52 protein-coding genes (1 of these 52 only partly in view) are annotated in these 57,671 nt (G+C 39.4%); 42 read left to right on the top strand and 10 right to left on the bottom strand.

All coding sequences use genetic code 11. The features are described 5' to 3' along the window. The first annotated feature begins 183 nt into the window (after nt 1-183). The 4 genes from DK857_RS07050 (at nt 184) to sixA (ending at nt 5,038) form a co-directional block, all read left to right on the top strand. Nucleotides 184-480 (top strand): YfcZ/YiiS family protein, encoded by a 297-nt coding sequence (locus DK857_RS07050; RefSeq protein ID WP_006533378.1) that lies wholly within the window; start codon nt 184-186, stop codon nt 478-480. Between the two features lie 235 nt (nt 481-715). Beyond that, entirely contained in the window at nt 716-2,020 is a 1,305-nt protein-coding gene (fadI, locus tag DK857_RS07045; protein WP_109393026.1) for an acetyl-CoA C-acyltransferase FadI, read from the top strand. Further along, nucleotides 2,020-4,176: a fatty acid oxidation complex subunit alpha FadJ gene (gene fadJ, locus DK857_RS07040; protein ID WP_109401853.1), complete on the top strand. Its 2,157-nt coding sequence runs from the start codon at nt 2,020-2,022 to the stop codon at nt 4,174-4,176. The genes fadI and fadJ overlap by 1 nt, the downstream gene beginning before the upstream one ends. A 388-nt stretch (nt 4,177-4,564) precedes the next feature. Continuing rightward, a complete protein-coding gene (sixA, locus tag DK857_RS07030; protein ID WP_075670568.1) occupies nt 4,565-5,038 on the top strand; it encodes a phosphohistidine phosphatase SixA in 474 nt (157 codons plus the stop codon). Between the two features lie 88 nt (nt 5,039-5,126). On the opposite strand, the gene smrB is transcribed toward sixA, so the two are convergent. After that, a complete protein-coding gene (smrB, locus tag DK857_RS07025; RefSeq protein ID WP_075670570.1) occupies nt 5,127-5,669 on the bottom strand; it encodes an endonuclease SmrB in 543 nt (180 codons plus the stop codon). A 590-nt stretch (nt 5,670-6,259) separates the two neighbouring features. Here smrB and prmB point away from each other — a divergent pair. From prmB to DK857_RS06990, 7 genes are all read left to right on the top strand, one after another. Then, nucleotides 6,260-7,192 carry a 50S ribosomal protein L3 N(5)-glutamine methyltransferase gene (gene prmB, locus DK857_RS07020; RefSeq protein ID WP_109401852.1) on the top strand — a complete coding sequence of 311 codons (933 nt, stop codon included), beginning with the start codon at nt 6,260-6,262 and terminating at the stop codon, nt 7,190-7,192. An 84-nt stretch (nt 7,193-7,276) separates the two neighbouring features. Further along, entirely contained in the window at nt 7,277-8,362 is a 1,086-nt protein-coding gene (aroC, locus tag DK857_RS07015) for a chorismate synthase (RefSeq protein ID WP_109401851.1), read from the top strand. Nucleotides 8,363-8,530: 168 nt separating this feature from the next. After that, nucleotides 8,531-9,331 (top strand): sulfite exporter TauE/SafE family protein, encoded by an 801-nt coding sequence (locus tag DK857_RS07010; RefSeq protein WP_109393032.1) that lies wholly within the window; start codon nt 8,531-8,533, stop codon nt 9,329-9,331. A 17-nt stretch (nt 9,332-9,348) separates the two neighbouring features. Then, on the top strand, nt 9,349-9,903 hold the full coding sequence (locus tag DK857_RS07005) for an elongation factor P hydroxylase (RefSeq protein WP_109393033.1): 555 nt from the start codon (nt 9,349-9,351) through the stop codon (nt 9,901-9,903). A gap of 153 nt (nt 9,904-10,056) precedes the next feature. Further along, on the top strand, nt 10,057-10,329 hold the full coding sequence (locus DK857_RS07000) for a YfcL family protein (RefSeq protein ID WP_109393034.1): 273 nt from the start codon (nt 10,057-10,059) through the stop codon (nt 10,327-10,329). A gap of 327 nt (nt 10,330-10,656) precedes the next feature. Continuing rightward, nucleotides 10,657-11,553, top strand: coding sequence for a cupin domain-containing protein (locus DK857_RS06995; RefSeq protein WP_109401850.1), 897 nt, complete (start codon nt 10,657-10,659; stop codon nt 11,551-11,553). A 109-nt stretch (nt 11,554-11,662) separates the two neighbouring features. After that, nucleotides 11,663-12,211, top strand: coding sequence for a GNAT family N-acetyltransferase (locus DK857_RS06990; RefSeq protein ID WP_109401849.1), 549 nt, complete (start codon nt 11,663-11,665; stop codon nt 12,209-12,211). Nucleotides 12,212-12,298: 87 nt separating this feature from the next. On the opposite strand, the gene mnmC is transcribed toward DK857_RS06990, so the two are convergent. Continuing rightward, nucleotides 12,299-14,347 (bottom strand): bifunctional tRNA (5-methylaminomethyl-2-thiouridine)(34)-methyltransferase MnmD/FAD-dependent 5-carboxymethylaminomethyl-2-thiouridine(34) oxidoreductase MnmC, encoded by a 2,049-nt coding sequence (mnmC, locus tag DK857_RS06985; protein WP_109401848.1) that lies wholly within the window; start codon nt 14,345-14,347, stop codon nt 12,299-12,301. A 205-nt stretch (nt 14,348-14,552) separates the two neighbouring features. On the opposite strand from mnmC, the gene fabB reads away from it, so the two are divergent. Beyond that, the gene (gene fabB, locus DK857_RS06980) at nt 14,553-15,764 is read left to right on the top strand and encodes a beta-ketoacyl-ACP synthase I (RefSeq protein ID WP_088495099.1); all 1,212 of its coding nucleotides are present in this window, start codon (nt 14,553-14,555) and stop codon (nt 15,762-15,764) included. A gap of 565 nt (nt 15,765-16,329) precedes the next feature. On the opposite strand, the gene DK857_RS06975 is transcribed toward fabB, so the two are convergent. Then, nucleotides 16,330-17,250, bottom strand: a complete 921-nt coding sequence (locus DK857_RS06975; RefSeq protein ID WP_109393038.1) for a DMT family transporter — start codon at nt 17,248-17,250, stop codon at nt 16,330-16,332. A gap of 121 nt (nt 17,251-17,371) precedes the next feature. Between DK857_RS06975 and DK857_RS06970 the strand changes: the two genes are divergently transcribed. From DK857_RS06970 to DK857_RS06920, 11 genes are all read left to right on the top strand, one after another. Then, nucleotides 17,372-18,154, top strand: coding sequence for an AraC family transcriptional regulator (locus DK857_RS06970; protein ID WP_109393039.1), 783 nt, complete (start codon nt 17,372-17,374; stop codon nt 18,152-18,154). 149 nt (nt 18,155-18,303) lie between these two features. Beyond that, complete coding sequence (gene pdxB / locus DK857_RS06965) at nt 18,304-19,446, top strand: 4-phosphoerythronate dehydrogenase PdxB (RefSeq protein WP_109393040.1); 1,143 nt, start codon at nt 18,304-18,306, stop codon at nt 19,444-19,446. Between the two features lie 45 nt (nt 19,447-19,491). Next, entirely contained in the window at nt 19,492-20,502 is a 1,011-nt protein-coding gene (locus DK857_RS06960; protein WP_109393041.1) for an aspartate-semialdehyde dehydrogenase, read from the top strand. Next, nucleotides 20,502-21,386, top strand: a complete 885-nt coding sequence (gene truA, locus DK857_RS06955) for a tRNA pseudouridine(38-40) synthase TruA (RefSeq protein WP_109401847.1) — start codon at nt 20,502-20,504, stop codon at nt 21,384-21,386. Before DK857_RS06960 ends, truA begins: the two co-directional genes overlap by 1 nt. Nucleotides 21,387-21,410: 24 nt before the next feature. Beyond that, nucleotides 21,411-22,112: a DedA family protein gene (locus DK857_RS06950; RefSeq protein WP_098942343.1), complete on the top strand. Its 702-nt coding sequence runs from the start codon at nt 21,411-21,413 to the stop codon at nt 22,110-22,112. Between the two features lie 169 nt (nt 22,113-22,281). Further along, complete coding sequence (gene accD, locus DK857_RS06945) at nt 22,282-23,250, top strand: acetyl-CoA carboxylase, carboxyltransferase subunit beta (protein ID WP_109393043.1); 969 nt, start codon at nt 22,282-22,284, stop codon at nt 23,248-23,250. After that, entirely contained in the window at nt 23,243-24,541 is a 1,299-nt protein-coding gene (gene folC / locus DK857_RS06940) for a bifunctional tetrahydrofolate synthase/dihydrofolate synthase (protein ID WP_109401846.1), read from the top strand. Before accD ends, folC begins: the two co-directional genes overlap by 8 nt. Continuing rightward, the gene (gene dedD, locus DK857_RS06935) at nt 24,531-25,184 is read left to right on the top strand and encodes a cell division protein DedD (RefSeq protein ID WP_109401845.1); all 654 of its coding nucleotides are present in this window, start codon (nt 24,531-24,533) and stop codon (nt 25,182-25,184) included. The genes folC and dedD overlap by 11 nt, the downstream gene beginning before the upstream one ends. Before the next feature lie 185 nt (nt 25,185-25,369). After that, nucleotides 25,370-25,861 (top strand): colicin V production protein, encoded by a 492-nt coding sequence (gene cvpA / locus DK857_RS06930; RefSeq protein ID WP_023581692.1) that lies wholly within the window; start codon nt 25,370-25,372, stop codon nt 25,859-25,861. A 30-nt stretch (nt 25,862-25,891) separates the two neighbouring features. Then, complete coding sequence (gene purF / locus DK857_RS06925; protein WP_075670606.1) at nt 25,892-27,409, top strand: amidophosphoribosyltransferase; 1,518 nt, start codon at nt 25,892-25,894, stop codon at nt 27,407-27,409. Nucleotides 27,410-27,528: 119 nt separating this feature from the next. Beyond that, entirely contained in the window at nt 27,529-28,110 is a 582-nt protein-coding gene (locus DK857_RS06920; RefSeq protein WP_006533335.1) for a UbiX family flavin prenyltransferase, read from the top strand. 154 nt (nt 28,111-28,264) lie between these two features. On the opposite strand, the gene DK857_RS06915 is transcribed toward DK857_RS06920, so the two are convergent. Both DK857_RS06915 and DK857_RS06910 read right to left on the bottom strand, forming a co-directional pair. Beyond that, complete coding sequence (locus DK857_RS06915; protein WP_109401844.1) at nt 28,265-29,170, bottom strand: TIGR01777 family oxidoreductase; 906 nt, start codon at nt 29,168-29,170, stop codon at nt 28,265-28,267. A gap of 63 nt (nt 29,171-29,233) precedes the next feature. Then, on the bottom strand, nt 29,234-29,851 hold the full coding sequence (locus DK857_RS06910; RefSeq protein WP_075670610.1) for a glutathione binding-like protein: 618 nt from the start codon (nt 29,849-29,851) through the stop codon (nt 29,234-29,236). A gap of 198 nt (nt 29,852-30,049) precedes the next feature. On the opposite strand from DK857_RS06910, the gene yfcD reads away from it, so the two are divergent. Then, nucleotides 30,050-30,592, top strand: coding sequence for an NUDIX hydrolase YfcD (gene yfcD, locus DK857_RS06905; protein WP_072063189.1), 543 nt, complete (start codon nt 30,050-30,052; stop codon nt 30,590-30,592). Here yfcD and DK857_RS06900 read toward each other — a convergent pair. Then, nucleotides 30,589-31,635, bottom strand: coding sequence for a LacI family DNA-binding transcriptional regulator (locus DK857_RS06900; RefSeq protein WP_088495111.1), 1,047 nt, complete (start codon nt 31,633-31,635; stop codon nt 30,589-30,591). The genes yfcD and DK857_RS06900 overlap by 4 nt on opposite strands. 227 nt (nt 31,636-31,862) lie before the next feature. On the opposite strand from DK857_RS06900, the gene DK857_RS06895 reads away from it, so the two are divergent. The 4 genes from DK857_RS06895 to alr all read left to right on the top strand — a co-directional run bounded on the left by DK857_RS06895 (nt 31,863) and on the right by alr (nt 35,467). After that, on the top strand, nt 31,863-32,306 hold the full coding sequence (locus tag DK857_RS06895; protein WP_075670614.1) for a PTS sugar transporter subunit IIA: 444 nt from the start codon (nt 31,863-31,865) through the stop codon (nt 32,304-32,306). 29 nt (nt 32,307-32,335) lie between these two features. After that, on the top strand, nt 32,336-32,623 hold the full coding sequence (locus DK857_RS06890) for a PTS sugar transporter subunit IIB (protein WP_075670616.1): 288 nt from the start codon (nt 32,336-32,338) through the stop codon (nt 32,621-32,623). Nucleotides 32,624-32,633: 10 nt separating this feature from the next. Next, nucleotides 32,634-33,890, top strand: a complete 1,257-nt coding sequence (locus tag DK857_RS06885) for a PTS ascorbate transporter subunit IIC (RefSeq protein ID WP_099073795.1) — start codon at nt 32,634-32,636, stop codon at nt 33,888-33,890. Between the two features lie 353 nt (nt 33,891-34,243). Then, on the top strand, nt 34,244-35,467 hold the full coding sequence (gene alr, locus DK857_RS06880; protein WP_109401843.1) for an alanine racemase: 1,224 nt from the start codon (nt 34,244-34,246) through the stop codon (nt 35,465-35,467). A gap of 356 nt (nt 35,468-35,823) precedes the next feature. Here the strand turns inward: alr and pta are convergent, their stop codons facing one another. Together pta and ackA are read right to left on the bottom strand one after the other, a co-directional pair. Next, complete coding sequence (pta, locus tag DK857_RS06870) at nt 35,824-37,968, bottom strand: phosphate acetyltransferase (RefSeq protein ID WP_109393051.1); 2,145 nt, start codon at nt 37,966-37,968, stop codon at nt 35,824-35,826. A 77-nt stretch (nt 37,969-38,045) separates the two neighbouring features. After that, a complete protein-coding gene (gene ackA, locus DK857_RS06865) occupies nt 38,046-39,248 on the bottom strand; it encodes an acetate kinase (RefSeq protein WP_109393052.1) in 1,203 nt (400 codons plus the stop codon). Nucleotides 39,249-39,640: 392 nt separating this feature from the next. Between ackA and yfbV the strand changes: the two genes are divergently transcribed. From yfbV to DK857_RS06840, 5 genes are all read left to right on the top strand, one after another. After that, entirely contained in the window at nt 39,641-40,096 is a 456-nt protein-coding gene (gene yfbV, locus DK857_RS06860; RefSeq protein ID WP_069367978.1) for a terminus macrodomain insulation protein YfbV, read from the top strand. 139 nt (nt 40,097-40,235) lie between these two features. Then, on the top strand, nt 40,236-40,730 hold the full coding sequence (locus DK857_RS06855; RefSeq protein ID WP_100158514.1) for a YfbU family protein: 495 nt from the start codon (nt 40,236-40,238) through the stop codon (nt 40,728-40,730). Between the two features lie 40 nt (nt 40,731-40,770). Beyond that, nucleotides 40,771-41,433, top strand: coding sequence for a sugar phosphatase (locus tag DK857_RS06850; RefSeq protein WP_109401842.1), 663 nt, complete (start codon nt 40,771-40,773; stop codon nt 41,431-41,433). Nucleotides 41,434-41,542: 109 nt separating this feature from the next. After that, complete coding sequence (locus tag DK857_RS06845) at nt 41,543-43,372, top strand: SLC13 family permease (RefSeq protein ID WP_109393053.1); 1,830 nt, start codon at nt 41,543-41,545, stop codon at nt 43,370-43,372. A 185-nt stretch (nt 43,373-43,557) separates the two neighbouring features. Then, the gene (locus tag DK857_RS06840; RefSeq protein WP_109401841.1) at nt 43,558-44,061 is read left to right on the top strand and encodes a hypothetical protein; all 504 of its coding nucleotides are present in this window, start codon (nt 43,558-43,560) and stop codon (nt 44,059-44,061) included. A gap of 50 nt (nt 44,062-44,111) precedes the next feature. Here DK857_RS06840 and yfbR read toward each other — a convergent pair whose 3' ends face one another. Next, the gene (yfbR, locus tag DK857_RS06835; RefSeq protein ID WP_075670630.1) at nt 44,112-44,693 is read right to left on the bottom strand and encodes a 5'-deoxynucleotidase; all 582 of its coding nucleotides are present in this window, start codon (nt 44,691-44,693) and stop codon (nt 44,112-44,114) included. A gap of 136 nt (nt 44,694-44,829) precedes the next feature. Further along, nucleotides 44,830-46,044, bottom strand: a complete 1,215-nt coding sequence (locus DK857_RS06830; RefSeq protein WP_075670632.1) for a pyridoxal phosphate-dependent aminotransferase — start codon at nt 46,042-46,044, stop codon at nt 44,830-44,832. Between the two features lie 861 nt (nt 46,045-46,905). Here DK857_RS06830 and hexA point away from each other — a divergent pair. From hexA to nuoI, 9 genes are all read left to right on the top strand, one after another. Further along, the gene (gene hexA, locus DK857_RS06825; protein WP_075670634.1) at nt 46,906-47,823 is read left to right on the top strand and encodes a transcriptional regulator HexA; all 918 of its coding nucleotides are present in this window, start codon (nt 46,906-46,908) and stop codon (nt 47,821-47,823) included. Between the two features lie 799 nt (nt 47,824-48,622). Beyond that, nucleotides 48,623-49,075, top strand: a complete 453-nt coding sequence (locus tag DK857_RS06815; RefSeq protein WP_036912633.1) for an NADH-quinone oxidoreductase subunit A — start codon at nt 48,623-48,625, stop codon at nt 49,073-49,075. 17 nt (nt 49,076-49,092) lie between these two features. Then, entirely contained in the window at nt 49,093-49,767 is a 675-nt protein-coding gene (locus DK857_RS06810) for a NuoB/complex I 20 kDa subunit family protein (RefSeq protein WP_004243697.1), read from the top strand. A 76-nt stretch (nt 49,768-49,843) separates the two neighbouring features. Further along, the gene (gene nuoC, locus DK857_RS06805; protein WP_075670636.1) at nt 49,844-51,640 is read left to right on the top strand and encodes an NADH-quinone oxidoreductase subunit C/D; all 1,797 of its coding nucleotides are present in this window, start codon (nt 49,844-49,846) and stop codon (nt 51,638-51,640) included. Between the two features lie 2 nt (nt 51,641-51,642). Then, complete coding sequence (gene nuoE / locus DK857_RS06800; protein ID WP_006533305.1) at nt 51,643-52,188, top strand: NADH-quinone oxidoreductase subunit NuoE; 546 nt, start codon at nt 51,643-51,645, stop codon at nt 52,186-52,188. Beyond that, on the top strand, nt 52,185-53,549 hold the full coding sequence (gene nuoF, locus DK857_RS06795; RefSeq protein WP_109401840.1) for an NADH-quinone oxidoreductase subunit NuoF: 1,365 nt from the start codon (nt 52,185-52,187) through the stop codon (nt 53,547-53,549). Before nuoE ends, nuoF begins: the two co-directional genes overlap by 4 nt. 53 nt (nt 53,550-53,602) lie before the next feature. Then, nucleotides 53,603-56,335, top strand: coding sequence for an NADH-quinone oxidoreductase subunit NuoG (nuoG, locus tag DK857_RS06790; protein ID WP_109401839.1), 2,733 nt, complete (start codon nt 53,603-53,605; stop codon nt 56,333-56,335). After that, nucleotides 56,335-57,312: an NADH-quinone oxidoreductase subunit NuoH gene (gene nuoH, locus DK857_RS06785; protein WP_006533300.1), complete on the top strand. Its 978-nt coding sequence runs from the start codon at nt 56,335-56,337 to the stop codon at nt 57,310-57,312. The genes nuoG and nuoH overlap by 1 nt, the downstream gene beginning before the upstream one ends. A gap of 14 nt (nt 57,313-57,326) precedes the next feature. Continuing rightward, nucleotides 57,327-57,671, top strand: the 5' portion of a protein-coding gene (gene nuoI / locus DK857_RS06780; RefSeq protein ID WP_006533299.1) for an NADH-quinone oxidoreductase subunit NuoI. 198 nt of this gene lie beyond the right edge of the window; 345 of the gene's 543 nt are visible here — the first part of the coding sequence; it begins with the start codon at nt 57,327-57,329; its stop codon lies beyond the right edge, outside the window.

The raw sequence follows: 57,671 nt of genomic DNA, 5'->3' as shown, positions 1-57,671 counted from the left end.
ATAATTGAGATTTGGTTAACATATTTTTCACAAAATATGCCAATAAAGATGTTTTTGATTGTTAAATAAACAGAGTAATCAATTATTTTTGTAAAATTGTAATAAAATTTGAGCTAAAGCAGTTTATTTTATTTTTTTGCGATTATGATAGATAATTAACATTTCTTTCGTTGGGAGACTAAAATGGCAGACGCAATTAATCGTTGTAGTGCAGAAGAAACCGCTGCTTGCTGTTGTGTAGATGTGGGTACTATTATTGACAATAAGAATTGCACAGCGTCATATCAGCATGTCTTCGCTGATAAAGTACAAGCGCAAGCAATGTTAGATCAACTTAGTGCAAAAGCACAATCTATCGCTTCAGAGCCTTGCAAAATCAATCAACAATTTGCTGATGTTGATGGTGGTGTTCAACTTACCGCTGATTTTACATTTTCTTGTGAAGCAGAAAACCTAATTTTCCAGTTAGGATTACGTTAATCCTCTGAAATTAATAGATTTAAGGCTGTTGAAATTCGACAGCCTTTTTTTATATCTCTCGATCACTCCATTCTCTTTTCTATCATTATTGTTAAGTTTCAGACATTTCATCGAAATATTGAGCGCTAACTCCCACTTCTCGTAAAATGACGTTTCTGAAAGGTGAAATTTTTGTTAACACTATTATCAGGTCAGACCTCTTTGGTGTTAGGAAATCATTTTGTCAGGAGCCGTTATGAAGTCATCAACGAACAGTGCTATGAAAGATCGCATCGCCATTGTCAGCGGGCTACGCTTACCTTTTGCTAAACAAGCGACGGCGTATCGAGGAATACCTGCGGTTGAATTAGGGCGTTCAGTGGTTCAAGAATTAGTGATTCGCAATGAAATTCCTCCCGAAATTATTGATCAACTTGTTTTCGGTCAAGTGGTTCAAATGCCAGAGGCACCTAACATTGCCAGAGAAATTGTTCTCGGCGCAGGGTTAAGTGTAAAAACTGATGCTTATAGTGTAACAAGAGCATGTGCAACAAGCTTTCAGGCGATTGCTAATGTTGCTGAAAGCATGATGGCTGGACATGTTTCTGTCGGTATTGCTGGTGGTGCAGACTCTTCTTCAGTTTTGCCTATCGGAGTTAGTAAAAAGCTTGCAGATGTTTTATTAAGCCTTAATAAGGCCAAGTCACTAGGTCAGAAATTAAGTTATTTAAGCCAATTACGATTTCGTGATCTCCTTCCTGTGGCACCCGCAGTTGCTGAATATTCAACGGGGTTGCGTATGGGAGATACCGCTGAGCAAATGGCAAAGACTTATCATATTTCCAGAGTTGCTCAAGATGAATTAGCGCATCGTTCTCATCAATTAGCAACGAAAGCATGGGAAATGGGTAAATTAGATGATGAAGTCATGACTGCGTTTTTCCCTCCTTACAAAGAAGGTTTTCATCAAGATAACAATATTCGTAAAAATTCAGTTCTTGATTCTTATGCCAAACTCAAACCTGCCTTTGATCGTCGTCATGGTAGTGTCACTGCCGCAAACAGTACGCCATTAACCGATGGCGCAGCCGCTGTATTAATGATGAAAGAATCTGTTGCTAAAAGTCTCGGTTATCAGCCTTTAGGTTATTTGCGTAGTTATGCTTTTACAGCGACAGATGTTTGGAAAGATATGCTATTGGGACCATCATATGCCACACCACTTGCGCTTTCTCGCGCTGGTCTTGCATTGAGTGATTTAACGTTAATTGATATGCATGAAGCTTTTGCTGCACAAACATTAAGCAATTTGACACTATTTGCCAGTGAGCGTTTTGCTAAAGAGCAACTAGGATTATCCAAGGCGATTGGAGAAGTGGATATGGATAAATTTAATGTGCTAGGCGGTTCTATTGCTTATGGGCATCCATTTGCAGCGACTGGCGCAAGAATGGTCACACAGACACTACATGAGCTTAAACGTCGAGGTGGAGGGTTTGGGTTAACCACTGCTTGTGCGGCTGGTGGATTAGGTGCAGCGATGATTTTGGAGGTGGAATAATGGAACAACAAACAACACTAGAAAAATCATCTGTTTTTCAATTCTCAGTTCGTAATGACAAAGTAGGCATTATCACTATTGATGTTATTGGTGAAAAAGTAAATACACTAAAAGCAGAGTTTGTGCAGCAGTTTCAAGATGTTTTAAAGCAAGCTCAGCAACACTCAGGTGTAAAAGGATTGATTATCACTTCAGGTAAAACAGACAGTTTTATTGCGGGTGCGGATATCTCCATGATTGCGGGTTGTAAAACTAAAGAAGAAGCGAGTGCATTAGCAAAAGCAGGGCAGGATCTTTTTACGCAACTTGAAAATTACCCATTGCCTGTTGTAGCTGCTATCAATGGTGCATGCCTTGGTGGAGGGCTTGAATTAGCCTTAGCCTGTCATGGACGAATTTGTTCTGATAATAATAAAACACGTTTAGGGCTTCCTGAAGTGCAACTTGGATTACTACCGGGCTCTGGCGGAACTCAACGTTTACCTCGTCTTATTGGTGTGACATCTGCGTTAGACATGATCTTAACGGGTAGACAAATTAATGCGAAACGAGCCTTAAAATTAGGCCTTGTAAACGATGTTGTCTCACAAGATATTCTATTAGAAGTTGCAGCTAAATGGATTTTATCGGGTAAAAAAGAGCAGAAAAAACATTCGATAATGGATCGCTTTTGGGCAAATACGACTTTAGGTAGAAATATACTGTTTGGGCAAGCAAAAAAACGCACATTAGCCAAGACGAAAGGTCACTATCCAGCAGCAGAGCGTATTCTTCATGTCATTGAACGAGGCCTTGAGAAAGATATTCAAACAGGTTTTAAAGAAGAGGCTAATGCGTTTGGTGAACTAGCGATGACACCCGTTTCATCGGCATTAAGACATCTCTTTTTTGCCTCTACGGCACTTAAAAATGAAACTGGATCATCCGAGAAACCAGATAATTTGCACCATATCGGTATTTTAGGTGGTGGATTAATGGGCGGTGGTATTGCCTTTGTGACCGCGACAAAAGGTAATTTACCAGCAAGAATTAAAGATATCAGTGATAAGGGAATTGCTCAGGCGCTTAATTATAGTTGGAAAGCGCTTTCAGCCAAAGTGAGTAAAAAAAGGTTATCTGCACGCGAACGTCAGCGTCAAATGGGGCTACTCTCTGGTTCATTGGATTACAGCGGTTTTCATCAATCAAATATTATTGTTGAAGCGGTTTTTGAAGATCTGGCTTTAAAACAGAAGATGGTTGCAGATATCGAAGAAGTAGGAAAAGGTAAAATTATTTTTGCTTCAAATACCTCTTCACTTCCTATTCATAAAATTGCAGAAACAGCAAAATACCCAGAAAAAGTGATCGGGCTTCACTATTTTAGCCCAGTAGAAAAAATGCCTTTAGTTGAAGTCATTCCGCATGAAAACACCGATGAAAAAACCATCGCCACAACCGTAGCTTTTGCTAAAAAACAGGGCAAGGTTGCAATAGTTGTTGGTGATAAACCGGGATTCTATGTTAACCGTATTCTTGCTCCTTATATCAGTGAAGCATTGACATGCTTAGTACAAGGAGAGCCTATTGAGAATATCGATAAAGCCCTTGTTCAGTTTGGTTTTCCTGTAGGACCTATTCAGTTATTGGATGAAGTGGGGATTGATATTGGAACCAAAATAACACCAATACTAGTGAATGCATTTGGTGAAAGGTTTGCTTCTCCTCCGGCTGTCGATGCCATTATTGCTGATGATAGAAAAGGTCGTAAAAATGGACGAGGTTTTTATCTTTATGCAAAACATGCATTACCTTTCTCATTAGGTAAAAATAAAAAACAGCCTGATCCTGCTATATATCGGTTATTACAAATTAAACCTAAAAGCCAATTATCTTCCTCTGAAATTACGGAGCGCTGTTTATTATTAATGTTAAATGAGGCCGTTCGTTGTTTAGATGAAAATATTATAAAACAACCGCGAGATGGTGATATTGGTGCTGTATTTGGTATCGGTTTTCCTCCTTTTTTTGGTGGTCCATTCCGTTATATGGACAGTATGGGAACAACAAAAGTGGCAGAAAAGCTCAATCAACTTGCCGATAAATACGGAGAAAAATATCGCCCTTGTGAGCGTTTAGTTGAAATGGCTAAACGAAATGAACGTTTTTACGATTAAGGTCATCACTTTACCATTGCTTTTTCCTTTTGTGACACTTGTTTTGATTGAGGCGCTTAGGCGCCTTTTTTCTTGTACTTTTTGCGTCAGATTAATAATTGGTGAATTTTTAATGGAAAAAGAGGTCGAAAGTGTTAATGATAGCCAGATATGGCAAAATAGTTATTTGAAAATAAATTTAAAAACGAAATTTTTTAAAATAAAATTCTGAAAATGATGTTGATTTGTAAACCAACGGCATGATCTTAAAAAGATTAATAATGCTATTGCAATTAGGGTATTGAAGATTTTTATATGGGGATATATTGATTTAAACTGAATTAAATTAAGTATCTTAAAACTGTAAATGCCAGTAATTACAAAAATAAAATAGGTTTAATAATTTACTATGCAAATTTTTATTATGCGCCACGGAGAAGCAGCTCTTGATGCTGCTAGCGATGCATTAAGACCACTGACTGAACGTGGAAAAAGTGAATCAATAAAAATGGCTGAATGGATGATAAAGCAAGGACATATAATTGATTATGTTTTAGTCAGCCCTTATTTACGTGCTCAACAGACTTTGGATGCAGTAAAAGCAGATTTAGCGCTACCTAATAAAATAGAAACAGATGATGGACTTATCCCAGGAGGTAATCCTTCACATGTTGCACATTATTTACGCGCCTTGGGCGATACAGGATATAAAAATATTCTTGTTATTTCTCACTTACCTTTAGTTGGTTATGTTGTCGCTGAACTCTGTCCTGCGGTATGTGCTCCTATGTTTTCAACATCAACTATTGCCTGTGTTGATTTTGATTTATCAAAAGGTGCAGGGGAGTTGTTATGGCAAGTGTCACCCTCAACATTGAAATAAAATTTAAATCAACTAAGTAAATAATTAATTAACACCTTATTTCACCCGATAGGTGATTTAAGGGTTAATGCAATAGAATTTTTGAGGTTTAGCGGCGAGCAATATCGTCGTTTTCTACGAGTACTAATAATGCGGCATCACCTCCCCATTCTTTAGGGGCTTGATGAAAAGCAATTACATCAGGGTGTTGTGCTAACCAAAGAGGTGTTTGCTGCTTTAAAATATGTTTGCCATGCCCATGCATAATACAGGCACAATAAACATGTTCTCGTCTACATGCAGCAATCAATGCGCCAATCTCTTGTTTTGCAATTAACTGTGTTAATCCGTGCAAATCTAGAAAAAATTCAGGTACATAATCACCACGACGTAGTTTTTTTAATTCATAAGCATTAGCGCCTTCCCTTAAATAGCGCATTGGGCCTTCTGTGGCTAAGTTAGGCTGAAATTCATCTGAAAAATAATAAGAGGCATCAACTTGCTCTTGTTGCAGACGTTCAGGCGCGTAATGTGTGACTTTTTTACGTTTTGGCGAATGAAGTATTTTATCTTGAGGTAATTTCTTAGTACCTTTTATCATCTCCTGAAACAACTCAATTTCAGAAGGAGGTAATGAAAATTTTTTATTCATTTTTTACGATTCTTCATAGTGTTACTGTCTTTATAAGGCAATAGTACATGAAATAGTGTCAGAGATAAAAAAGTATAGGCCATAAATTTAGCGTAAAAAAAAGCAGGGAATTTACCCTGCCGAAATAGTCACATAGTTAGCAAATATAGGCTAGTTAATAAGTTGCTCTACTCATGATCTCAGTGGAACATAAAATATTACTATATCTTCAGATTGCGATAAAAAACGATAAAAAGATATTTAAATAGTCTTTAAAATTAGTCATTTGCTTTCAAGCGACTGCATATTGAATGAAAAACATCTATAGGCGCATTTTAGTACACAGTTAATTCTTTCATGCTTTAAGTATGGTCCAATTTCATTTACTTGCTAATAAAAGTTAAATTAAAAGTATAAAATGCTAATCTTTGTTTATGAATAGATCATAAATTTTGCTTTTGATTACCTGATTGAAGCTTAAAACCATAAGAAGTATATGGGTATGATAAAGAGAATAATAATGTAGTGATGTTTTTTTATGGTTTCCCGCTGATTTATCGCGATCTTCATGGCAAACTACAGACTTTCTATTTCTTCAGAGGACAACAGTTTTGGATATAACACTAAAAGAGGAAGCAGTTGCTGATCTAAGCACGATCCTAGATATGTTACGTTGGGCTATGAGTCAGTTTAATTCATCTGATATTTACTATGGTCATGGCACAGATAACGCGTGGGATGAAGCATTACAGCTGGTATTACCGACCATTGCACTTCCTTTAGATATTCCAGATGCGCTGTTATCAACCAAGTTAACAACTTCTGAAAAGATGAAAATTATTACGCTGATCGAAAGCCGTATTGAACAGAAAATCCCAGTTCCTTATTTAACGCATAGCGCTTGGTTTTGTGGCCACGAATTTTATGTCGATGAACGTGTTCTTATTCCTCGCTCTCCTATTGGCGAATTAATCAATAATCATTTTGATGGTTTAATTCAGCAAGAGCCAGCACGTATTCTCGACTTATGCACCGGAAGTGGCTGTATTGCTATTGCTTGTGCTCATGAATTTGAAGATGCTGAAGTTGATGCGGTTGATATTTCTGAAGATGCATTGGAAGTGGCTGAATTTAATATTGAAAACCACGGTTTAGTGCATCGTGTTTATCCAATGCAGTCAGATTTATTTAATGCAATTGTTCCAACACCTTACGATATTATTGTGACAAATCCGCCGTATGTTGATGTAGAAGATATGGGCGATTTACCTGATGAATACCAAGTTGAACCTGAATTAGCATTAGCTTCAGGTATTGATGGTCTTGATATTACAAGACAAATTTTGCTAAAAGCGCCTGAATATCTGAGTGAAAAAGGTATTTTAGTGTGTGAAGTGGGTAATAGTATGGTTCATTTAATTGAGCAATTCCCTGAGGTTCCATTTACATGGCTTGAGTTTGAAAATGGTGGGCTCGGTGTCTTTATGCTGACTCGTGAACAACTCGTCGAATATTCAGCGTGTTTTTCTACTGATAAACATTGATGTAACAGCAATGAGACGGTAGATTGTTATTTATTACAAATAACATATTGATAACATCACACAGTAAAAGATAGGAATAAAGGGATGGCAGGAAACAGTATCGGACAATTATTCAGAGTCACTACTTTCGGTGAGTCTCATGGTATTGCATTAGGTTGCATTGTTGATGGCGTACCTCCTGGATTACCTTTAACAGAAGCCGACTTACAAGTTGATTTAGATAGACGTAGACCCGGAACATCGCGCTATACCACTCAACGCCGTGAACCTGATCAAGTTCGTATTTTATCAGGTGTATTTAATGGTGTCACAACAGGGACAAGCATTGGTTTATTGATTGAAAATACCGATCAACGCTCCCAAGATTACAGTGAAATCAAAGATGTTTTTCGCCCTGGTCATGCTGATTATACCTACGAGCAAAAATATGGTTTGCGTGATTATCGTGGCGGTGGGCGCTCTTCTGCACGAGAAACTGCAATGCGTGTTGCTGCTGGTGCAATAGCTAAAAAATACCTAAAAGAGAAAATGGGTATTGAGGTAAAAGGCTATCTTTCTCAACTAGGCCCGATTACTTGTGATCTTGTTGATTGGTCTATCGTTGAAACCAACCCGTTTTTCTGCCCAGATCCTTCTCGTTTAGAAGCACTTGATGAATACATGCGTGCGCTTAAAAAAGAAGGCAATTCGATTGGTGCAAAAGTGACTGTGGTTGCAGAAGGTGTACCAGCCGGATTTGGTGAGCCTGTTTTTGACAGACTAGATGCAGATTTAGCACACGCATTAATGAGTATTAATGCTGTTAAAGGAATTGAAATTGGTGATGGTTTTGGTGTTGTAACCTTAAAAGGCACTGAAAATAGAGATGAAATCACTAAGAACGGTTTTACTAGCAATCATGCAGGTGGCATTTTAGGTGGGATTAGCAGTGGTCAGCCAATCGTTGCTCATATCGCTTTAAAACCAACATCGAGCATTACTATTGCAGGCAAAACAATTAATCGTGATGGTGAAGAAGTCGATATGATAACCAAAGGTCGTCATGATCCTTGTGTAGGAATACGCGCTATCCCTATTGCTGAGGCAATGACGGCAATTGTTTTGCTCGATCATGCATTGCGCCAACGTGGTCAATGTGGTGATGTTGTACCTCCACTAATGCAATGGTAATCATTCTACATCAATAACGTGGTCGATAAACTGTTGTAAGTTTGATGTTAGCTTTAAAGGTGTGAGCGCCTAATTTTATTATGCTCAGATCGTGTTGCTGTGGTTTTTTAAAATAAATGAGATAAACACAGCAACGCGTCCTTCATTCCTAATAATTCGGATAGATAAATGGATTGGCTCTTTTCAGATGGCATCTACCTTCTTCTTTTCTTTGTTGCTTTAATCGCAGGTTTTATTGATTCAATAGCTGGTGGCGGTGGATTAATCACCATTCCAGCTTTGTTATCTGCGGGGATCCCGCCAGTTCAAGCACTTGCAACAAATAAATTACAATCAGTAGGTGGCTCGTTTTCGGCTACGCTCTATTTTATACGTCGAAAGGTTATTGATTTAAAAGCGCAGCGATTTGCAATTTTAATGACTTTTATTGGTGCTGTTTCTGGCGCCATGCTAGTGCAGTTTATTAATCCCGAAATTCTTAAACAAGCGCTTCCTATTCTTACCATCGCCATTGGTCTCTATTTCCTTATTACTCCATCAATAGGTGCTCAAGACAGTAAACAACGCATTGGTTACTATACTTTTGGGGCAATATTAGGCGGCGGTGTCGGTTTTTATGATGGTATTTTTGGACCGGGTACAGGTTCTTTTTTCGCTTTAGGTTATGTCATGTTACTTGGATATAATCTTTCAAAAGCGACCGCTCATGCTAAATTGCTCAACTTCACCTCTAATTTTGGCTCTTTACTGTTTTTTATTATTGGTGGGCAGGTTATTTGGACTATTGGTTTAGTTATGCTTTGTGGGCAATTTATTGGTGCTCGCTTAGGTGCAGGTTTAGTATTAACAAAAGGGCAAAAATTAATAAGACCTATGCTGGTCATTATCTCCTTTTTGATGAGCATCAAACTCATTCATGACAATCATGGCGATACTATTGCACTTTGGTTTTCTGCACTTTTTAATTAGGAATAGATGGTTTTTAAATGTCAGCACATCATTATCAACAGTTAATTGATATCTTTAATCAATGCTTTAGCGAAAGCTTTCAAACCCGTTTAGTTAAAGGAGATGATGAGCCGATTTATTTGCCTGCAAATGAAGAGACACCTTATCACCAAATCATTTTTGCTCATGGCTTTTATGCCAGTGCCTTACATGAAATATCACATTGGTGTATCGCTGGAGAGGCTCGTCGCCAACAAGTTGATTATGGTTACTGGTATTGTCCTGATGGACGAGATGAAACCACTCAAGGGCAGTTTGAAGTTGTAGAAATCAAACCTCAAGCATTAGATTGGTTATTTTGCCAAGCTGCTGGTTATCCTTTCAATGTTAGTTGTGACAATTTAGAAGGTAACTTTGAGCCTGATCGTTATGAGTTCAGAAATAAAGTTAGAGAACAAGTACTCGCTTATTTACGAGATAAAAACGCGCCACCTCGTGCACAGCTATTTATTAATGCGTTACATTTGTTTTACAATACTCCAGAGCTAACCGAAGAGATGTTTCCTTATCAGGAAAATCCTTTAGTTAATTAAGGATTGCGAGAATAATTATCGCCTATCCACTGTGAAGGTTTTACCCAATAGGGTGGAGTCTGAAGTAGTAAGGTTGCTAGAGCACATGTATTTATGCTCTGTTAATACAGGGTAAATATAAAAGATAGCAACATTATATATTGAGGATAAATAATGCTTTCTGAGTATGAAGCGTACTTATTAGATAAAATTGATAGCCGTGTTGAACATGCCACTGATGATGAATTATTTGCAGGTGGATATTTACAAGGCCATATTACACTGGCTATTGCTGAACTTGAGCAAGAAAATAACACACAGTTAGAAGCGTTAAGAGCGCGTGTAGAAGATAGCATTCAAAAGGCGATAAAAGCAGGTGAGCTTTCACCACCTGATCAAGCGTTAGTTTTATCTACTTGGCATGATTTAGTTAACTCAATTAATTAATCCTGCATGTCTTTTAAGAGAACAACCGGCATAAATCGGTTGTTTTTTCTTTCTTAATATCTTATTAAAATCACAGCCGTTGAGTCATATTTAAGATATTTACTGTTGAATTAGATTGGTTTTTATACAAAAATTGGTTCTTACTATTTATCAATTGTTTTTATTTGATTTTTCAAAGTCGATGTATCTCTCATTGATTAAGCATAATAGTGCTATCTTTTGTAACTCCTTGCCATTTCTGTAAAATTACTTTTAAATGTTTTTTAGGAATGTTTCTCGGGATGCAAATGATTTGCATAGAATATTTATGATAAGGATAACGATACGATGAAAAATTTCTTTAAAATAGGCCTACTGACTAGCGCAGTTTTATTTTTATCGGCTTGTGATCAATTTGATTTAGATAATAAAAAAAATAAGTTTTATTACAGTAATCCAAGCGAAAAAGTCATTAGTTTTAGTGTCGATGATAAAGAATATCAGGTTGAACCGGGTAAGAATGGTTATATAACCCTGTCACCTGGTGAGCATAGTTTAAAAGATAGTGCCGGTAATGATGCTCGATTTATGGTTTATGAGCAGAATAATGGTGGCATACTAAATCCTGATAATTTTATGTATTACACCCTTTCAGAAGTTTATGCAGTAAAAGGAAAAACAGATCAATTTAAACCTGTCGATTACCCCGTTATTATTAATGGTTATGAATTTGAACTGCCAGTGCGTAGCACTAATGCCACATTAATCGATGGTAATATCTTTCAGTGTACTTATGCTTTAGGCGAGCCATTTCCTAATGAAATCCGCACTCGCAATAAAAATAATAATGGTGGCATAAAAAATAAATGCTTTGATAAACCAGAATTTATTAAATATATTTCAGCAGAATACAACAAAGATTTAGAGCCGTTTACTCAAGAAGATGAATATAACGATTCTGTTAATCTGGATTTAGACTATATGTTACCGGCAGCAGAATTTACTGATCCTGATATTCAAGCTGAAGCAGAAGAGCTTGTTTCATTATTAAATCAAGTTCAAGAAAGTGATGATCCGAAGATCCATAACACACTAAAAGATAAACTTCATAAGGCGACACTTGCTGTTGTTCGTGCTTATAGTAACCGTGTGGTGAAGGATTCAGTAGAAGACAATATGTACTATAATCGTTTTATTATAGAGACTCAGAAGTTCCAATCTTACGGTATATTACCTAAAGATTAACGACTTAAAAAATAAGAAGCTATTTTAGTATTAACATAAGCCATCCAACAGGATGGCTTTTTAATAAATTAAGCATAAAAGTATAAAAATACCTGAGCTGGAAAAAGAGATGCCAACAACACAAAACAAAATAAAAAATAACGATATTACGATCCGTCAAACACAAATCGATGATGCCACTAAATTGCCTGCTATTGAGCAATCAGCAGGACAACTCTTTAGTACTTTAGATGACTTACGTTGGATAAGTGAAAGTGGCGTACAAAGTGTTGAAAAACATTTAGCGTTTATTGATCAGCAAGGGCATTGGGTAGCAGTTAATGGTGATAACGAGCCAGTTGGTTTTATCATGACGACTGCTTTACCAGAAAGCTTATTTATCTATGAACTCTCAGTGAGCCAAGATTGGCAAAATAGGGGGATTGGTAAGTTACTTATTCAAAAAGTAAAAGATAAAGCAAAAGTACATAAGTTTGATTCTGTTACGTTGACGACATTTCGCCATGTTCCTTGGAATGCACCGTATTATCAACGTTTAGGTTTTTCTATTTTACCAGAAAGCGAGATCCCTCATTCTTTGCAAGAAATCTTAGACGATGAAGTTGAAAGAGGGGGTTTTGTAAAAGAAACGCGCTGTGCAATGAAGTTTGAGGTTTAGCTTCTCTTTGGACATGGTGATCTTGGGTATAATAGCGAGGTAATCAAAAAGTAAAAAATAAGCAACCGAGGTTGGTTGCTTATACATTTATTCCACTTCAATTGGCTTCCCACGCAGTAATGGTCTTACCCAAAAACGATTAGGATGTAAGGCATTTAATACATTATCTTCAACCGGAAAGGGTTCGTCAAAAATTTGGCTTGCAAGAATTTCGGCTGATAAAGGCGCTGAACATAATCCACGAGAGCCTAATGCACTGATAATATAAAGTTGAGGATAAGCAGGGGCTAAAGCTGGCGTTTGTTTTCTACGTTTAAATCTATCTAAATGCGTATATGCCACTCGTAGTGTTTCAAAATCAGGTACTTCGCCTAATAACGGTAGGTGGTCACGTATAGTGCAACGAATACCTATTCGAGCTTCATTTCGGCTAAAATCAACATCTTTAACCCAAGGCGCTTTTGATAAACACTGTGTAAGATGAGTTTGGTTATTTTCTTGCTCTTGCGTTGAGACTACTAAATCTAATCTATCGCGGCGAAAGCTTGCTCCTACACAATGCAAATTATCTTGGTGATCAACAGGTGTAAAATAGCCATCATAACAAAGCACAGTTTTTAGTTTTGATAATGTTTTTGTTGTTGGAATATGGCTAACTTGCCCTCTGACTGCGCTAATAGGTAATTTTGCACTTTGGCTAAAATCGGTAATTCGATGCCCATTTGCTAAAATAACGCAATCATGTTGTGATTGAAGTTGTGTCGTACCTTCGCCATCGTGATGAACAATCTCCAAGTGCCAAAATGCTTCTTGTGCGCTTATTTGAGTAACTTGGTGATTAAATCGCAACGTTAACCCTAATTTTTCAGCGTATTTTAATGTATTGATTGTGAGCTCAGTCGGTGAAAGCCAGCCCGCTTGTGGGTAAAACAAAGCATCATAATTAACGTCTAATCCGCTGAGTTTATTGACTTCGTCTTCATCGAGGTAACACGCTATTTGAGCAAAGGGCATGGAATTATCGATAATTCTCTGTACTTTTTTACGAACTTTTTCGTTATAAATAATTTGTGCAACGCCAGACCATTGATATGAAAAAGGAATACCTGCTTTACTTAGGTTGTCATAAGTGCGATGAGCAAATAAAAATGCGGTTGTAAAAAATTGTTCTAGTTCATCGGATTTGCCATTGAGTAAAGGATATAAGACACCTTGTCGATTACCAGAGGCATTAGTTGCGGGTTGTTTATCTTCACAATACAAGGTGACATTGGCACCTCTTCTTAGGCAGGAAAGCGCGGTAAATGTGCTGGCAATGCCACCGCCTATAATTGCAATGTTCTGTGCTTTGGTTGCACTTGGTCTGGCATAGTAAGGGAGAAATTCAGGAGATGGAGGATGTGGATAAATACCTGTCAGCATCTCTCTTTTTTGGCCAAATCCTTTGATTTTATTTATCTCAAAACCAACGCTTTGCAAACCTCGTTTGACAATCCCTGCGGCGGTAAATGTTGCAAATGTACCGTTTTCCCGCATTGAATCAGCCATCGATTGAAAGAGAGTTTCGCTCCACATTTGTGGGTTTTTAGAAGGTGCAAAACCATCTAAGAACCAGGCATCCACTTTATTATGTAGTGCTTGGCGAGTTTGGGGTAACAAGATATTGATATCACCAAACCATAAATCCAATGTAATTGTTCCATCAGCGAGAATAATACGATGGCAACCCGCAATGGCTAATGGCCATTGAGAACAAAGCGCTTGTGAATATTTTTCCAGTTCAGGCCAATGGCAATGTGCAGATTGTAAGTCACTTTTTGTAAGAGGGAATTTCTCGAAACTAACATAATGAAGACGTTTTAAACGAGAGTCAGGGGATGTTTGCCTAAATTGCTCAAAAGCTTGCCACAATGTTAAAAAATTAAGTCCAGTACCAAATCCTGTTTCTGCGATAACACATTCAGAGCGTACATGTGTACCAAAACGTAATGGAAAATGATTTCCATGTAAGAACACATGTCGAGTTTCTTCTAGACCGTCCTGGTTTGAAAAGTAAATATCGCCAAATTGTTCAGAGATAGGCGTACCAAGTTCATTCCAACTTAAAGACGCAGTATTTATCGGGCTATTATTCACGGAACTGCCTGTATTTCTCGAAAAAATTAACTAATATCTTAGCGCCGTTAGGTTGCTTGTGCCAGCCTTAAAGGGGAAAGTGTTTTATCAGCTTATCTGTATTTTTGTAAAAAAGATCCTGATCGGACTTGTTCGGCGTACAACTGTACGCTAAAGTGCTACTCAGAAATCCCGCAGCTACAACTATTATTGTAAAGAGGTATGAATGAAGCGCGCAGTGATCACGGGTCTGGGTATTGTTTCGAGCATTGGTAATAACCAGAAAGAAGTGCTGGATTCTTTAAAAGAAGGTCGTTCCGGGATAACTTTCTCAGAAGAATTTAAAGAGATGGGGCTTCGTAGCCACATTTGGGGCAACGTTAAGCTTGATACTGAAGGTCTTATTGACCGTAAAATCCGCCGTTTTATGAGCGACGCATCGGTTTATGCCTATTTATCTATGCAAGAGGCGATAGCTGATTCAGGTCTGACTGAAGACCAAGTTTCTAATATTCGTTCTGGCTTAGTCGTTGGTTCTGGTGGTGGTTCTCCACGTAACCAAGTCCAAGGTTCTGATGGCATGAGAGCAAAAGGCCTACGTGGCGTAGGTCCTTACATGGTAACTCGTGCAATGGCATCAGGCGTTTCAGCTTGTTTAGCAACTCCTTTCAAAATTAAAGGTGTTAACTATTCAATCAGTTCTGCTTGTTCAACATCTGCACACTGTATTGGTCATGCTGTTGAGCTTATCCAGTTAGGCAAACAAGATGTTGTATTTGCTGGTGGTGGTGAAGAGTTAAGTTGGGAAATGACCTGCGAATTTGACGCAATGGGCGCACTCTCAACTAAATATAACGAAACGCCAACCAAAGCTTCTCGTACTTACGATAAAAATCGTGATGGTTTTGTTATCGCAGGCGGTGGCGGTATTGTGGTTGTTGAGGAGCTAGAACACGCATTAGCGCGTGGTGCACATATCTATGGTGAAGTCGTAGGTTATGGTGCGACGTCTGATGGCGCAGACATGGTTGCTCCTTCAGGTGAAGGTGCGGTGCGTTGCATGCAAATGGCGATGCAAGGTATTGATAAAGTTGATTATATCAATACACACGGTACTTCAACGCCAGTTGGCGATCTAAAAGAGCTTGAAGCTATCACAGAAGTGTTTGGCTCGCATACACCAGCTATCTCAGCAACAAAAGCAATGACTGGTCACTCATTAGGTGCGGCTGGTGTGCATGAAGCAATTTATAGCTTACTGATGTTAGAGCATGGATTTATTGCACCAAGCATCAATATTGAAGAATTAGACGATAAAGCAATGGGTATGAACATCATTACTCAACCAACAGAACAGAAGCTGGAGACTGTAATGTCAAATAGCTTTGGTTTTGGTGGTACAAATGCTTCACTAGTCATGAGTAAATATAAAAAATAGTTAGATATACTTATATTTTCTTATTAAAAAAAGCAGGCTTCATTTAAATGGAGTCTGCTTTTCTATTTTAAATTCATTATGCAAAATAATTTATTATTCTAATAAAGATATCTTTCGAATAAAAATCATTAAAAAAAGATTATATAAATAACGCATTAAAAATGCCTTTCCTAATAGTTACTCATTTTATTATTCTAATAAAATAGACCGTTTTTGTTAATGTGTTGTTTACATTGAGAAAATTAAATTAGGTCCATTTTATTTCAATCGTTTAATTTAATTTTACCCAAAATCATTAAATGTTTTGTTTTATATAGGGTTAGGAGAACGGAGTGGTTGAATAAGACAAAAAGAGCGCAAAAAAATTGATCTGGATTATTTTATTACAAATAAGTAGGAGCTATTTAATATAAAAGTTGGTAATGTTTGCCACGGATACTTGTATTACTTTATATTTTATACTTTGATTTCTTGTGTCAGTTTTATTTATTAAACCTAACATTATGAATGTGACCGGCTAAGAATTTAGCCGGCATTTTTTTATTGTTGTCTTTTTGACATTGACTCACATCTCCTGGCGACAATCTGCTTTCTTCTGAGCAGACTGGCGTCGGAAATTCAGTGGTGTTCTGAGTTGTTGCACTAAGAGCACGCCAAGTAACACAATACCACCACCCACTAAGTGATAACTATGCATTTCTTCACCAAGAAGCGCGATAGCGATCATTGCAGTAAATAATGGCATTAGGTTCATAAAAATAGAGGTCGTATTTGCACCTAATTTCATCACACCTAAAATCCATAAATAAGGTGCAAGAATAGAAGCACCGATACCTGCGAAGACAACTAATCCAATATTATCTTTTGTTAACGCAACACTTTCGGCAAGAAAGAAGTTTGGCAATAATAACAGAACACCAAATCCAATTTGCACATAAAGTGATTGCCAGTTTGGCAGCGCAATTGACCAGCGTTTTGTTAATACACCATAGAGGGCGTATGACGCCGAAGCAATAAACATCATCAGTTCACCATAACCTAAACCTTGTGAAAGCAACTGAGAAGGTTCGCCACGGCTAATTAGCCAAACTAATCCACTAATTGAAAGCACTGTGCCTAAAACAATACCTATTGTCGGTACAACACGTAAAACAAAAATACTAATGATAACGGTTAATAATGGGATGAGAGAATTCAAAATCCCCATAAATGTTGCACTAACATAATGCGCTGCATAATAAGCTAAACTTTGGTACATCACCATCCCCAATGCACCAAGAATAAATAATTTCCACCAATATTGTTTGACGGTTTTACGATGATGCCAAACAGGCATAATCAAAAAAGGTGTCATAATTAAAAAGGCGAGGAACCAACGATAAAAAGAGATTGCAGCGGGATCAATAACAGACGCGGCTGCTTTATTAACGACTGCATTAATGGACCAGATTAGCACCGCTAAAAGCGGAAAAATTGCGTTTTTCATTATTCTCACATCTATTTTTAAACCAGGTCGCTATTGTAAGCCTGTCTGATTAGATATATATAATGAAAACCAGACAAGTGATAGGCCAATAAAGACAACATGACAAGAGAACAACATAAAGATGACAATTGAACAACAAAAAATGCAATGGTTATTGTCTGATCCAGATACGGTTCGATTTCGTGATGAGCAACTATTAGCTGAAACAGAGTTTGTTTATCACCAACATGATTTTGGTCAGCTACTTTATGTAATTTCTGGTGTTATGGATTTAGAAGCTGGGGGACAGCGATTTTTGGCGCCACCAGAGTTTAGTGTATGGATCCCCAAAAATGTAGGGCATGCCAGTTACAATAAAAAAACACTCTCTTTTAAGGTACTAGATATCGCGCCGAATTGGTGTGAAGGACTATTAGATAAACCTTGTTTGATTCAATTGAGTGCTATTTTTTCAACCATATTTTCTGACTTTTTCCATCGTGGTGTGTGTAAACCACAAACAGAAGAAGATTTTCGCTTAGCCCAAGTACTGATTGATCAACTTAAATCTTCACCAATACATCATACTTATTTACCTTCCTCTAAAGATAAATTACTTGCCCCTATACTTTCTGTATTAGAGCAAAATCCGGCAGATAACACCTCGTTAGAAGAATGGGCTAAAAAGCGTTATACCTCAGAAAGAACACTTTCTCGTCGTTGCCAACAGGAATTAGGTATGTCTTTTAGCGAATGGCGTAAACGCCTACGTTTTTTACATGCAATTTCTTTATTAGAGCAAGGGAAAAGCGTGAATGAAATTGCATTTGATGTGGGATATAGCTCTTCGTCTTCATTTATTGCGATGTTTCAACAATTTGCTGGCACAACACCAGAGCGTTTTCGTCGATTACCCAATTGTTAAGCTTTCTTTTCATATATTTACTTAAAATCTAGGCGGATTTTACTGTCAATAATAGGCTTTGCTGTGAATAAGTGGCAAAATAGACCGCTTAATTTTATTTTTCGATTGATTGCTTACACACATAAATACCAAATCAGTGAGATAACGCCGTGAAAATTCTGGTTGATGAAAATATGCCTTATGCGGAACAACTTTTCCGCCAATTAGGTGAGGTAAAAGCTGTTTCTGGTCGCCCATTACCTATTGATGAGCTTAATGATTCTGATGCCTTAATGGTGAGATCAATTACTAAAGTCAATGAATCCTTATTATCAGGCAAGCCAGTGAAATTTGTTGGAACTGCGACTGCGGGTTTCGATCATGTCGATATTGCATGGTTAGAACAACAACAAATTGGTTTTTCATCTGCCCCAGGCTGTAATGCTATAGCGGTTGTTGAATACGTATTTTCTGCACTGATGATGCTTGCAGAGCAAGATAGCTTTCAATTAACCGATAAAGTTGTCGGTATTGTTGGTGTGGGAAATGTGGGGGGGCGATTAGCAACACGCCTTCGTGCATTAGGTGTAAATGTTTTACTTTGCGATCCACCAAGAGCGGATAATGGTGATGATGAAGAATTTCACCCATTGGAAACATTGTTAGAAAAAGCAGATATTCTAACTTTCCATACACCTCTCAATAAATCAGGCCCATACAAAACTTATCATTTAATAAATGAGAGTAACCTCGAAAATTTACCTGAAGGACGCATTTTAATTAATGCGAGCCGTGGTGAGGTTGTTGATAATCAAGCATTATTGTCTGTACTTAAGAACGGCAAATCCTTACGCGTTGTATTGGATGTTTGGGAGCCAGAACCAGATCTTTCTATTGAGTTATTAAATAAAGTTGATATCGCAACACCACATATTGCAGGTTATACCTTAGAAGGTAAGGCGCGCGGTACAACTCAGGTTTTCGAAGCTTATTGTGATTTTATTGGTCAGCCTCAAACTGTTGAATTATCAACGTTGTTGCCTGCACCTACTATTTCCACCATTTCTGTGCAAGGCGAGTTAACACAAACACTTTTAAAACAACTTATTCATCTTGTTTATGATGTGCGTCGTGATGATGCTCCATTACGAAAAGTGGCAGGAATAAAAGGGGAGTTTGATAAATTACGCAAATTTTACCCTGTACGCCGTGAGTGGTCTTCACTACACGTTATTTGTGACAATAAAACCACCGTTGACACATTAAATGCAATTGGTTTTAGTGCGACATATAAAAGCACTACACACAAATAAAGCAAAATATTATTTTAAAAATTTTATAGTATTGGAGGATATCTTATGGGAGAAGGTTGGAATATTGCAGTTGTTGGTGCAACAGGTGCTGTTGGTGAAGCGATTTTAGAACTGCTACAAGAGCGTGAATTTCCCATTGGTGAATTAACAGCAATCGCAAGTGAAGATAGTATTGGGAAATCAGTGCGTGTAAACAGCAAAAGTGTTGCAGTTCAAGGTATTCACAATATCGAATGGGCTGATATTCAATTAGCTTTCTTTGCTGCACCGGCAGAGATCAGCGCGCAATATGCACAACAAGCGGCTGATGCTGGCTGTATTGTCATTGATTGTAGTGGCATCTTTGCAATGGATTGGGATGTGCCATTGGTTGTTCCGGGTGTGAACAGTGCAATGCTTGCGGAATATCGTACTCGTAATATTGTTTCAATTGCAGATAGTATGGTGAGCCAATTATTACGGGCCATTAATCCATTAACAGAATCTGCGGGTTTAACGCGCCTTAGCGTGACAAACTTAATGTCAGTTTCTCGTTTTGGAAAACAAGCCGTAGATGAACTGGCAGGTCAAAGTGCTCGTCTACTTAATGGTATTCCTCCTGAATTAGGTCGTTTTAATAAACAGTTAGCATTTAACATTTTACCTTTAATGGTTGATGACGAAGGCTCTATACAAGAAGAGCGTCGCATGGTTGACCAAATTCGTAAAATTTTACAAGACGAAGGCTTGCCAATCTCTATTACTACACTGCAAGCGCCAGTTTTCTATGGTAATGCACAGTCAGTACAATTAGAAACCTCACGCCCAATGGGTAGTGATGAAGCGCGTGAAACATTACAAGAAAATGAAGATCTTAATATCAGTGATGAAAATGATTTTCCAACTCAAGTTACCGATGCATCTGGTAATGTGAGCTTAAATTTAGGTTGTTTCCGTAATGATTATGGTATGCCAGAAGCTGTACAATTCTGGTCAGTCGCAGATAACGTGCGCTTTGGTGGGGCATTAATGGCTGTCGAAGTAGCTGAGCAGTTAATGCAGGAGCAGTTTTACTAATGAATGCGCAAGAGAGTGCTGAAGTAACAGAACAATCCTTGACTGAGTCAGCGGTTATTTCTGAAAGCACAACAATCAAAATTGCTCTAGGCGTTGAATATGATGGTAGCCGTTATTATGGCTGGCAACGCCAAAATGAAGTGCGTAGTGTACAAGAACGGTTAGAAAAAGCACTTTCACAAGTGGCTAATGAACCTATATCTGTGTTTTGTGCGGGAAGAACTGACGCTGGAGTACATGCAACGGGGCAAGTTGTCCATTTTGAAACAACTGCACACCGTAAAGATCCTGCTTGGACAATGGGTGTTAACACTCATTTACCTGCGGATATCGCAATACGTTGGGTAAAAACAGTTTCTGATGATTTTCATGCTCGCTTTAGTGCAACGGCAAGACGTTATCGCTATGTGATTTTTAATCATCGTTATCGTCCTGCTATCTTGTCATCTGGAGTGACACATTTTCATTATCCTTTAGACGCTGAACGTATGCACCAAGCAGCACAATGTTTACTGGGTGAAAATGATTTTACCTCTTTCAGGGCTGTTCAATGCCAATCACGAACGCCGTGGCGTAATGTTATACATGTTAATGTTTCTCGATATGGTGACTATGTTGTTGTGGATATTAAAGCGAATGCTTTTGTTCATCATATGGTGAGAAATATTGTTGGCAGCCTTTTAGAAATAGGGTGTGGCAATCAGGATATTACTTGGATGGCTGAATTATTAGCTTTAAAAGACAGAACCAAAGCCGCAGCAACAGCTAAAGCGAATGGATTGTATTTGGTCTCTGTTGATTATCCTGATCATTTTGAATTACCAAAACCTGCAATGGGCCCACTATTTTTAGCGGATAACCCTATTGAGATATCTCAATCATAAAGACACCCAGTTTTCTGAGGATTTATGGAAATATTAACGCAATTTGTTGATTTAATTAAATTTCTAATTGATTTTATTTTACATATTGATGCGCATTTAGCAGAGCTTGTTGCACAATATGGTACATGGGTCTATGCCATTTTGTTTCTTATTGTTTTTTGTGAAACAGGGTTGGTGGTAACGCCTTTCTTACCCGGAGACTCCTTATTATTTGTTGCAGGTGCTTTAGCTTCATTAGAAACCAATGATGTGAATGTTCATATTATTGTTTTACTGTTACTTTGTGCCGCCATTTTAGGTGATGCTGTTAACTATTCTATTGGGCGACTGTTTGGTGAGAAACTATTTAGTAAGCCGGATTCAAAGATTTTCCGTCGTGAATATTTAGATAAAACTCATGCTTTTTATGAAAAGCATGGTGGTAAAGCGATAATTTTGGCAAGATTCGTGCCGATTATCCGAACTTTTGCACCATTCGTTGCAGGAATGGGTAAAATGTCATATCGTCATTTTGCCTTTTATAATGTTACTGGGGCAATTGTATGGGTACTGCTATTTACTTATGCAGGATACTTTTTTGGTGACTTAGATATAGTTCAAAAGAACTTAAAATTGCTAATTGTTGCCATTATTGTTATTTCTATTTTACCGGGCGTTATTGAGATCTTACGCCACCGCAGAGCGAGTGCAAAAGCAAAGAAAGAAAGTGATAACAAAGAGGTTTGAGCAGTTATCATAAGTTTTTGCCGTAGAATAGCCATAATAAAGAGATGCGCTGAAATTCAGTAAGCGGTATCATCATAAACTTTGCTAACCACACAGCCAGTGCATTGTGGTTGATACGCTAACAATAATTTTACTGGCGAAGGTCAGATTCAGACGAAAAGGTCCATTAATGAGCTGGATTGAAAAAATTTTAAACAAAAGCACTATCACAAGTTCACGTAAAGCCAATATCCCTGAAGGGGTTTGGACTAAATGTGACAGCTGTGGGCAGGTACTCTATCGCGCAGAATTAGAGCGTAATTTAGAGGTTTGCCCTAAATGTGATCATCATATGCGCATTTCAGCGCGCCGTCGCCTTGAGACTTTTCTTGATACAGGAAGCACAACAGAATTAGGCAGCGAATTAGAGCCTAAAGATATTCTGAAATTCCGCGACTCTAAAAAATACAAAGACAGAATCAGCGCTGCTCAAAAACAGACACAAGAAAAAGATGCATTAATAGTGATGAAAGGAACGCTGAAAAAGATGCCCGTTGTTGCAGCATCCTTTGAATTTGCGTTTATGGGCGGTTCAATGGCTTCTGTTGTAGGTGCGCGTTTTGTTCGTGCTGTTGAACAAGCATTAGAAGATAACTGCCCATTAGTTTGCTTCTCAGCAAGTGGTGGCGCGCGTATGCAAGAAGCGCTGATGTCATTAATGCAAATGGCGAAAACCAGTGCAGCATTAGCAAAAATGCAAGAGCGTGGTTTACCTTATATTTCAGTAATGACTGACCCTACAATGGGTGGTGTTTCTGCAAGTTTAGCGATGCTAGGTGATATCAACGTTGCTGAACCTAAAGCTCTGATTGGTTTTGCAGGCCCTCGCGTTATTGAACAAACAGTACGTGAAAAATTACCTGCTGGTTTCCAACGCAGTGAGTTCCTGTTAGAGAAAGGGGCGATCGACATGATTGTTCGTCGTCCTGAAATGCGTGATGAGCTGGCTGAATTACTGGCTAAGCTGACTCAGTTTGATTTAGTTGAAGATGAAAATGAAGATGAAATCATCGGTGAAGAAATGATTGCTGATGAAATTGAATCTACAGATAACGAGCCAGAAATTAACATCGAAACGAATAAAAAAGAAGATGTCTAATATCATAACAGCTCCTAAAGCCACATCGCCTTTGTCGGTGTGGCTTTCTTATCTTGAACATTTGCATTCTAGCGCCATTGATATGGGGCTAGAACGAGTAGGCAAGGTAGGGAAAATATTAAACGTGTTACGTCCTGCACCTAAAGTAATTACGGTCTCAGGTACAAATGGGAAAGGCACAACCTGTCATATGCTAGAGTCAATCTTGATGGCATCAGGGTTGAAAGTCGGCGTTTATAGCTCTCCTCATCTTGTTCGTTATACAGAACGTGTCCGTATTCAAGGCAAAGAACTCTCCGAAGATGCTTTTTGTGAAGTTTTTTCAGAAATTGAACAAGCTAGAGGCGATATCTCGCTGACCTTTTTTGAATATGGCACTCTAGCTGCGCTGAAGTTATTTCAACAAGCACAACTTGATGTTGTTATTCTTGAAGTAGGATTAGGCGGTCGATTAGATGCGACGAATATCGTTGATGCGGATATTGCTACTATCACAAGTATTGCACTCGATCATACTGATTGGTTAGGTGCAGATAGAGAGCATATTGGCCACGAAAAAGCTGGTATTTTCCGTGCTAATCACTACGCCGTTGTGGGTGAGCCAGATATGCCTCACTCCATTGCTGAAGTTGCCAATGAAAAACAGGCTAAGCTTTTCCGTCGGGGAATGGATTGGTCTTTTGCTATTGAACGTGATCACTGGCATTGGCGTTGTGCTGATTGTGAATTTGATGCGTTGCCAATCCCTAATATTCCATTAGCCAATGCGGCGACAGCGATGGGCGTTATTCGTTGCTTGCTCAAGTCTGATGATAAAATCAGTCAAGCAATAACGCAGCAAAGTATTGTTGAAGGTATGTCTCGCGCACAATTACCGGGTCGTTTTCAGGTAATTTCTCAACATCCTTTGGTTATCTTTGATGTGGCTCATAATCCTCATGCAGCAGGATATTTAGCGGAAAAATTATCACAATTACCACAAAAATCTGATACTCAGGTGCGTATTGTTGTTGGTATGCTGGGTGATAAAGATATTGCAGGAACATTAGCGTGCTTAACACCATTGGCTGATAGTTGGTATGTTGCTCCACTTAATGAGTTTCGTGGTGCTTCTGCTGAGGTATTAGCTCAACATCTTGAGAAACCAATGGTATTTGATAGTGTTGAAAATGCATGGCAACAAGCAATGTCTGATGCTACTCCAAACGATATTGTTGTGGTTTGTGGCTCATTTCATACTGTCGCGCATGTGATGGAACTTTTGGAAAAGGAGTGTGTGGGTGGCAAGTAAATTTCAAAATCGCTTAGTCGGTGCCGTTGTATTGGTGGCAGTAGGGGTTATTTTTTTACCTGCACTGCTCGACGGCGATAAGAAATATAACGAAGACCAGTTCGCCTCTATTCCTTTAGTACCCAAACCCGGTGATGAGCAAGAAATAGAATCTATTGCCCCGATAGAGCAAACCGCAGTGCCTTCTACTCCGTCAGAAGGTGCGTCTGAAGGTATGATTTCTGAAGCAGTGACAGGTGTTGAGCAATCTACAGGTACAATATCTGAATCACCTGCTATTGTACCTGTTACACCACCATTACAAACACCACAACAACCAACACCTACACCAGAGCCTCCTGCTGTGGTTACGCCACCTGTACAACCACCAGCGCCACCGGTGCAAGAAACCAAGCCACCGAAAGGTGAGGCTTGGGTTGTTCAATTAGGTGCGTTGAAAAATGCGGCGAAGGTAGAAGAAATTATTGCGAAAATGCATTTCTCAGGTTATCCGGTATACACCATCCCTGCCCGCCCAGTTGCAGGGCAAGTAACTCGAATTTATATCGGCCCTAGTGCATCTAAATCAGAATTACAGGCGATTTTGCCTCATTTAAAAGAGCTTACGGGCTTACAAGGTGAGGTAAGGGCATATAAGCCTTAATTTTTTCTAAACGAGTCATCAGATGAGTGATGTAACAAAGCGTTAACTTATTGCGGCGATTATGATTTTTCATATCGCCGTAAATTATTTTGAAATTAGCGAAAATTAGCATTACGCAAACGTTTTCGTTTTCTGTTAGAATGCTTCCGTATTAATGCGGAGCATCATTATTGGATAAAGAATTTATGGTCTGGATAGATTACGCCATCATTGCCATTATTGGTTTTTCTGCATTAGTCAGCCTGATCCGTGGCTTTGTTCGTGAAGCATTGTCACTCATCACCTGGGGTTGTGGTTTCTTTGTTGCTAGTCAGTTTTATCCTTATCTTGCCGTCTATTTTACCCGGTTTGAAGATGAGCTGGTTCGTAACGGGATTGCGATAGTCACGTTATTTATTGCGACACTGATTGTCGGTGCTGTTGTGAATTATGTGATTAGCTCTCTTGTTCAACGCACAGGGTTATCAGGTACAGATCGTGTATTGGGGGTCTGTTTCGGGGCTTTAAGAGGCGTGCTGATAGTCTCAGCATTACTTTTTGTTTTAGGTGCATTTACGCCTATGGCAGATAGCGCTGATTGGCAACGTTCTGAGCTTATTCCTCAATTCAACCATATTATTAGGTGGTTCTTTGACTACCTGCAAAATGCGTCAAGTTTCGTGTCGGAGAGAATATAACCTCTCCGTCTGGCTGATGAGGATCTATTCATGTGCGGTATTGTCGGTATCGCTGGAGCTAATCCAGTAAACCAATCAATTTATGATGCGTTAACGGTGTTACAACACCGAGGTCAAGATGCAGCAGGAATTGCAACGATAGACGGTAACAATGGTTTCCGTCTTCGCAAAGCGAACGGACTGGTTAAAGATGTGTTCGAAACCCGTCATATGTTGCGTTTAAAAGGTACTATCGGGATAGGGCATGTCCGTTATCCTACTGCGGGTAGTTCTAGTGCATCAGAAGCGCAGCCTTTTTATGTGAATTCACCTTTTGGTATTACGTTGGCGCACAATGGTAATTTAACCAATGCGCATTTATTACGTCGCCAATTATTTGAAACAGCGCGTCGCCATATCAATACCACCTCTGATTCTGAAATTCTGCTTAATGTATTGGCATATGAATTAGACCGTTTTGACCATTTCCCTCTTGAACCTGATAATATTTTTGCAGCCGTTGCGGCAATGCATAAAAAACTCCGTGGTGCTTATGCTTGTGTTGCTTTGATCATCGGTCATGGTTTACTGGCTTTTCGTGATCCCTTTGGTATTCGTCCTTTAGTATTAGGTAAACGTACCTTAGAAGATGGTCGCCATGAATATATGGTCGCATCTGAAAGTGTTGCGCTTGATACTTTAGGTTTTGAATTCTTACGTGATGTGGCACCAGGTGAAGCGGTCTATATCACAGAACAAGGACAACTTTTTACGCGCCAATGTGCTGAAAATCCGCAATTAATGCCTTGTTTATTTGAGTATGTTTACTTTGCTCGCCCCGATTCCTTTATCGATAAAATTTCGGTTTATAATGCGCGTTTACGCATGGGGCAGAAATTAGGCGCTAAAATTGCGAAAGAGTGGGATGATTTACACATTGATGTTGTGATCCCAATTCCTGAAACATCTTGTGATATTGCCTTAGAAATTGCACATATTCTCAATAAACCTTATCGCCAAGGTTTTGTAAAAAATCGCTATGTTGGTCGTACTTTTATTATGCCGGGTCAGCAAGAGCGTCGTAAATCGGTTAGACGTAAACTGAATGCAAATCGTGCAGAGTTTCGTGATAAAAATGTTCTGTTGATTGATGACTCGATTGTACGTGGCACAACGTCAGAGCAAATCGTCGAGCTTGCAAGAGAAGCAGGTGCGAAGAAAGTCTATTTTGCATCAGCCGCACCAGAAGTTCGCTTCCCTAATGTGTATGGCATTGATATGCCAAATGCTAATGAGCTTATTGCTCATGGGCGTGAAGTGGATGAAATTCGCAAATTAATTGGTGCTGATGGGCTTATTTTCCAAGATCTCACTGATTTAATTGCCGCAGTACAAGAAGAGAATCCTGATATTAATCAGTTTGAATGTTCTGTGTTTGACGGTGTTTATATTACGAAAGATATTGACCAAGATTACTTGGATTATTTAGAAAATCTACGTCGTGATGATGAACATAAAATTCGTGATCAGAATGAAATAGAAAATTTGGAAATCTATAACGAAGGCTAATTTTTCGGTAAGATATCCCTCTTATAAAGCGTCGATGCCAGCGTGTTCTGCATCGACGCTTGTTTTTTGAGGGTTAATCATCATAATGATTAACAAAGGTATATATTCTGAGGATCATAATGAAAAAGCTGATAGTTGGGCTAACCGGCGCCAGTGGTGCAATTTACGGTATACGTTTATTAGAGATACTGAAATCAGTGCCATCAGTTGAAACACATTTAGTCATTAGCCAAGCTGCACGTCGTACTATTTCATTAGAAACCGATTATTCGCTAAAAGATATCCATGCTTTAGCGGATGTGATTTATGACGATCGCGATATTGGCGCCTCTATCTCTTCAGGATCGTTTCGTGTCAATGGAATGGTTATATTACCTTGCTCAATCAAAAGCCTGTCAGGTATTGTTCATAGCTATACAGATACCTTAGTGACTCGTGCTGCGGATGTGGTATTAAAAGAAGGGCGTAAGTTAGTGTTATGTGTGCGTGAAACGCCTCTGCATTTAGGTCATTTGCGATTAATGACACAAGCTTCTGAGTTAGGCGCAGTGATTATGCCTCCTGTTCCAGCTTTCTATTTTCAGCCTAAAACCATCGATGATATTGTCAATCAGACTGTTAATCGTGTACTTGATCAGTTTGAGATTGATTTACCTGATGATTTGTTTCAACGATGGGAAGGCGATAAGCCTGCTCGCTAAGTATTTAGTCGTCATACTTCAAGTTGTAGCGTTGTTGACTACGTTCATTCGCACTATTGTATGCACCTAGTGACTCATTTACTTGTCGCCTAGCTACACTTTGAAATATTTAGAGTATCTATTCGGTAGAATATCTATTTGGGATAAAAAGAGATTATTTTCCTGTGGTAATAATATCTTTTAATGCCTCTTCTAAATGTGGGTAGCGAAATTTAAAGCCAGCATTAAGTAGTTTTTCAGGAATGGCTTGTTGCCCACCTAACACTAATGTGGCGCTTTCTCCCATCACTAAACGTAATATGCTTTCAGGCACTGTCATTAAGGCTGGGCGATTAAAGGCTTTTCCTAATAGACGAGTAAATTCTTTATTTTGTACAGGATCAGGTGCTGTTAAGTTAAAAGCGCCTTTAGTATCTTGGTTCTTAAGCAAGAAAATAATCGCATTGACCATATCATCAATATGGATCCACGGCATATATTGTTTCCCACTTCCCAATTTGCCACCTAACCCTAGCTTAAAGGGTTTGCTCATTTTAGGCAACGCGCCACCGAGTGTTGAAAGTACAATCCCTGTACGTAACAAGCAAACTCGTGTTAATGGTGTTTGAGCCTCAAGTGCAATACGTTCCCATTTTGCACAAAGCTCATGTGTAAACTCTGGATTTGCTGGTGTTTCTTCAGTGACTCGAGTATCACCTTGATCACCATAAAATCCCACCGCTGAGCCAGAAATAAAAACAGCAGGGGGGGGATCACTGGCTTTAATTAAATCAACCAATTTCTGGGTTAAATGACAACGGCTATTAACGAGTTTCTGTTTTTGAGAAGGTGTCCAACGGTTATCAGCAATAGGCTCTCCAGCAAGATTAATAATGGCATCAAACTCATTAAGATTTTGTTTATCGTTGAGTTGAGTCCAACAGGTGATCTCATTACAAAAATGCGAATAGACTTTTTGAGGTGAACGAGAAAGCACCGTAATATCATTATTAGATAGTGCAAGTTCGCACACTAATGCTTTGCCAATTAATCCTGTACCACCTGTAATAAGTATTTTCATCACCATCCTCCTGATCATCTTGCCTAATAAAGAATAAATATCATCCTGATATATGAATTGCGTTTATTCACCAAAGAGTTTTTTCGCAGCTGGGCGTTGGGTAATGTTGTTTTGCCATTTTTCTACCGCAGGGTAATTTGCCAAATCAATGTTATGATGTTCGTGTCGACGAACCCATGTATATGTGGCGATATCCGCGATGCTGTACTCTTGTCCACCAAGGTAAGGTGATTGCGCTAACCTTTTCTCTAATACGCTATATAAACGCTGTGTTTCTTCAGTATAACGTTTAATCGCATAAGGGACTTTTTCTGTGGCATAACGAGTGAAGTGATGATTTTGCCCCAACATTGGGCCAAATCCACCCACTTGCCAAAACAGCCATTGTAGTTGTGTTGTTTTTTCTCGTAAATTTTGGCTAATCAATTTGCCACTTTTTTCAGCTAGATAGATAAGAATAGCACCTGATTCAAAAATAGAGATAGGTTCACCCCCATCAACCGGTGAGTTATCTACAATAGCGGGAATTTTATTATTGGGTGAAATTGCTAAAAATTCAGGCTTAAATTGATCGCCTTTACTAATATCAATGCGATGTAACTGATAAGGTATGCCTGTTTCTTCAAGAAAAAGCGTTATTTTTTGGCCATTTGGGGTATCTGCATAATATAAGTCAATCATAAAAAGCTCCAAAATAAAGTAGGCACTAAATACATAAGATAATCACAGTCTGCCTTCTAACATCATAAAAAGCAAAAAAGCGCAAGATGGATAAAACAAGTCACGTATGATTATTGTAGTGGTGAAAAATAGTGATTTTGGTATATTCAGGATAAAAATTACGATCGTTTAGTATCGGTTAAAAAAGGTTTGTTGAGGATGGAACAAGAAAAGACGGCATTGGTTGAATGGGTTGATATTGTTGATGATAAAAATGAAGTCGTTGCACAAGCAACACGTCAACAAATGCGAGCTGAAAACCTAAGACATAGAGCAACTTATATCGTGGTTCATGATGGAATGGGAAAAATCTTGGCACAGCGAAGAACTGAAACAAAAGATTTTTATCCTGGTTGGTTGGATGCTACTGCGGGTGGTGTAGTTCAACAAGGTGAGAATTTACTTGAAAGTGCACGTCGTGAAGCAGAAGAAGAATTAGGTATTGCTGGTGTCCCTTTTGCTGAGCATGGCCAATTTTATTATGATGATGAAAGTTGTCGTGTATGGGGAAGTCTGTTTAGTTGTGTTTCTCATGGGCCTTTCGCACTGCAAGCAGAAGAAATTGAGGAAGTGTGTTGGTTAACTCCCTCTGAAATTACTGAACGTTGTGATGAATTCACACCGGATTCATTAAAAGCGCTTTCTCTTTGGTTAACGCGTAACAACAGTACACGCCTAGAAAGTAGAGAAACAGTAGATTAAGGGGTACTTTGCCCTAGTTCAAATCGATAAGCATAGTTGATAACGGTATCTTCGAATATAGCGTTATCATCTTCGTCTCTCAAACGTTGTAAAAGTGCTATCAGATGTTTTCCCGCCTCTTTTCCCATTTTGTGATAATCAAAACGAATTGATGTGAGAGAAGGAGATATCTGATCGCTATTTTCAGAGCCTTCTAAACAAGCAATAGCTAGATCTTGTGGGATCTTAATTAATCGACGTTGACACTCAAAAATCATACCTAGCGCAATACTTTCATGACTACAAATAACAGCATCTAGTTCCGGTTGGCGCAATAAAATCTCTGTTAATGCTTGTCGCCCATATGCCATAGAAGCGGGATCGGGCGTGGTGACGCTTTGTTCAGCGTTTAAATAATTTTTGAGTAATGCTCGTGACCAACCTGTTATTTGCTGGTGGTGCAGGCGTTGCCCTTGTAACGCACCAATATAGCCAATACAACGTTTTCCTTGGGTGACTAAATGGTTTGTTAAATCATATGCGGCTTGCTCATAAGAACAATCGATACTAATTGCTGCCTGTTCATCCGATTGGCTGGCGACACTGACAACAGGCACATTGGCATTACTGATATGTAAAAAATGAGTTGGGCTAAGCTGTGAACCAAAGGCAACCAATGCAGCAGGATTACTTTGCAATAGCATATTGATCACATCGCTAGCTTTATGAGGCTGATGTTCATAACAACCGACTAAAATTTGATACTGATGACGATTGAGTATTTGTTGCAAAGACTGCATAAAATCCGCACTGGCTCTATCTGTAAAAGAGGGCAACAGTACAGCAATAATATGGCTTTGTGCTGAAGCTAAAGCACCTGCTGAAGCATTAGGAATATAGCCAAGCTCTTCTACTGCTTGATTAACTTTTTCTCGTAACTTATCAGAAACTAATTCAGGGGTTCGCAATGCACGAGAAACGGTCATTGAACCGACTCCTGCATGTTTAGCGACATCTTGTAATGTGACGCGACCTGTATTTCGGCGCTTACGTGTTTTGATCATTTGTGATTATGCTTGCTTAGCCTATTTTATTAACCGCAGATCCTACCTGAAATTTTCCCATTATGCTGAAACAATACAGTGTCAATTGTTGGCATTTTCTGCAATTAACATTTCATTAAAATGATAGCGCTATCACAATTACGAATGATCTATCTAGATAGCGCTACCATTAATGATTACTATCCTTAATAACGAAGCTCAAAAAGAGTCTTATTGAGGTTACAAATATGCTTAAAACGTTATTAACACCGGATGTGGTGCAAGTGGTTCCAAACGTTAGCGATTGGCGAGAAGCCGTTAAAGTAGCGTGTCAGCCATTAATTGATAAAGGTTGTATTGAACCTCGTTATATCGATGCAATTTATAAATCACACGAAAAAATCGGGCCATATTATGTATTAGGTCCAGGCATTGCGATGCCTCATGCACGTCCTGAGGATGGTGTTAATCAACTTTCTCTTGCATTAACTATTGTTGAGCAAGGTGTTGAGTTTGGTGCTGATGAAAACGATCCTGTGAAATTACTGATTGTTTTGGCTGCAACAGATAACGATAGCCATATTAATGCCATTATGAAATTAGCCGAACTTTTTGATAACGACACTGATATTCAAAAGCTATTTAATGCGAAAAGCAAAGCGGATGTATTAGCCGTTATCAACAACTATTAATGACGATTTAAATTACCAAGGGGAATATCATGAAAATTACTGTTGTGTGTGGAAATGGTTTAGGTAGTAGCTTAATGATGGAAATGAGCATCAAAAGCATCCTAAAAGATCTTGCTGTGAATGCAGAAGTGGATCACGTTGATCTGGGTTCAGCAAAAGGCACACCAAGTGATATCTATGTAGGTACACGCGATATTGCTGAGCAACTTAATTCACAAGCGGTAAATGGAAAGGTTGTTTCACTGGACAACATGATTGATAAAGTGGCTATGAAAGAGAAGCTTTCTGCCGCATTACGTGAATTAGGCGCGTTATAAGGAGCCTATCATGGACTTTTTCCGCTTTCTAATGAGTGATGTGCTTTCAGAGCCGGCTATTTTAGTGGGTTTGATTGCATTGATTGGTTTAATTGCCCAGAAAAAACCAGTTACAGAATGTATTAAAGGCACCGTAAAAACCATTATGGGTTTTGTGATTTTAGGTGCTGGTGCAGGTCTTGTAATTAACTCACTGGGTGATTTCTCAACGATTTTCCAACATGCATTCGGTATTCAAGGTGTTGTGCCTAATAACGAGGCTATTGTCTCTATTGCACAAAAAAGCTTTGGTAAAGAGATGGCATTAATTATGTTTTTTGCCATGTTGATTAATATCTTAATTGCACGTTTAACGCCGTGGAAATTTATTTTCTTAACTGGTCACCATACATTATTTATGTCAATGATGGTGGCAGTTATTTTGGCAACTGCGGGCTTAGAAGGCACAGTATTAGTTGCGGTTGGTTCATTAGTTGTTGGGATTTCAATGGTATTTTTCCCTGCCATTGCACATCCTTATATGAAAAAAATCACTGGCTCTGACGATGTTGCATTAGGGCACTTCTCAACTATTTCTTATGTTGTTGCGGGCTTTATCGGCAGTAAATTTGGTAATAAAGAGCATTCAACAGAAGAGATGAATGTTCCTAAAAGCTTACTATTTTTACGTGATACGCCAGTTGCTATTGCCTTCACTATGGGCATTATCTTTATCATTACATGTTTATTTGCGGGCGATGCTTTTGTTCGTGAAGTCAGTGGTGGTAAAAACTGGTTTATGTTCTCGTTAATGCAATCTATAACCTTTGCAGCAGGTGTTTATATTATTCTGCAAGGTGTGCGTATGGTTATTGCTGAGATAGTTCCTGCATTTAAAGGTATTTCAGATAAGTTAGTCCCTAATGCAAAACCAGCGTTAGATTGCCCAGTTGTATTCCCTTATGCACCTAATGCAGTATTAGTAGGTTTTTTAAGTAGCTTTGCTGCGGGTGTTATCGGCATGTTTATTCTGTATGCCTTAGATTGGACAGTAATAATTCCTGGTGTGGTTCCTCACTTCTTTGTGGGTGCAACGGCTGGGGTATTTGGTAATGCAACCGGTGGACGTCGTGGTGCGATTTTAGGCGCATTCGTTCAAGGTTTATTAATCACGTTCTTACCTGTGTTCCTATTACCAGTACTTGGTGATATCGGTATTGCTAACACTACATTTAGTGATGCAGATTTCGGTGTTATCGGTATTCTGTTAGGTATTATTGTTCGTTGATAGTATTTATTTATTGAATTTTAATAGATGCTCGACTTTTTAATCAGTCGGGCATTTTTTTGGTAGAAATAATGCACTTAAATTTCTTTTATATATTCAATATATTATGATTAGAGTGTTCCCCGTATGCACGGGGATAGACTGGCGTTTCCTACAGAGATCACACCTATAATTTTCTTTCCCTTTTCTATTCACTTTCGTCATTGGCTGATACATATATCATTTTGAATTAATATGTTTATTTTATGAATAATAATGCTATTATCCTGAGTGAATATTCACGATGTGTATATTTTCGTACCTAATTAATTATAAAAATAGGTTTAACATCACAATCACTAAGGAAAAAGAAGATGTCTTTTGGTATTCGATATCTTGCGTTGTTACCACTTTTTGTTATCACTGCTTGCCAACAACCAGTTAATCACAATCTACCAGCGACTCAAACAGCTCAGGTTCAACCGGTAATTGTGAATAACTCATGGATTGAAATCTCACGTAGTGCGCTCGATTTTAATGTGAAAAAAGTCCAATCATTTTTAGGTGATAAATCCTCGCTTTGTGCTGTTTTAAAAGGCGATGCATATGGACATGATTTATCATTAGTTGCACCTGTTATGATTGAAAATAATGTGCAATGTATTGGTGTAACGAATAACCAAGAGCTAAAAGAAGTTCGTGATCTAGGATTTCAAGGTCGTTTAATGCGTGTACGTAATGCCACTGAGCAAGAAATGGCTCAGGCGACAAGCTATAACGTGGAAGAATTGATTGGTAACTTAGATATGGCTAAGAAATTAGATGCCATTGCTAAACAACAAAATAAAGTGATCCCTATTCATCTTGCCTTAAACTCAGGTGGAATGTCTCGTAATGGTTTAGAAGTTAATAACAATGCGGGGCTCGAAGAGGCGAAGCAAATTACTCAATTAGCTAACCTTAAAGTGGTTGGCATTATGTCTCATTATCCTGAAGAAGATGCGGATAAAGTAAGAGAAGATCTCGCTCGTTTTAAACAGCAATCACAAAAGGTATTGGATGTTACTGGGCTAAATCGTAAAGACGTTACTCTGCATATGGCAAATACTTTTGCCACAATTACCGTCCCTGAATCATGGCTAGATATGGTACGTGTAGGCGGGATTTTTTATGGTGATACCATCGCAAGTACAGATTACAAACGTGTTATGACTTTTAAATCCAATATTGCCTCAATCAATTATTATCCTAAAGGAAATACTGTTGGTTATGATCGCACTTACACACTAAAACGTGACTCAGTATTAGCTAATATTCCTGTCGGTTATGCAGATGGTTATCGTCGAGTCTTTAGTAATGCAGGGCATGCTTTAATTGGTGGCCAACGTGTGCCTGTTTTAGGTAAAACATCAATGAATACGGTGATTGTTGATATTACTGATCTTAAAAATATCAAATCAGGGGATGAAGTCGTGTTTTTTGGTAAGCAAGGTAATGCAGAGATCACCGCTGAAGAGGTTGAAGATATTAGTGGTGCATTATTTACAGAGATGTCGATTTTGTGGGGTGCGACCAATCAGCGTGTGTTAGTGGATTAAAGTAGGATGCTTGTGATCACCAATCTCAATAACTTTCGAGAGAAATTGTGGGGGAATTTACCCCCACAAAACTATTTATCGCAAGATAAAATAGCTTGAACTACGGTGTCGCCACTACTGATATTAAAAGAACATAATCTTTCATGTTTCAGTAAAGCAAAACACAAAACTGTTAATCAGCTCTAATAGGGCAAGCTTAGTCATTTCTCTTGACACTCCTTTATAACGGAGACAGAATCAAGTTGTCTGTTTTGAGATTGCCTCGGATTTTAGTCAAATAAGAAATCTGTAGAATAAAAAAACGCCAGATGAAATCAATCATCTGGCGTTTTTTTATTTGAAGCGAACTTCAATAATTATGCGTTTTCTTGTTGGCTTGCTTGAATTGCTGTCAACGCAACGGTGTAGACGATATCGTCTACTAATGCACCACGAGAAAGGTCATTCACTGGTTTACGCATACCTTGTAACATTGGTCCAATTGAAACCAAGTCAGCTGAACGTTGTACCGCTTTATAAGTGGTATTACCGGTGTTCAGATCAGGGAAGATAAACACAGTCGCTTTACCTGCAACTGGTGAGTTTGGCGCTTTAGATTTAGCAACATCAGCCATAACAGCTGCGTCGTATTGTAAAGGACCATCAATCATCAGATCAGGGCGTTTTTCTTGTGCTAAACGTGTCGCTTCACGAACTTTCTCTACATCGCTACCTGCACCAGAGTTACCAGTAGAATAAGAGATCATCGCAACGCGAGGGTCGATACCGAATGCAATTGCAGAGTCTGCAGATTGGATTGCGATTTCAGCCAGTTGTTCTGCTGTTGGATCTGGGTTAATTGCACAGTCACCATAAACATAAACTTGTTCTGGTAACAGCATAAAGAACACAGAAGACACTAATGAGCTACCTGGTGCAGTTTTGATTAACTGTAGTGGTGGGCGAATAGTGTTAGCAGTTGTATGAACAGCACCAGAAACTAGGCCGTCTACTTCACCTTTTTCCAGCATTAATGTGCCAAGAACAACGTTATCTTCTAACTGTTCACGAGCAACAACTTCTGTCATACCTTTATTTTTACGCAGTTCAACTAAACGAGGTACATAGATTTCACGTACTTCTTTAGGATTGACTAACTCAATGCCTGTGCCTAATTCAACACCTTGTGCAGTTGCTACACGACGAATTTCTTCAGGATCGCCTAACAGTACGCAAGTTGCGATACCACGCTCAGCACAAATTGCTGCTGCTTTAACAGTACGAGGCTCATCACCTTCTGGTAAAACGATACGTTTTTTCGCTTTACGTGCTAATTCTGTTAATTGATAACGGAATGCTGGTGGTGATAAACGGTTAGGGCGTTCAGAGTTAGCTGTCAGTGAATCAATCCATTGTGTATTGATATGTTGAGCAACGTAGTTCTGAATTTTTTCAATACGTTCATGGTCATCAGCAGGAACTTCTAAGCTAAAGCTTTGCAGATTTAAAGAGGTCTGCCAAGTGTTAGCATTAACCATAAAGATTGGTAAGCCAGTTTCGAATGCACGTTCACAAAGTTGTTTGATTGGTGCATCGATTTGGTAGCCACCTGTTAGTAGAATTGCACCAATTTCCACGCCATTCATTGCTGCAAGGCACGCTGAAACTAATACGTCTGGGCGATCCGCTGAAGTCACTAAAAGTGAACCTGGACGGAAATGCTCTAACATGTGTGGAATACTACGGGCACAGAAAGTCACAGACTTAATACGACGGGTTTCAATATCGCCTTTATTGACGATAGTCGCATTTAAGTGTTTTGCCATATCTGTTGCACGAGTGGCGATTAAATCGAAGTTCCAAGGAATGCAACCCAGTAAAGGCAGTGGGCTATTTTTTTCAATGGTTTTTAAATCGACATTAGAGATAATCGCTTTACTTGAATCATCAAAGATTTCAGATAAGTCAGGGCGAGTACGGCCTTGATCATCAACAGGTGCATTTAGTTTGTTAACAATAACGCCTGTGATGTTTTGGTTTTTTACACCGCCAAATTCAGCACGCGCAAATTCGATACGCTCTTTTAGCTGTTCAACAGTGTTGTTACCTAATGCAGTAACGAAAACAATTTCAGCACCTAATGTTTTTGCAATTTCATAGTTTAATGATTGTGCAAAAGGATGCTTACGCATAGGTACCAGACCTTCGATGAGAATAACTTCTGCATCAGCGGTGTTTTCATGGTATCTAGCAACAATTTCTTCCATTAGAACATCTTTTTGGTTTGAGCTGAGTAGAGACTCAACATAATCCATGTTTAAAGGTTCTGATGATTGAATAGTGGAGTGAGAGCGGATAATCGCAGTTGTCTGATCTAAAGCGCCTTTTACACGAGGTTGTGCAATTGGCTTGAACACGCTAAGGCGAACGCCTTTTTGTTCCATAGAACGGATAACACCCAAGCTGACGCTGGTTAAACCTACGCGTGTATCAGTTGGGACTAGCATAATTGTACGGGACACGGAAACCTCTTTAAATATCGGTTGCTCGTTATGTAAAACAGTACTGCCAGCATGACACTGGCAGTACATCAAAGAACTTAAGCGGTCAGGCGACTTGCGTCCTGAGCGATAACTAACTCTTCGTTAGTTGGGATAACAACAGCAAGACGGCTGTTATCGGTAGTGATAGTGCCTGATTTACCGAAACGTGCATCTAAGTTACGTTGATGATCCACTTCAAAACCTAACAGAGCTAGTTTTTTCAGAGATAACTCACGTACCATCGCTGCGTTTTCACCGATACCACCAGTAAAGATAATAGCATCTAAACGACCTTCCATCAGTGCACAGTAAGAACCGATGTATTTGGCTAAACGATGGCAGTAAACGTCCATTGCACGTTTAGCATCTGCTTTAGTGTCGTAGTTATCTTCAACATAACGGCAGTCACTAGTGACTTCTGTTAAACCTAACAGACCAGATTCTTTAGTCAGCAGTTTGTTGATGTCTTCAACGCTCATACCTAAAGTGTCGTGTAAATGGAACACGATAGCAGGATCGATATCACCACTACGAGTACCCATTACTAAACCTTCTAATGGAGTCAGACCCATAGAAGTATCAACACATTTACCGTTAACAACAGCAGAAACAGAACCACCATTACCTAAGTGGCAAGTGATTACGTTCAGTTCATCAACAGGTTTGTTTAACATTTTAGCGGCTTCACGAGAAACGAAGAAATGGCTAGTTCCGTGAGCACCGTAACGACGGATGCTGTGATCTTTATATAAGCTGTATGGCAGTGCATACAGATAAGCTTCTTCTGGCATTGTTTGGTGGAATGCAGTGTCAAATACCGCAACCATTTTCTCAATTAAATGAGGGAATGCTTTACGCGCTTCTTCAATACCAATAAGGTGAGCTGGGTTATGTAATGGAGCAAATGGGATAGCAGCTTCAATACCTTTGATAACTTCGTCAGTGATCACGACAGATTTAGTGAATTTCTCACCACCGTGAACAATACGGTGACCAATTGAAGCGATTTGTGCAGACAGTTCTGGTTTTTCAGCCAGAATAGTATTTACGATAAAGTTTAATGCTTCGCTATGAGCAGCACCTGCGCCTAACGCAGCTTCATGTTTTTGGCCATCCATTTTCCACTTCAGGCGGGCTTCAGGAAGGTTGAAGCATTCAGCCAAACCTGAAAGGAATTCTTCACCATTTTCTGGGTTGATAATTGCAAATTTAAGAGAAGAACTACCGCAGTTCAGTACCAGCACCAGCTTACTTGACATGGAATTACCTATTTATCTTGTTGTCGTAGTGTCTTTTATATTATAAAGACGGTGGTTAATAAAACGTCAATCATAAAAGCCTATCGCATTACTATGATGACATTAATGACGCGCATCATGCTTAAAGTAAAAAACTTGATGCTAATTATAGTTGCCAATCATTAATTGGACGATTTTTATTCACCCATTAGCTTTTCGCGTTAAAATCGGCGAAAAGGGTTGAAAATCACGCCGGCAAACAAAATATAGCGCTTTATTGCCACAAACCTTTAGAATGGGCACAGGATACAGAGTAAAGGCAACAAAGACAAAATATACTTAATTCTACTAAAAGATTTTTATTCTTTATAGATATTTTTTAAAAGTTACAGAAGAAATTGATTGAGGTCATTATGAGCGAACCGACAGTGACTCCCCCCGGCTTTTTTAAGAAGCTTCGTTTGGGTAACGAGTATTTAAAAACCTGGCCGGTTGAAAAGCAGTTAGCGCCTGTTTTCCCTGAAAATCGTATTGTCAAAGCCACACGCTTTGGTATTCGTTATATGCCACCTATCGCCATTTTTACAATGACATGGCAAATTGCATTAGGTGGTAATTTGGGACCTGCAATTACAACCGCGCTTTTTGCTTGTAGCTTGCCAATGCAAGGATTATGGTGGTTGGGTAAACGTGCAGCTACGCCACTTCCTGCTACGTTATTACGCTGGTTTTATGAGATTCGTGAGAAATTTGAAGAAGCAGGCATCGCTTTAGCCCCTGTTGAGCAAACACCTACTTACCTTTCTTTAGCCCATTTATTAAAACGTGCTTTTAAGCAACTTGATCGCTCTTTTCTTGATGATGTGTAGAACATTTGTTCTACCGTCTTCGTTTGTCATGATTGTCCTTAGAATTACCCCGTTGAGATCAAAAAACGCGTAGTTAACACTACTCAATACTTTTGATTAATGTCATGCTCTCCTCAATGATTTCTTTGGAGAATTAATGATGGAAATGACACACGCACAACGCTTGATCCTCTCTAATCAATATAAAATGATGACTATGATGGATCCTGATAACGCTGAACGTTATCGCCGCTATCAGACAATCATTGAACGTGGGTATGGATTACAATTACGTGAACTAGACCGTGATTTTGATGAAATGTCAGAGGAGACTTGCCGTACCATTATTAATGTCATGGAAATGTACCATGCACTGCAAGTTTCTCGTGATAACTTAAAAGAACAAGAGATGCCTGATGCTCGTCGTGTCGCATTTATTGGCTTTGATGCGGCGACAGAATCCCGCTATCTTAGCTATGTGCGTTTTATGGTGAATACAGAAGGGCGTTACACGCATTTCGATAGTGGCAGTCATGGTTTTAACTCTCAAACACCAATGTGGGAAAAATACCAAAGAATGCTTAACGTTTGGTTAGCGTGCCCTCGCCAATATCACCTTAGCACCGTTGAAATTCAACAAATACTTAATGCGTAATCATTAGCGCACCATTGTAAGGTAAAGGTAGGCATAAAATATGGCAATTACATGTAAAGGTTTTCTGTTTGATCTTGATGGAACCTTAGTTGATTCATTACCGGTTGTTGAACATTGTTGGGCGCTATTTGGTGAGCGCGTAGGTGTATCAACACAAGAGATTAATGACTACATCCACGGAAAACCTGCCATTGAGTCGATTCGCCATTTTATGCCTAATGCAACCGAACAAGAGATAACTGAAACTTTCCGTTGGTTAGAAAAATTAGAATCAACACAAACCGAAGGGTTAGCACCGCTTCCGGGTGCTATTGCACTGATTAATCGCCTTAATGACTTAAATATTCCTTGGGCGATTGTTACATCAGGCACTGTTCCTATTGCCTCAACACGTCAATCTGTCACGGGTATCCCTGAACCTAAGCATTGGGTCACAGCAGAATGTATTAGTAGAGGTAAGCCTAATCCTGAGCCTTATCTTTTAGGTGCCAAGAAATTGGGTTTATTACCACAAGATTGTGTGGTTTTTGAAGATGCCGCCGCGGGTATTTACTCTGGTTTAGATGCAGGATGCCAAGTCGTTGCTGTTCATGCTCCTTTATCCCTTCCTCGCCGTAATGAGATTCATTTAATTATTGATTCTTTAAATGATATTCAAATCGAGAAGCAAGCTGAAAAAGTGATAATAACGTACAAAAGATAGTCTTTTCTTTGATCATATTAGAAGACTTATTGATGTAGAAATGGTCTACTTATCAATGTAGTGAATTGATGTCTTAACCTGTTTTCACTTATTGCTGATCGAGGCCATTTTGAATAGCGAATTATTATGGGTTTTAAGCCTGCTATTGATAGCTATTGTCCTTTTTACGACCAACAAAATCCGCATGGATGTGGTCGCTTTACTCGTCATCATCGCATTCGTTCTTAGCGGTACACTCACATTAAATGAAGCCACAGTAGGATTTAGTGATCCTAACGTATTACTTATTGCAGCCCTTTTTGTTATTGGCGAAGGGTTAGTGAGAACAGGCGTGGCTTATCAAATGGGTGACTGGCTTGTACGTGTCGCGGGTAGCAGTGAAGTTAAAATGCTTGTGCTATTAATGATATGTGTTGCAAGTTTAGGGGCTTTCATGAGCTCAACAGGCGTGGTAGCTATCTTTATTCCTGTTGTGCTGAGCGTTGCTGCTCGCATGAAAACATCACCAGGTCGTTTAATGATGCCGCTAGGTTTTGCGGGCCTTATCAGTGGATTAATGACCTTAGTGGCGACACCGCCTAATATGGTTGTTAATAGTGAATTAGTCAGAGAAGGATTGCCAAGTTTTCAATTTTTCTCCATTACACCTATTGGTATTGCCGTCTTATTCGCAGGCATTTTATATATGCTGGTGGTACGTCGGTGGCTAGGAAACAACGATAATGGTAAGCAAAAAGAGGCTTATCGTCGAACTTTCCGTGATCTTATTCGTGATTATCAATTAGCAGGACGTGCTCGTCGTTTAGCCATTCGTAAAGGTTCTCCGCTAATAGGCCATTCACTTGATGAATTACATTTACGTTCTCGTTATGGTGCAAACGTTGTTGGTATCGAACGTTGGAGGCGGTTTCGGCGTGTTATGGTTAGCGCAACCGGTGGTACTGAATTAAGAGAACGTGATGTTTTATTGATAGATATGTCAGCCAGTGATGTCGATTTACGTGAGTTTTGCCGTGAACAGATGTTAGAGCCGATGGTATTACGAGGAGAATATTTCTCTGAACAATCCCGTGATGTAGGTCTTGCTGAAGTATCCATGAATCCAGACTCAGAGTTATTAGGCAAATCATTAAGAGAGATAAAATTCCGTACTCGTTATGGCTTAAATGTCGTTGCGATCCGTCGCGAAGGAAGTGCCTTGCCGGGTAAAATAGTCGATGAGCCATTACGCCTTGGCGATGTGTTATTGGTGATTGGTGATTGGAAACTTATTCGCGTTTTATCAACTAAACCGCGTAATTTTATCGTATTAAATCTGGCTGCTGAAATTGAAACGGTTGCTCCTGCTTCATCTCAAGCACCTCACGCATTATTTTCGTTAGCATTAATGGTGGCATTAATGGTAACGAATGAAGTTCCTAATTTTATTGCGGCACTTATTGCTTGTTTATTGATGGGTAAATTCCGCTGTATTGATATGGAAAGTGCTTATCGTTCTATTCATTGGCCAAGTATTATTTTAATTGTCGGTATGATGCCTTTTGCTGCCGCATTGCAAAAAACAGGCGGTATCGAGCTTATTGTAAATGGCTTAATGGATGTTGCAGGTAGTGCCGGTCCTCAAGTGATGTTGGTATGTTTATTTATACTTTGTGCATCAATCGGGTTGTTTATCTCGAATACGGCAACCGCAGTATTAATGGCACCAATTGCTATTGCTGCTGCAAACCAAATGAATGTTTCACCATTACCATTTGCAATGGTGATTGGTGTCGCGGCTTCCGCAGCATTTATGACGCCTGTTTCATCTCCGGTTAATACGCTTATCCTTGAACCTGGTGGTTATAAATTTGCTGACTTTATTAAAATTGGGGTGCCATTTACCATTATTGTGATGTTTATTAGCGTATTCTTGATCCCGCTATTATTCCCATTCTAATTATCAATATTTTTGGTTTGCTGAAACGTTGTTTATTAATTAATAAACAGCGTTTTTTATTTATTGGTTGGTAGTTTTTTATGTGCAATATATAATTTATTTATAGATGTTTTTTTTCTGAAAATTAATTCAAATTAGAGGTGTATTCTTTGTCTATACATTTATTTATAGATAAAGAGATAATTATGGGTATTACATTTCAAGTCCTTAATAATAGCGGAAAAGTTGTTGGTATAGGTTCTAATGAAAAAAGTAAATCAATTTTTTCAAGATTAGCATCTAGTATTAGTAGTATTAAAAATAATATTGTCAGCTTTTTTAGTAAAATTGAATCAAATGTTACGATAGGTGAACCGATAAAATTAAATCAAATACAGAAAGATTTATTAAATAAAAATGAAGAGAAAAGAGGTGTTCGGCATATTTATAATAAGTCTACAGCTGAAAATTTGAAGGAAAGTATTAATGATAGTATTGCAAAATATCCACAAGAAATAGGATATACATCTTTTGAAAAAAAGAATAATCCACCGACTCAAAAAATAAAATTAGATAAGAATTTATGGATTTCATCAAAGATACATACAGATGAACCTCAACTAGAAAATGAAAGGTCTATTAGTCATATTCAGTACGAAAGTTCACCTTACTTCCAGTCTATTAATAATAAAAATACTTTTAACAATTAAAATTAATTAAAAATCAGCTTACGATAATATATTATCATAAGCTGATTTTTTTACTCACTAATTTCATCAAGCGATAAACTAAACCCTGGTACAAATACCTTCATAAAATAGTCCATCTCTGGGCTATGTCTTTCGGCTAACGTTTTTTCTAAGCGATTTTTGGCTAAATTAAATTCACTATTACCTGCGGCAAGCTCTTCAAGGCATTTTAAATAAGCACATAAACTATCAGCTTGTTTGACAATAAAGGTTTCTTCCTCACTATGTAATTGCTCATCAATAAGAGGGCGAAAATCGTCTTGTAATTCTTCTGGTAACATTTCAATTAATTTTTGCTGGGCATATTTTTCTATTTTTTTATATTCATGAGCAATTTGTGGATTATGGTACTTAATCGGTGTCGGCATATCACCGGTGATCACTTCACTGGCATCATGATACATCGCTTGTAATGCAATACGTTCAGCATTGACATTACCACCAAATTTACGATTTTTAATCACCGCTAGGGCATGGGCGACAAAAGCGACTTGTAAACTGTGTTCAGAAACATTTTCTTGGCGGATATTACGCATTAAAGGCCAACGAGTAATGAGTTTTAAGCGAGAAAGGTGGGCAAAAAAGTAACTCATAATATCTCCAAATTGCGTGATTGAAGGCATTATTGTGAGTGGATAACAGGTAGATGTAAACGTTAATAGAAAAGAAAATAAAAAAACGCAATATAACTGGTTGTTATACTGCGTTTTATTTTATATGCAGGTAATCTTATTGATGATAACCGACAATAAAGCGACCGAATTTTTGAATTGCCATATCTAAATCGTCTTCACGCGGAAGAGTAACGATACGGAAATGGTCTGGGTATGGCCAGTTAAAGGCTGTACCTTGTACCAGTAATACTTTCTCTTGGAGTAATAAATCGAGGATCATTTTTTGATCGTCTTTAATACTGTAACGGTTAAGATCTATTTTAGGGAACATATACAATGCTCCCATAGGTTTAACACAAGAAACGCCCGGAATTTGATTAATTAGTTCCCAAGCACGGTTGCGTTGCTCATATAAACGACCACCCGGCAGAATAAATTCACTAATACTTTGATAGCCACCTAATGCCGTTTGGATGGCATGTTGCATAGGAACGTTAGCGCATAAACGCATAGACGCTAACATATTTAAGCCTTCAATATAGCTTTTAGCGTGTTTTTTAGGGCCGTTTAATACCATCCAACCTTGACGAAAGCCTGCAACGCGGTAGGTTTTTGATAAACCATTAAATGTTACGGTTAATAAATCGGGCGCCATGGCAGCAATAGAATGGTGCTCGGCATCGTCATACAGAATTTTATCGTAGATTTCGTCAGCAAAAATAATCAGGTTATGTTGACGTGCAATTTCAACAATTTCCATCAGAATGTCTTTGCTATATACCGCACCTGTCGGATTATTTGGGTTGATAATAACAATACCGCGGGTATTTTTTGTGATTTTACTGCGGATATCATCTAAATCAGGGAACCAGCCTTGTTGCTCATCACACATATAGTGAACGGCATTTCCTCCTGAAAGAGAAACGGCTGCTGTCCACAATGGATAATCAGGTGCAGGTACAAGCATTTCATCGCCATTATTTAATAAAGCTTGCATTGCTTGTACGATTAACTCAGAAACACCATTACCAATATAAATGTCTTCAACAGTGATATCACGCATATCACGGGCTTGATAATGCTGCATGATAGCTTTACGCGCAGAAAACAGTCCTTTGGAGTCACTATAACCTTGAGAGCTTGGTAGATTGCGGATCACATCTACTAAGATTTCATCAGGTGCTTCAAAGCCAAAAGGTGCCGGGTTACCAATATTGAGTTTTAAAACTTTATTACCTTCTTCTTCCAGACGTTTTGCTTCTTGCAAAACCGGACCTCTAATGTCGTAACAGACATGTTCGAGTTTGTTTGATTTTTTAATCTGATTCATAGCGCGTTTACCTAATAGGGTCTGACTCGTATCTTTTATTGTGATTATGGCGACTTAGCGACATTTATCGCCGATTGCTATTCATATAGAAAGATACAAATGAAAAGGCTGTCCCAGCAAATAACTGTTCTATCACTCTACTCTTACGTTACAAACTTTTGAAGATGCTAGGTAATTTTTGGTGTAAAAGGTCAGTTTATTCTTAGAATGTTATTTTGATGACTGATTGTATTGCTTATGGTGGATTTATATTTCATATTTTGAAGTGAAACTAGATTATTGCTCTATTGAAAAGGGGCTTTTTAGTGTGGTTAGCAGAAATAAGTTGATGTGATTGATAGGTAGATGAAATGTTGCATAATCAATTATTGAATAATTTTATCGGATTTGTATTATCTGACTTAATATATTAAATTTTCAAATAATATGGTTAAATCTACTTTATTCTATAGCAATCAATTAGTTTAAGTATAAATTAAATTTAAATCTTAAATTTAGTTTATAGGGGAAGATACTTAAACCTGAATGCATAGTTAAGATAATTTAAATTATTTTCAAAATGTTAAAATTTATGAATGAGAAAGCAATATAGTATGATCTACGTCTAACTTGTGATGACGGTATACAGTTCTTTCTTGTGAATGCTTGAAATGATAATAAAATTTAATTTGTTACAAAAAGATGCAATTCCTTTCTATCTAGGAGGTGTAAACGATAAGAAACAAATGTAAAGTATTCGGTATGTCTTTGCTCTCCTTTTCAGAGTAGAGTACTGTCTGAATCAGAAGTCTTTTTTAGACTTTTGATATAAAACACCAGGTATATGTAATTTAAAAATCAAAAATAAGTGAAGAATAAACAATGATTAATGCAAATCGTCCGATAATGAATCTCGACCTCGATCTGCTTAGAACGTTTGTAGCTGTAGCAGATTTGAACACTTTTGCAGCAGCCGCTGCTGCTGTATGTCGAACCCAATCTGCTGTGAGTCAGCAGATGCAACGTTTAGAGCAATTGGTGGGTAGAGAGCTTTTCGCCCGTCATGGTCGTAATAAACTTTTAACAGAGCATGGTCTACAACTGTTAGGTTATGCGCGTCAAATTCTGCGTGCAAATGATGATGCAACGGCATCATTAACATATAGTGATGCAGAAGGGGAGCTACGTATTGGTGCTTCTGATGACTCTGTTGATACTTTATTACCGTTTTTACTAAATCGTATCGCGTCAGTGTATCCACGTTTAGCTGTTGATGTACGTATTAAGCGTTCTCAATATATTGAGACAATGCTAGATAATCATGAAATTGATTTAGCATTAACAACAGCACGTATTGGTCATCACCCACGTACAGCGTTACGTACTGCACCAGTGTTATGGCATTGTGCGCCAGACTTCCAATTACAAATGAATGAGCCTATTCCTTTAGTTGTAATGGATGAAACGAACCCATTCCGTCAATTAGCGATAAACACGTTAGATGATGCAGGGATCCAATGGCGTATTGCTTATGAAGCAGCTTCTTTATCTGCTGTTCGTGCTGCGGTTAATGCAGAAGTGGGTATTACTGCACGTCCACTTGAAATGCAGAATGCCGATTTACGTATTTTAGGTGAAAGCGAAGGATTACCTCGTTTACCTGAGACACAATATTGGTTATATCGTAATTCTGATGAACAAAACGAAGCGGTGTTAACAGTATTCAATGCGATTGAAAACAAGAAAACACCTTATACCGTCACTGCACCTGAAGATATTAGCTCTACTGAACTTGAATAATCACATTAATAATTGTGTGAATTTTTTAGCGTTAAAACACAAAAATTAAAGATTAAAAAAGAGTCAAATAAAACTGGATAGTGATGAATAATGATAAACGGGAATAGATGCAATAAAGTGCATTTATTTCCGTTTTTTTATTATTTTTTTTGAAATAGTAACACTTTGTTAATAATTATGTTGTTTTATGTATTTATCTTTGTGACATTTCATTCCATAACTACCTTAACTGCTTGTTAAAAAAATGTTTACCTTCCCCCTTGGTTAATCACTTGTAGGATTTGTTAACAAATAAAAAGATTGTCTAGGTTTTAAGAGAATAAAAAAGTAAATCTAAGCGGATATTTGACCTCCTCCACAATATTAGAAAGTTAATTTGTTAAAATTTGGATAAATTTTAAACTGATTAGGTATTTTTTCGACTATTTTGTGAGTTTGATCAAAAAAATAAGGCACATTTGCCTGTGTTGAGTCAGGTTTTTCCTGAGATACTGGTGTAGTAAAATCGAATTATCAGTTAGACTAAGCGTGTTAGCATAAAGCTTGTCGGTTTACTGACACGTTTTAGCATTGAGCCGTAATTGAGTGTTAAAATTGAGTGTTAAAGTTGTTAAATCGCGATAGAAAACTGAGTGATTTGTCGCAAAGTTTTCTAAAAAAGAATAAAGGTATAAATAGACTGTTATTATTTCTTTAATTAGCAAGTCTGTTTAATTCGCCTTTTTTTTCGTAATTAGAAATGTGGTGTAAACCGCCGGATAAGAGTTGGTTAATTGACACCACCTTTGATGAGTAAGCAATGAGTATGTCTACAACCACCGAAGTTATCGCCCATCATTGGGCATTTGCTGTCTTCCTCATAGGCGCATTGGGGTTATGTTCGCTCATGTTGTTGGGTGCCCGCTATTTAGGCGGACGCGCACAGGCAAGGGCAAAGCATGTTCCTTATGAATCAGGTCTTGATTCTGTTGGCAGCGCTCGTCTGCGCATGTCAGCTAAATTCTATTTAGTTGCCATGTTTTTCGTTATTTTCGATGTTGAAGCACTGTTTCTTTATGCCTGGGCTGTTTCCGTTCGTGAAGTTGGCTGGTTAGGCTTTATTGAAGCATCAGTCTTCATCGCTATTTTATTAGCTGGATTATTCTACTTGGTTCGTATAGGCGCATTAGATTGGACGCCTGTTCGCTCTCGCCGTGAAACTGCGAGTAAAAGCCATGTTCGATTAACCAGCGGCAAACATCCGCAGCAGTAATAAGCGAGGCATTAGAAATGGATTATACGCTCACCCGCATAGATCCGAACGGTGAGAATGACCGTTATCCCCTGCAATCACAGGAAATTGTCAGTGACCCGTTAGATGCTCACGTTCATCGCAGCGTGTATATGGGAAAACTGGAACATGCGTTGCATGACGTTGTGAACTGGGGACGGAAAAACTCTTTATGGCCATATAACTTTGGTCTTTCCTGTTGTTACGTTGAAATGGTGACGTCATTTACGGCTGTGCATGACGTGGCTCGTTTTGGTTCTGAAGTATTACGTGCATCCCCTCGTCAAGCTGACTTTATGGTGGTTGCGGGTACTTGCTTTACTAAGATGGCACCCGTTATTCAACGTTTATACGATCAGATGTTAGAGCCTAAATGGGTTATCTCTATGGGGGCATGTGCAAACTCTGGTGGTATGTACGACATCTACTCAGTAGTGCAAGGTGTTGATAAGTTCATTCCAGTCGATGTGTATATTCCTGGATGTCCACCACGCCCTGAAGCTTACATGCAAGCACTGATGTTATTACAAGAGTCCATTGGTAAAGAACGTCGCCCATTATCATGGGTTGTCGGCGACCAAGGCGTTTACCGTGCCAATATGCAATCAGAACGAGAAAGAAAACACGGTGAACGTATCGCAGTGAAAAATCTGCGTACTCCTGACGAAATTTAAAGGCTTTTGCCTAAGACGTAACCAGAGCAATGTGTTGCGATCATAGTAACCCTGATCAAAGTTGTGGTGAATAGAAATGACCGATCAGATAGCGCAAAAAGGCGCTCGGCCAGCGTGGGAAACGACCGATCATATTGATGATCAGGTGGTTAATGAACTGCGTCAGAAATTTGGGCCAGATGCGTTTACGTTCCAGCCTACTCGTACTGGCATGCCAGTTGTTTGGGTAAAGCGGGAACAACTTATTGAGGTAATGCTATACCTCAAATCTTTACCAAAACCTTATGTCATGCTGTTTGATATGCATGGTTTTGATGAGCGTCTTCGTACGCATCGTCAAGGCTTGCCAGCAGCAGACTTTTCCGTTTTCTATCATCTGATATCAATCGATCGTAATAAAGATATTATGTTGAAAGTCGCATTAAGTGAAAATGATCTTAATGTTCCGACTATCACATCTATCTTTCCTAACTCGAATTGGTATGAGCGTGAAGTCTGGGATATGTTTGGGATTGTCTTTAATGGGCATCCAAATTTACGTCGTATTATGATGCTTCCTGATTGGGAAGGTCATCCACTGCGTAAAGATTATCCAGCTCGTGCGACAGAGTTCGATCCTTATGTGCTGACAAAGCAGAAGCAGGATCTGGAAATGGAATCGCTAACATTTAAACCTGAAGAGTGGGGGATGAAACGCGGTACGGAGAATGAGGACTTTATGTTCTTAAACCTCGGTCCTAACCATCCATCATCTCACGGTGCATTCCGTATTATTCTTCAGCTTGATGGCGAGGAGATCGTCGACTGTGTGCCTGACGTGGGCTATCACCATCGTGGTGCTGAAAAAATGGGTGAGCGCCAATCTTGGCACAGCTATATCCCATATACAGATCGAATCGAATACCTTGGCGGATGCGTTAACGAAATGCCTTATGTACTTGCAGTGGAAAAACTTGCCGGTATTGAAGTGCCTGAACGCGTTAAAGTCATTCGTGTCATGCTGTCAGAGCTATTCCGTATTAATAGTCACTTACTGTATATCAGTACCTTTATCCAAGACGTTGGTGCAATGACACCGGTGTTCTTTGCCTTTACTGACCGTCAGAAAGTTTACAACATTGTTGAAGCGATTACTGGATTCCGTATGCACCCAGCATGGTTCCGTATCGGTGGTGTTGCTCATGACTTACCTCGCGGTTGGGAACGCTTATTACGTGAATTCTTAGATTGGATGCCAAAACGCCTAGATTCTTACGTAAAAGCAGCACTGCAAAACAGTATCTTGAAAGGTCGTACTATTGGTGTTGCCTCATATAATGCTAAAGAAGCATTAGATTGGGGTGTGACAGGTGCAGGTCTTCGTGCAACAGGCGTTGAATTTGACGTGCGTAAATGGCGTCCATATTCAGGTTATGAAAACTTTGAATTTGAAATCCCTGTTGCAAGTAATGGTGACTGTTATGACCGCGTAATGCTGAAAGTAGAAGAACTACGCCAAAGCTTACGTATTCTGGAACAGTGCTATAAAAATATGCCAGAAGGGCCATTTAAAGCAGACCATCCACTGACAACGCCTCCACCAAAAGAGCGCACATTACAGCATATCGAAACCATGATTAATCACTTCTTACAGGTTTCATGGGGCCCTGTTATGCCTGCTAATGAATCATTCCAGATGGTTGAAGCCACTAAAGGGATCAACAGCTATTACTTAACCAGTGATGGCAGCACAATGAGCTACCGCACGCGTATTCGTACGCCAAGCTTTGCTCACTTGCAACAAATCCCAGCGGTTATCCGCGGTAGTCTGGTTTCTGACTTGATTGTGTATCTGGGAAGTATTGATTTTGTAATGTCGGATGTGGATCGTTAATCATGCAAAATGAATTAAACCAAAAAGATGATGCAGTGCAGATCGAAATCGTTGATGTCACGCATTCAAAGAAAGCAACGTTTGTTTTAACTGAAGAAGAACGTGCTGAAATTGAACAAGAAAAACATCACTATGAAGATCCGCGAGCAGCCTCTATTGAAGCACTGAAAATTGTGCAGAAGAACCGCGGTTGGGTTGAAGACGGTGCAATTTATGCGATTGCGGATGTTCTTGGGATCCCTGCAAGCGATGTTGAAGGCGTTGCTACGTTCTATAGCCAAATTTTCCGTCAACCCGTTGGCCGTCACATTATTCGTTTTTGTGACAGCGTGGTTTGTCATATTACAGGTTATCAAGGCATTCAGGCAGCGATTGAAAAGCATCTTAATATCATTCCTGGTCAAACTACACCAGATGGTCGCTTTACGTTACTGCCAACCTGCTGTTTAGGTAATTGTGATAAAGGTCCTACCATGATGGTAGATGACGATACTCACAGCTTTGTTAAACCTGAAGAGATTGAAACGTTACTGGAGCAGTATCCATGACAGCAATTTCAGGAGCAAAACCGATTATTCGTAGCGCAGAAACGCACCCGCTAACGTGGCGCTTACGTGATGATCGTCAGCCTGTATGGCTGGATGAATACCGTGCTACAAACGGTTATAAAGCGGCAGAAAAAGCATTAAAAGGTATGTCACCGACGGAAGTGACCACTGAAGTTAAAGATGCTGGTCTAAAAGGTCGTGGTGGTGCTGGATTCTCAACAGGCTTGAAATGGAGCCTGATGCCAAAAGATGAAAGCATGAATATCCGTTACATCCTTTGTAACGCAGATGAAATGGAGCCGGGTACTTATAAAGACCGTCTCTTAATGGAAGAACTTCCACATCTGTTAATTGAAGGGATGATTATCGGCGCTCACGCACTAAAAGCTTACCGTGGTTATATTTTCCTTCGTGGTGAATATGTCGAAGCGGCTAAGCATTTACGCCATGCCATTGAAGAAGCAAAAGCAGCTGGCTTTCTTGGTAAAAACATCTTTGGTTCCGGAATTGATTTTGAACTGTTTGTTCACACTGGTGCAGGTCGTTACATCTGTGGTGAAGAAACAGCATTAATCAACTCATTAGAAGGTCGTCGTGCTAACCCGCGCTCTAAACCTCCCTTCCCAGCAACATCAGGTGCATGGGGTAAACCAACTTGTGTCAATAACGTTGAAACATTGTGTAACGTGCCTGCGATTATTGAACACGGTAAAGATTGGTATATCGGCTTAAGTGAAGGCAAAAGCCCAGATGCGGGTACTAAATTAATGGGATTCTCTGGTCGCGTGAAATTTCCGGGCTTATGGGAATTACCATTTGGTACAACAGCGCGTGAGATCCTTGAAGATTACGCAGGCGGTATGCGTGATGGTCTTAAGCTGAAAGCATGGCAACCGGGTGGCGCAGGTACTGACTTCTTAACAGAAGATCATCTCGATCTCCCAATGGATTTTGGCACGATTGCAAAAGCAGGTAGCCGTTTAGGTACAGCACTTGCAATGGCGGTAGATAATGAAATTAATATGGTTTCATTAACCCGTAATTTAGAAGAGTTCTTTGCTCGTGAATCTTGTGGCTGGTGTACACCTTGTCGTGATGGCTTGCCATGGAGTATCGAAATCTTACGTGCGATAGAAAACGGTAAAGGTCGCCCTGGTGATATCGAAACACTTGAGCATTTATGTCGTTCTTTAAGTCCAGGACACACATTCTGTGCTCACGCACCGGGCGCAGTAGAACCTTTACAAAGCGCCATTAAATATTTCCGTGAAGAATTTGAGGCTGGCATTATTCAAGAAGATTATACCAATGCCAACTTGATCAGAGGTATTCAGCCTAACTTGCTGAAAAGCCGCTGGTAATTTTTCACGACACATTCTAGGTTTAACGCCTGCTGTGCAGGCCTTTGGGAAGCATGCTGACTATGGCTACGATTCATGTAGACGGCAAAGAATATGAAGTTAACGGGGCTGATAACCTGTTAGAAGCCTGTCTTAATTTAGGCTTAGATATTCCTTATTTTTGCTGGCACCCAGCGCTGGGAAGCGTTGGCGCTTGCCGCCAGTGTGCGGTGAAGCAGTATCAAAATGCTGAGGATACCCGAGGTCGTTTAGTGATGTCTTGTATGACACCGGCGACTGATGGCACGTTTATCTCTATTGATGACGAAGAAGCGAAGAAATTTCGTGAAAGCGTTGTTGAATGGTATATGACAAACCATCCTCATGACTGTCCAGTTTGTGAAGAAGGCGGTAACTGCCACCTTCAAGATATGACGGTAATGACAGGTCATACTATGCGTCGCTATCGCTTTACGAAGCGTACACATAGAAACCAAGATCTGGGACCGTTTATTTCTCATGAAATGAACCGTTGTATTGCTTGTTACCGCTGTGTTCGTTACTACAAAGACTATGCCGATGGTACTGATCTGGGCGTCTTTGGTGCACATAACAACGTATTCTTTGGACGCGTTGAAGATGGAACATTAGAGAGCGAATTCTCGGGTAACTTAGTTGAAATTTGTCCGACAGGTGTGTTCACTGATAAAACTCACTCATCACGCTATAACCGTAAGTGGGATATGCAGTTTGCACCAAGTATTTGCCAAGGTTGTAGCATGGGTTGTAACACCAGCCCTGGTGAACGCTATGGTGAATTACGTCGTATTGAAAACCGTTATAACGGGACTGTAAACCGCTATTTCCTGTGTGACCGTGGTCGTTTTGGCTATGGCTATGTGAATTTAGCAAGCAGACCTCGTCAGCCTAAAAAACGTTTAGGCAGTAACTGGTTAGAAATTAACGCTGTTCAAGCAACTCAAGCTGCTGCGGATATGCTGAAGAAAAGTCAGCGTATCGTGGGTATTGGTTCCCCGCGTGCAAGCATTGAAAGCAACTTCGCATTACGTGAAGTTGTTGGTGCTGAAAACTTCTATAGTGGTATCTCGGCATCAGAGCAAAAACGACTGACTTTAATGTTAGATATTTTACAAAAAGGTGGCGTTCATACCCCATCTCTGCGTGAAATTGAAGATTACGATGCTGTTTTAGTGTTAGGTGAAGATTTAACACAAACCGGTGCTCGTATGGCATTGTCTGTACGTCAAGCCGTGAAAGGTAAAGCACGTGAAATGGCAGCAGCTCAAAAAGTCGCTGACTGGCAAATTGCTGCGATTATGAATATCGGGCAACGTGCAAAATATCCGCTGTTTGTCACTCATGTTGATGAAACCCGCCTCGATGATGTTGCTGCATGGAGTTACCGCGCACCGGTTGTTGATCAAGCGCGTTTAGGTTTTGCGATTGCCAATAACATTAACGGTGAAGCACCTGCAGTTGATGGCATTGATGAAGCGCTGAATAAACATATCGAGATGGTTGTTCAAGCACTTTCTCAAGCGAAGAAACCATTAATTATCAGTGGTAGTCATGCAGGTAGCGAAGACGTTATCAAAGCAGCTGCTAACATTGCGTTTGCATTAAAAGCAAAAGGTAATGAAGTAGGGCTTTCTTTCGTTGCTGATGATGCAAACAGCATGGGGCTTGCCATGATGAATGCACAACCACTTGATGATGCATTAAAAATGATGCGTAGTGGTCAAACTAACACTGTTGTTGTAATGGAAAACGATTTATATCGCCACTACGATGCAGACGTGATTGACGATGCGATTGCTAAAGTAGATAACGTTATTGTTATCGACCACCAGCAAACAGACATTATGGCGAAAGCACATCTTGTTCTCCCTGCTTCTTCATTTGCTGAAAGCGATGGAACAATGGTGAGTCAAGAGGGTAGAGCACAACGTTACTTCCAAGTTTTCGAACCTTCTTTTTATAACAAAGAAGTCGTGATGCATGAAAGCTGGCGTTGGTTAAGTGCGGTTGATTCACAATGGCATGAAAGAACACTGGATTGGACACAGTTAGACAGTGTTATTGAGCATTGTGCAACCAGTCTTCCTCAGTTTGCAGGCATTGTTTATGCTGCTCCGAATGCATCATTCCGTATTCGTGGACAGAAACTGGCTCGTGAACCGCATCGTTATAGCGGCCGTACTTCTATGTTGGCAAATGTGTCTGTTCATGAACAGCGTCAACCAAAAGATATCGACACTCCATTTGCGTTCTCAATGGAAGGCAATAACAGCCCAACAGCACCTCGTCAGCAAATTCCATTTGCATGGGCACCGGGTTGGAACTCACCTCAAGCATGGAATAAATTCCAAGCCGAAGTGGGTGGTAGCTTACGCTTTGGCGATCCTGGTGTGCGTCTAATTGAATGTGGTGATAATACGCTTGGCTATTTCACTGATATTCCTGCGCCATTTAATGCACAGAAAAATCAATGGACTGTCGCACCTTGCTACCGTTTATTTGGTAGTGAAGAGTTATCACAACGCGCTGAAGTTATCCAATCTCGTATGGAAACGGCTTATTTAACATTGAGTGAATCTGATGCACAGGCATTAGCGTTAACTCAAGGTCAGCAAGCGATGTTTACTTACGAAGGCCGTGAATTCACCTTACCTGTGAAAATCAGTACTCACCTGACTCAAGGTCAAATCGGCTTGCCGTTAGGTATGGCCGGTATTTCTCCATCGCTGGTGGGTGTATCGGTTCGTCAACTGCGGGGTATTGCATAATGAGCTGGTTATCTCCTGAAGTTACAGAGATTTTACTCACCGTTTTAAAAGCCGTCGTGATCTTGCTTGTCGTGGTCACTTGTGGTGCTTTTATGAGTATGGGGGAACGCCGTTTACTGGGGTTATTCCAAAACCGTTATGGGCCTAACCGTGTAGGTTATGCAGGTTCAGCACAGTTAATTGCGGATATGATCAAAATGTTCTTTAAAGAGGACTGGATCCCGAAATTTGCTGATCGCTTTATCTTCACCATTGCGCCAGTGATTGCGTTTTCATCTTTACTGCTGTCATTTGCAATTGTACCTGTTAGCTCAACATGGGTTGTCGCTGACTTAAACATTGGTATTTTGTTCTTCTTGATGGTTGCAGGTATTGCGGTGTATGCCGTGTTATTTGCAGGCTGGTCAAGTAATAACAAATATTCACTGTTAGGTGCAATGCGTGCATCAGCACAAACCGTAAGTTATGAGGTGTTCTTAGGACTCTCAATCCTAGGGGTTGTTGCACAAGCGGGCTCTTTTAACCTGACTGACATCGTAAACTCACAAGCGAATATGTGGAATGTCATTCCACAATTCTTTGGCTTTATTACGTTTGCGATTGCTGGGGTTGCTGTTTGTCACCGTCATCCATTTGACCAACCAGAAGCAGAGCAAGAGCTTGCTGATGGTTATCACATTGAATATTCCGGTATGAAATTTGGTCTGTTCTTTGTTGGTGAATATATCGGGATCGTTGCGGTATCAGGTCTTATCGTGACGTTATTCTTTGGTGGTTGGCAAGGTCCTTTCTTACCGTCGTTTATTTGGTTTGCACTGAAAACAGGATTCTTCATGATGATGTTCATCCTTATTCGTGCTTCGTTACCGCGTCCGCGTTACGACCAAGTGATGTCTTTTGGTTGGAAAATTTGCTTACCGTTAACTCTTATCAATCTGCTGGTAACTGCTGCAGTGATACTTTACAACGCTCAATAAGGGGTGATTGAACCATGACTTTAAAAGAGTTATTGACTGGTTTCGGCACCCAGGTACGAAGCATTTGGATGATTGGCTTACACGCCTTCGCCAAACGTGAAACACAGATGTACCCGGAAGAACCTGTCAATGTTGCACCACGCTACCGTGGACGTATTGTATTGACGCGTGATCCCGATGGTGAAGAGCGCTGTGTTGCTTGTAACTTGTGTGCAGCAGTTTGTCCAGTTGGCTGTATTTCATTACAGAAAGCAGAACATGAAGATGGTCGTTGGTATCCGGAATTTTTCCGTATCAACTTTTCTCGTTGTATCTTCTGCGGTTTATGTGAAGAAGCTTGCCCAACAACGGCACTGCAA

Source organism: Proteus terrae, from assembly GCF_003144325.1.
GTDB classification, from domain to species: Bacteria; Pseudomonadota; Gammaproteobacteria; order Enterobacterales; family Enterobacteriaceae; genus Proteus; species Proteus terrae.
This window is presented reverse-complemented; position numbering and strand designations above follow the sequence as displayed.

Coding starts and splice junctions, on each gene's coding strand:
- hexA (WP_075670634.1), top strand. CDS start 46,906: ATGATTAATGCAAATCGTCCGATAATGAATCTCGACCTCGATCTGCTT.
- sixA (WP_075670568.1), top strand. CDS start 4,565: ATGCAAATTTTTATTATGCGCCACGGAGAAGCAGCTCTTGATGCTGCT.
- DK857_RS07005 (WP_109393033.1), top strand. CDS start 9,349: ATGTCAGCACATCATTATCAACAGTTAATTGATATCTTTAATCAATGC.
- fabB (WP_088495099.1), top strand. CDS start 14,553: ATGAAGCGCGCAGTGATCACGGGTCTGGGTATTGTTTCGAGCATTGGT.
- DK857_RS06910 (WP_075670610.1), bottom strand. CDS start 29,851: ATGATTGACTTATATTATGCAGATACCCCAAATGGCCAAAAAATAACG.
- nuoF (WP_109401840.1), top strand. CDS start 52,185: ATGACAGCAATTTCAGGAGCAAAACCGATTATTCGTAGCGCAGAAACG.
- DK857_RS06915 (WP_109401844.1), bottom strand. CDS start 29,170: ATGAAAATACTTATTACAGGTGGTACAGGATTAATTGGCAAAGCATTA.
- DK857_RS06920 (WP_006533335.1), top strand. CDS start 27,529: ATGAAAAAGCTGATAGTTGGGCTAACCGGCGCCAGTGGTGCAATTTAC.
- DK857_RS06890 (WP_075670616.1), top strand. CDS start 32,336: ATGAAAATTACTGTTGTGTGTGGAAATGGTTTAGGTAGTAGCTTAATG.
- DK857_RS06975 (WP_109393038.1), bottom strand. CDS start 17,250: ATGAAAAACGCAATTTTTCCGCTTTTAGCGGTGCTAATCTGGTCCATT.
- yfcD (WP_072063189.1), top strand. CDS start 30,050: ATGGAACAAGAAAAGACGGCATTGGTTGAATGGGTTGATATTGTTGAT.
- DK857_RS06900 (WP_088495111.1), bottom strand. CDS start 31,635: ATGATCAAAACACGTAAGCGCCGAAATACAGGTCGCGTCACATTACAA.
- accD (WP_109393043.1), top strand. CDS start 22,282: ATGAGCTGGATTGAAAAAATTTTAAACAAAAGCACTATCACAAGTTCA.
- yfbV (WP_069367978.1), top strand. CDS start 39,641: ATGAGCGAACCGACAGTGACTCCCCCCGGCTTTTTTAAGAAGCTTCGT.
- truA (WP_109401847.1), top strand. CDS start 20,502: ATGAATGCGCAAGAGAGTGCTGAAGTAACAGAACAATCCTTGACTGAG.
- nuoE (WP_006533305.1), top strand. CDS start 51,643: ATGCAAAATGAATTAAACCAAAAAGATGATGCAGTGCAGATCGAAATC.
- smrB (WP_075670570.1), bottom strand. CDS start 5,669: ATGAATAAAAAATTTTCATTACCTCCTTCTGAAATTGAGTTGTTTCAG.
- DK857_RS06855 (WP_100158514.1), top strand. CDS start 40,236: ATGGAAATGACACACGCACAACGCTTGATCCTCTCTAATCAATATAAA.
- yfbR (WP_075670630.1), bottom strand. CDS start 44,693: ATGAGTTACTTTTTTGCCCACCTTTCTCGCTTAAAACTCATTACTCGT.
- nuoC (WP_075670636.1), top strand. CDS start 49,844: ATGACCGATCAGATAGCGCAAAAAGGCGCTCGGCCAGCGTGGGAAACG.
- aroC (WP_109401851.1), top strand. CDS start 7,277: ATGGCAGGAAACAGTATCGGACAATTATTCAGAGTCACTACTTTCGGT.
- nuoG (WP_109401839.1), top strand. CDS start 53,603: ATGCTGACTATGGCTACGATTCATGTAGACGGCAAAGAATATGAAGTT.
- DK857_RS07010 (WP_109393032.1), top strand. CDS start 8,531: ATGGATTGGCTCTTTTCAGATGGCATCTACCTTCTTCTTTTCTTTGTT.
- DK857_RS06970 (WP_109393039.1), top strand. CDS start 17,372: ATGACAATTGAACAACAAAAAATGCAATGGTTATTGTCTGATCCAGAT.
- DK857_RS06810 (WP_004243697.1), top strand. CDS start 49,093: ATGGATTATACGCTCACCCGCATAGATCCGAACGGTGAGAATGACCGT.
- alr (WP_109401843.1), top strand. CDS start 34,244: ATGTCTTTTGGTATTCGATATCTTGCGTTGTTACCACTTTTTGTTATC.
- DK857_RS06840 (WP_109401841.1), top strand. CDS start 43,558: ATGGGTATTACATTTCAAGTCCTTAATAATAGCGGAAAAGTTGTTGGT.
- DK857_RS06895 (WP_075670614.1), top strand. CDS start 31,863: ATGCTTAAAACGTTATTAACACCGGATGTGGTGCAAGTGGTTCCAAAC.
- DK857_RS06950 (WP_098942343.1), top strand. CDS start 21,411: ATGGAAATATTAACGCAATTTGTTGATTTAATTAAATTTCTAATTGAT.
- DK857_RS06815 (WP_036912633.1), top strand. CDS start 48,623: ATGAGTATGTCTACAACCACCGAAGTTATCGCCCATCATTGGGCATTT.
- nuoH (WP_006533300.1), top strand. CDS start 56,335: ATGAGCTGGTTATCTCCTGAAGTTACAGAGATTTTACTCACCGTTTTA.
- cvpA (WP_023581692.1), top strand. CDS start 25,370: ATGGTCTGGATAGATTACGCCATCATTGCCATTATTGGTTTTTCTGCA.
- fadJ (WP_109401853.1), top strand. CDS start 2,020: ATGGAACAACAAACAACACTAGAAAAATCATCTGTTTTTCAATTCTCA.
- DK857_RS06990 (WP_109401849.1), top strand. CDS start 11,663: ATGCCAACAACACAAAACAAAATAAAAAATAACGATATTACGATCCGT.
- ackA (WP_109393052.1), bottom strand. CDS start 39,248: ATGTCAAGTAAGCTGGTGCTGGTACTGAACTGCGGTAGTTCTTCTCTT.
- DK857_RS06885 (WP_099073795.1), top strand. CDS start 32,634: ATGGACTTTTTCCGCTTTCTAATGAGTGATGTGCTTTCAGAGCCGGCT.
- folC (WP_109401846.1), top strand. CDS start 23,243: ATGTCTAATATCATAACAGCTCCTAAAGCCACATCGCCTTTGTCGGTG.
- DK857_RS06960 (WP_109393041.1), top strand. CDS start 19,492: ATGGGAGAAGGTTGGAATATTGCAGTTGTTGGTGCAACAGGTGCTGTT.
- DK857_RS06995 (WP_109401850.1), top strand. CDS start 10,657: ATGAAAAATTTCTTTAAAATAGGCCTACTGACTAGCGCAGTTTTATTT.
- DK857_RS06850 (WP_109401842.1), top strand. CDS start 40,771: ATGGCAATTACATGTAAAGGTTTTCTGTTTGATCTTGATGGAACCTTA.
- DK857_RS06830 (WP_075670632.1), bottom strand. CDS start 46,044: ATGAATCAGATTAAAAAATCAAACAAACTCGAACATGTCTGTTACGAC.
- purF (WP_075670606.1), top strand. CDS start 25,892: ATGTGCGGTATTGTCGGTATCGCTGGAGCTAATCCAGTAAACCAATCA.
- DK857_RS07000 (WP_109393034.1), top strand. CDS start 10,057: ATGCTTTCTGAGTATGAAGCGTACTTATTAGATAAAATTGATAGCCGT.
- DK857_RS07050 (WP_006533378.1), top strand. CDS start 184: ATGGCAGACGCAATTAATCGTTGTAGTGCAGAAGAAACCGCTGCTTGC.
- fadI (WP_109393026.1), top strand. CDS start 716: ATGAAGTCATCAACGAACAGTGCTATGAAAGATCGCATCGCCATTGTC.